Origin of the sequence: Campylobacter sp. CH186 (assembly GCF_004378925.1) — a bacterium.
Lineage (GTDB): Bacteria > Campylobacterota > Campylobacteria > Campylobacterales > Campylobacteraceae > Campylobacter_D > Campylobacter_D jejuni.
In genome coordinates this window covers 57,672-114,868 of sequence record NZ_RYYB01000001.1, presented here as the reverse complement: position 1 = coordinate 114,868, position 57,197 = coordinate 57,672, and the positions used below count along the sequence as shown (strand labels likewise).

Annotated in this window: 63 protein-coding genes and 1 tRNA gene (2 of these 64 cut by a window edge); 19 read left to right on the top strand and 45 right to left on the bottom strand. The window is 29.9% G+C overall.

Annotated features, from left to right (window positions below):
- The 8 genes from ELQ09_RS00585 to ELQ09_RS00550 all read right to left on the bottom strand — a co-directional run.
- A protein-coding gene (locus ELQ09_RS00585; RefSeq protein ID WP_134263689.1) for a glycosyltransferase family 2 protein crosses the window boundary here: on the bottom strand, positions 1 to 394 show its beginning. The gene continues 650 nt to the left of window position 1, outside the view; 394 of the gene's 1,044 nt are visible here — the first part of the coding sequence; the start codon lies at positions 392 to 394; its stop codon lies off the left edge, out of view.
- The gene (locus ELQ09_RS00580; protein ID WP_134263688.1) at positions 387 to 2,018 is read right to left on the bottom strand and encodes a glycosyltransferase; all 1,632 of its coding nucleotides are present in this window, start codon (positions 2,016 to 2,018) and stop codon (positions 387 to 389) included. Before ELQ09_RS00580 ends, ELQ09_RS00585 begins: the two co-directional genes overlap by 8 nt.
- Positions 2,018 to 2,965, bottom strand: a complete 948-nt coding sequence (locus ELQ09_RS00575; RefSeq protein WP_134263687.1) for a KpsF/GutQ family sugar-phosphate isomerase — start codon at positions 2,963 to 2,965, stop codon at positions 2,018 to 2,020. The genes ELQ09_RS00580 and ELQ09_RS00575 overlap by 1 nt, the downstream gene beginning before the upstream one ends.
- A 9-nt stretch (positions 2,966 to 2,974) precedes the next feature.
- Complete coding sequence (locus ELQ09_RS00570) at positions 2,975 to 4,633, bottom strand: polysaccharide biosynthesis/export family protein (protein ID WP_070316818.1); 1,659 nt, start codon at positions 4,631 to 4,633, stop codon at positions 2,975 to 2,977.
- 1 nt (position 4,634) lies between these two features.
- The gene (locus tag ELQ09_RS00565) at positions 4,635 to 5,753 is read right to left on the bottom strand and encodes a capsule biosynthesis protein (RefSeq protein ID WP_052776623.1); all 1,119 of its coding nucleotides are present in this window, start codon (positions 5,751 to 5,753) and stop codon (positions 4,635 to 4,637) included.
- Positions 5,753 to 6,415 carry an ABC transporter ATP-binding protein gene (locus ELQ09_RS00560; protein ID WP_052776624.1) on the bottom strand — a complete coding sequence of 221 codons (663 nt, stop codon included), beginning with the start codon at positions 6,413 to 6,415 and terminating at the stop codon, positions 5,753 to 5,755. The genes ELQ09_RS00565 and ELQ09_RS00560 overlap by 1 nt, the downstream gene beginning before the upstream one ends.
- Positions 6,412 to 7,194 carry an ABC transporter permease gene (locus ELQ09_RS00555; RefSeq protein ID WP_070276002.1) on the bottom strand — a complete coding sequence of 261 codons (783 nt, stop codon included), beginning with the start codon at positions 7,192 to 7,194 and terminating at the stop codon, positions 6,412 to 6,414. Before ELQ09_RS00555 ends, ELQ09_RS00560 begins: the two co-directional genes overlap by 4 nt.
- Positions 7,195 to 7,265: 71 nt before the next feature.
- Positions 7,266 to 7,673 carry a hypothetical protein gene (locus ELQ09_RS00550; RefSeq protein WP_002877416.1) on the bottom strand — a complete coding sequence of 136 codons (408 nt, stop codon included), beginning with the start codon at positions 7,671 to 7,673 and terminating at the stop codon, positions 7,266 to 7,268.
- 76 nt (positions 7,674 to 7,749) lie between these two features.
- Between ELQ09_RS00550 and ciaI the strand changes: the two genes are divergently transcribed.
- Genes ciaI through ELQ09_RS00535 form a run of 3 tightly spaced genes read left to right on the top strand, consistent with a single transcriptional unit; the run spans position 7,750 to position 9,753 of the window.
- Positions 7,750 to 8,313 carry an intracellular survival protein CiaI gene (gene ciaI / locus ELQ09_RS00545; RefSeq protein WP_096702816.1) on the top strand — a complete coding sequence of 188 codons (564 nt, stop codon included), beginning with the start codon at positions 7,750 to 7,752 and terminating at the stop codon, positions 8,311 to 8,313.
- Between the two features lie 35 nt (positions 8,314 to 8,348).
- Positions 8,349 to 9,038 (top strand): dUTPase, encoded by a 690-nt coding sequence (gene dut / locus ELQ09_RS00540; RefSeq protein ID WP_134224839.1) that lies wholly within the window; start codon positions 8,349 to 8,351, stop codon positions 9,036 to 9,038.
- Position 9,039: 1 nt separating this feature from the next.
- Complete coding sequence (locus tag ELQ09_RS00535) at positions 9,040 to 9,753, top strand: EI24 domain-containing protein (RefSeq protein ID WP_063674786.1); 714 nt, start codon at positions 9,040 to 9,042, stop codon at positions 9,751 to 9,753.
- Here the strand turns inward: ELQ09_RS00535 and tilS are convergent.
- Positions 9,736 to 10,701 carry a tRNA lysidine(34) synthetase TilS gene (tilS, locus tag ELQ09_RS00530; RefSeq protein ID WP_070316813.1) on the bottom strand — a complete coding sequence of 322 codons (966 nt, stop codon included), beginning with the start codon at positions 10,699 to 10,701 and terminating at the stop codon, positions 9,736 to 9,738. The genes ELQ09_RS00535 and tilS overlap by 18 nt on opposite strands.
- On the bottom strand, positions 10,691 to 12,010 hold the full coding sequence (gene rimO, locus ELQ09_RS00525; protein WP_070316812.1) for a 30S ribosomal protein S12 methylthiotransferase RimO: 1,320 nt from the start codon (positions 12,008 to 12,010) through the stop codon (positions 10,691 to 10,693). The genes tilS and rimO overlap by 11 nt, the downstream gene beginning before the upstream one ends.
- Positions 12,011 to 12,084: 74 nt before the next feature.
- Here rimO and ELQ09_RS08245 point away from each other — a divergent pair, with 74 nt between their 5' ends.
- From ELQ09_RS08245 to prfB, 3 genes are all read left to right on the top strand, one after another.
- Positions 12,085 to 12,222, top strand: coding sequence for a hypothetical protein (locus ELQ09_RS08245; RefSeq protein ID WP_166739815.1), 138 nt, complete (start codon positions 12,085 to 12,087; stop codon positions 12,220 to 12,222).
- Positions 12,223 to 12,265: 43 nt separating this feature from the next.
- Complete coding sequence (locus tag ELQ09_RS08355) at positions 12,266 to 13,660, top strand: hypothetical protein (protein WP_243834163.1); 1,395 nt, start codon at positions 12,266 to 12,268, stop codon at positions 13,658 to 13,660.
- Between the two features lie 80 nt (positions 13,661 to 13,740).
- Positions 13,741 to 14,838, top strand: a complete 1,098-nt coding sequence (gene prfB / locus ELQ09_RS00515; RefSeq protein ID WP_002867022.1) for a peptide chain release factor 2 — start codon at positions 13,741 to 13,743, stop codon at positions 14,836 to 14,838.
- 130 nt (positions 14,839 to 14,968) lie between these two features.
- On the opposite strand, the gene ELQ09_RS00510 is transcribed toward prfB, so the two are convergent.
- The 3 genes from ELQ09_RS00510 to ELQ09_RS00500 form a co-directional block, all read right to left on the bottom strand.
- Positions 14,969 to 15,250 (bottom strand): hypothetical protein, encoded by a 282-nt coding sequence (locus ELQ09_RS00510; protein ID WP_079862131.1) that lies wholly within the window; start codon positions 15,248 to 15,250, stop codon positions 14,969 to 14,971.
- A 156-nt stretch (positions 15,251 to 15,406) separates the two neighbouring features.
- Positions 15,407 to 16,525, bottom strand: coding sequence for a tRNA pseudouridine(13) synthase TruD (truD, locus tag ELQ09_RS00505; protein WP_134224841.1), 1,119 nt, complete (start codon positions 16,523 to 16,525; stop codon positions 15,407 to 15,409).
- The gene (locus ELQ09_RS00500) at positions 16,494 to 17,315 is read right to left on the bottom strand and encodes a thiamine-phosphate kinase (RefSeq protein ID WP_070316807.1); all 822 of its coding nucleotides are present in this window, start codon (positions 17,313 to 17,315) and stop codon (positions 16,494 to 16,496) included. Before ELQ09_RS00500 ends, truD begins: the two co-directional genes overlap by 32 nt.
- An 86-nt stretch (positions 17,316 to 17,401) precedes the next feature.
- Between ELQ09_RS00500 and ELQ09_RS00495 the strand changes: the two genes are divergently transcribed.
- The 10 genes from ELQ09_RS00495 to ELQ09_RS00450 all read left to right on the top strand — a co-directional run bounded on the left by ELQ09_RS00495 (position 17,402) and on the right by ELQ09_RS00450 (position 25,098).
- Entirely contained in the window at positions 17,402 to 18,475 is a 1,074-nt protein-coding gene (locus ELQ09_RS00495) for a DUF5644 domain-containing protein (protein ID WP_070316806.1), read from the top strand.
- Positions 18,472 to 18,855: a hypothetical protein gene (locus ELQ09_RS00490; RefSeq protein ID WP_002870895.1), complete on the top strand. Its 384-nt coding sequence runs from the start codon at positions 18,472 to 18,474 to the stop codon at positions 18,853 to 18,855. The genes ELQ09_RS00495 and ELQ09_RS00490 overlap by 4 nt, the downstream gene beginning before the upstream one ends.
- Complete coding sequence (rsmD, locus tag ELQ09_RS00485) at positions 18,848 to 19,531, top strand: 16S rRNA (guanine(966)-N(2))-methyltransferase RsmD (protein ID WP_070316805.1); 684 nt, start codon at positions 18,848 to 18,850, stop codon at positions 19,529 to 19,531. The genes ELQ09_RS00490 and rsmD overlap by 8 nt, the downstream gene beginning before the upstream one ends.
- Before the next feature lie 58 nt (positions 19,532 to 19,589).
- The gene (locus ELQ09_RS00480; RefSeq protein ID WP_070316804.1) at positions 19,590 to 20,636 is read left to right on the top strand and encodes a flagellar basal body P-ring protein FlgI; all 1,047 of its coding nucleotides are present in this window, start codon (positions 19,590 to 19,592) and stop codon (positions 20,634 to 20,636) included.
- Positions 20,636 to 20,977: a hypothetical protein gene (locus ELQ09_RS00475; protein WP_002869194.1), complete on the top strand. Its 342-nt coding sequence runs from the start codon at positions 20,636 to 20,638 to the stop codon at positions 20,975 to 20,977. The genes ELQ09_RS00480 and ELQ09_RS00475 overlap by 1 nt, the downstream gene beginning before the upstream one ends.
- A 62-nt stretch (positions 20,978 to 21,039) precedes the next feature.
- Positions 21,040 to 21,237 carry a flagellar biosynthesis anti-sigma factor FlgM gene (gene flgM / locus ELQ09_RS00470; RefSeq protein ID WP_002792053.1) on the top strand — a complete coding sequence of 66 codons (198 nt, stop codon included), beginning with the start codon at positions 21,040 to 21,042 and terminating at the stop codon, positions 21,235 to 21,237.
- A 41-nt stretch (positions 21,238 to 21,278) separates the two neighbouring features.
- Positions 21,279 to 21,713: a flagellar protein FlgN gene (locus ELQ09_RS00465; protein WP_070300822.1), complete on the top strand. Its 435-nt coding sequence runs from the start codon at positions 21,279 to 21,281 to the stop codon at positions 21,711 to 21,713.
- 9 nt (positions 21,714 to 21,722) lie between these two features.
- Complete coding sequence (gene flgK / locus ELQ09_RS00460; protein ID WP_088303592.1) at positions 21,723 to 23,549, top strand: flagellar hook-associated protein FlgK; 1,827 nt, start codon at positions 21,723 to 21,725, stop codon at positions 23,547 to 23,549.
- Between the two features lie 16 nt (positions 23,550 to 23,565).
- Positions 23,566 to 24,330, top strand: coding sequence for a TIGR02757 family protein (locus tag ELQ09_RS00455; protein WP_134224842.1), 765 nt, complete (start codon positions 23,566 to 23,568; stop codon positions 24,328 to 24,330).
- Between the two features lie 3 nt (positions 24,331 to 24,333).
- The gene (locus tag ELQ09_RS00450; RefSeq protein WP_070300830.1) at positions 24,334 to 25,098 is read left to right on the top strand and encodes a TSUP family transporter; all 765 of its coding nucleotides are present in this window, start codon (positions 24,334 to 24,336) and stop codon (positions 25,096 to 25,098) included.
- On the opposite strand, the gene ELQ09_RS00445 is transcribed toward ELQ09_RS00450, so the two are convergent.
- Positions 25,070 to 26,287 carry a hypothetical protein gene (locus ELQ09_RS00445; protein WP_134224843.1) on the bottom strand — a complete coding sequence of 406 codons (1,218 nt, stop codon included), beginning with the start codon at positions 26,285 to 26,287 and terminating at the stop codon, positions 25,070 to 25,072. The genes ELQ09_RS00450 and ELQ09_RS00445 overlap by 29 nt on opposite strands.
- A gap of 95 nt (positions 26,288 to 26,382) precedes the next feature.
- On the opposite strand from ELQ09_RS00445, the gene ELQ09_RS08475 reads away from it, so the two are divergent.
- On the top strand, positions 26,383 to 26,517 hold the full coding sequence (locus ELQ09_RS08475; RefSeq protein ID WP_257841183.1) for a hypothetical protein: 135 nt from the start codon (positions 26,383 to 26,385) through the stop codon (positions 26,515 to 26,517).
- 37 nt (positions 26,518 to 26,554) lie between these two features.
- Here the strand turns inward: ELQ09_RS08475 and ELQ09_RS00440 are convergent, their stop codons facing one another.
- The 30 genes from ELQ09_RS00440 to ELQ09_RS00295 all read right to left on the bottom strand — a co-directional run bounded on the left by ELQ09_RS00440 (position 26,555) and on the right by ELQ09_RS00295 (position 55,048).
- The gene (locus ELQ09_RS00440; protein WP_070316801.1) at positions 26,555 to 27,736 is read right to left on the bottom strand and encodes a type II secretion system F family protein; all 1,182 of its coding nucleotides are present in this window, start codon (positions 27,734 to 27,736) and stop codon (positions 26,555 to 26,557) included.
- Positions 27,733 to 29,292: a GspE/PulE family protein gene (locus tag ELQ09_RS00435; RefSeq protein ID WP_070316800.1), complete on the bottom strand. Its 1,560-nt coding sequence runs from the start codon at positions 29,290 to 29,292 to the stop codon at positions 27,733 to 27,735. The genes ELQ09_RS00440 and ELQ09_RS00435 overlap by 4 nt, the downstream gene beginning before the upstream one ends.
- Positions 29,282 to 29,869, bottom strand: coding sequence for a hypothetical protein (locus tag ELQ09_RS00430; RefSeq protein ID WP_002936491.1), 588 nt, complete (start codon positions 29,867 to 29,869; stop codon positions 29,282 to 29,284). The genes ELQ09_RS00435 and ELQ09_RS00430 overlap by 11 nt, the downstream gene beginning before the upstream one ends.
- Positions 29,870 to 29,872: 3 nt before the next feature.
- On the bottom strand, positions 29,873 to 30,481 hold the full coding sequence (locus tag ELQ09_RS00425) for an ATP-binding protein (protein WP_070316799.1): 609 nt from the start codon (positions 30,479 to 30,481) through the stop codon (positions 29,873 to 29,875).
- The gene (mshL, locus tag ELQ09_RS00420; RefSeq protein WP_002862130.1) at positions 30,474 to 31,886 is read right to left on the bottom strand and encodes a pilus (MSHA type) biogenesis protein MshL; all 1,413 of its coding nucleotides are present in this window, start codon (positions 31,884 to 31,886) and stop codon (positions 30,474 to 30,476) included. Before mshL ends, ELQ09_RS00425 begins: the two co-directional genes overlap by 8 nt.
- Positions 31,864 to 32,175, bottom strand: a complete 312-nt coding sequence (locus ELQ09_RS00415; protein WP_002862131.1) for a hypothetical protein — start codon at positions 32,173 to 32,175, stop codon at positions 31,864 to 31,866. The genes mshL and ELQ09_RS00415 overlap by 23 nt, the downstream gene beginning before the upstream one ends.
- A gap of 23 nt (positions 32,176 to 32,198) precedes the next feature.
- Positions 32,199 to 35,759: a pyruvate:ferredoxin (flavodoxin) oxidoreductase gene (nifJ, locus tag ELQ09_RS00410; protein WP_134224844.1), complete on the bottom strand. Its 3,561-nt coding sequence runs from the start codon at positions 35,757 to 35,759 to the stop codon at positions 32,199 to 32,201.
- A 92-nt stretch (positions 35,760 to 35,851) separates the two neighbouring features.
- Entirely contained in the window at positions 35,852 to 36,493 is a 642-nt protein-coding gene (locus ELQ09_RS00405) for an HAD family hydrolase (RefSeq protein ID WP_002867040.1), read from the bottom strand.
- Positions 36,493 to 37,452, bottom strand: coding sequence for a fibronectin-binding outer membrane protein CadF (gene cadF, locus ELQ09_RS00400; protein WP_088303597.1), 960 nt, complete (start codon positions 37,450 to 37,452; stop codon positions 36,493 to 36,495). Before cadF ends, ELQ09_RS00405 begins: the two co-directional genes overlap by 1 nt.
- 125 nt (positions 37,453 to 37,577) lie before the next feature.
- A complete protein-coding gene (gene rpsI / locus ELQ09_RS00395; RefSeq protein WP_002851459.1) occupies positions 37,578 to 37,967 on the bottom strand; it encodes a 30S ribosomal protein S9 in 390 nt (129 codons plus the stop codon).
- A gap of 2 nt (positions 37,968 to 37,969) precedes the next feature.
- Positions 37,970 to 38,395 (bottom strand): 50S ribosomal protein L13, encoded by a 426-nt coding sequence (gene rplM, locus ELQ09_RS00390; protein ID WP_002779321.1) that lies wholly within the window; start codon positions 38,393 to 38,395, stop codon positions 37,970 to 37,972.
- Between the two features lie 83 nt (positions 38,396 to 38,478).
- The gene (locus tag ELQ09_RS00385; RefSeq protein WP_134263686.1) at positions 38,479 to 41,244 is read right to left on the bottom strand and encodes a RecB-like helicase; all 2,766 of its coding nucleotides are present in this window, start codon (positions 41,242 to 41,244) and stop codon (positions 38,479 to 38,481) included.
- On the bottom strand, positions 41,241 to 43,607 hold the full coding sequence (locus ELQ09_RS00380) for a PD-(D/E)XK nuclease family protein (RefSeq protein WP_134263685.1): 2,367 nt from the start codon (positions 43,605 to 43,607) through the stop codon (positions 41,241 to 41,243). Before ELQ09_RS00380 ends, ELQ09_RS00385 begins: the two co-directional genes overlap by 4 nt.
- Positions 43,604 to 44,125, bottom strand: a complete 522-nt coding sequence (locus ELQ09_RS00375; protein WP_002877447.1) for a FixH family protein — start codon at positions 44,123 to 44,125, stop codon at positions 43,604 to 43,606. Before ELQ09_RS00375 ends, ELQ09_RS00380 begins: the two co-directional genes overlap by 4 nt.
- Positions 44,112 to 44,714 (bottom strand): hypothetical protein, encoded by a 603-nt coding sequence (locus ELQ09_RS00370; protein WP_002851454.1) that lies wholly within the window; start codon positions 44,712 to 44,714, stop codon positions 44,112 to 44,114. Before ELQ09_RS00370 ends, ELQ09_RS00375 begins: the two co-directional genes overlap by 14 nt.
- A complete protein-coding gene (locus tag ELQ09_RS00365; protein WP_002858872.1) occupies positions 44,711 to 44,812 on the bottom strand; it encodes a hypothetical protein in 102 nt (33 codons plus the stop codon). The genes ELQ09_RS00370 and ELQ09_RS00365 overlap by 4 nt, the downstream gene beginning before the upstream one ends.
- The gene (locus tag ELQ09_RS00360; protein WP_072224426.1) at positions 44,809 to 45,030 is read right to left on the bottom strand and encodes a DUF4006 family protein; all 222 of its coding nucleotides are present in this window, start codon (positions 45,028 to 45,030) and stop codon (positions 44,809 to 44,811) included. The genes ELQ09_RS00365 and ELQ09_RS00360 overlap by 4 nt, the downstream gene beginning before the upstream one ends.
- Entirely contained in the window at positions 45,027 to 45,890 is an 864-nt protein-coding gene (locus ELQ09_RS00355) for a cbb3-type cytochrome c oxidase N-terminal domain-containing protein (protein ID WP_002851306.1), read from the bottom strand. The genes ELQ09_RS00360 and ELQ09_RS00355 overlap by 4 nt, the downstream gene beginning before the upstream one ends.
- On the bottom strand, positions 45,890 to 46,153 hold the full coding sequence (locus ELQ09_RS00350; RefSeq protein ID WP_002851307.1) for a cytochrome c oxidase, cbb3-type, CcoQ subunit: 264 nt from the start codon (positions 46,151 to 46,153) through the stop codon (positions 45,890 to 45,892). Before ELQ09_RS00350 ends, ELQ09_RS00355 begins: the two co-directional genes overlap by 1 nt.
- 4 nt (positions 46,154 to 46,157) lie before the next feature.
- Complete coding sequence (gene ccoO, locus ELQ09_RS00345) at positions 46,158 to 46,823, bottom strand: cytochrome-c oxidase, cbb3-type subunit II (protein WP_002855439.1); 666 nt, start codon at positions 46,821 to 46,823, stop codon at positions 46,158 to 46,160.
- Positions 46,824 to 46,835: 12 nt separating this feature from the next.
- The gene (gene ccoN, locus ELQ09_RS00340) at positions 46,836 to 48,302 is read right to left on the bottom strand and encodes a cytochrome-c oxidase, cbb3-type subunit I (protein ID WP_134263684.1); all 1,467 of its coding nucleotides are present in this window, start codon (positions 48,300 to 48,302) and stop codon (positions 46,836 to 46,838) included.
- Positions 48,303 to 48,427: 125 nt separating this feature from the next.
- On the bottom strand, positions 48,428 to 49,108 hold the full coding sequence (gene bumR / locus ELQ09_RS00335) for a butyrate response regulator transcription factor BumR (protein WP_134263683.1): 681 nt from the start codon (positions 49,106 to 49,108) through the stop codon (positions 48,428 to 48,430).
- 2 nt (positions 49,109 to 49,110) lie between these two features.
- Entirely contained in the window at positions 49,111 to 50,322 is a 1,212-nt protein-coding gene (bumS, locus tag ELQ09_RS00330; RefSeq protein WP_134263682.1) for a butyrate sensor histidiine kinase-like phosphatase BumS, read from the bottom strand.
- Positions 50,319 to 50,978, bottom strand: a complete 660-nt coding sequence (locus tag ELQ09_RS00325) for a sulfite exporter TauE/SafE family protein (protein WP_134263681.1) — start codon at positions 50,976 to 50,978, stop codon at positions 50,319 to 50,321. The genes bumS and ELQ09_RS00325 overlap by 4 nt, the downstream gene beginning before the upstream one ends.
- Complete coding sequence (gene carA, locus ELQ09_RS00320) at positions 50,975 to 52,093, bottom strand: glutamine-hydrolyzing carbamoyl-phosphate synthase small subunit (RefSeq protein WP_052785476.1); 1,119 nt, start codon at positions 52,091 to 52,093, stop codon at positions 50,975 to 50,977. The genes ELQ09_RS00325 and carA overlap by 4 nt, the downstream gene beginning before the upstream one ends.
- Complete coding sequence (locus ELQ09_RS00315; protein WP_002851269.1) at positions 52,093 to 52,644, bottom strand: DUF507 family protein; 552 nt, start codon at positions 52,642 to 52,644, stop codon at positions 52,093 to 52,095. The genes carA and ELQ09_RS00315 overlap by 1 nt, the downstream gene beginning before the upstream one ends.
- 92 nt (positions 52,645 to 52,736) lie before the next feature.
- The gene (locus tag ELQ09_RS00310) at positions 52,737 to 53,255 is read right to left on the bottom strand and encodes a MotE family protein (protein ID WP_002851265.1); all 519 of its coding nucleotides are present in this window, start codon (positions 53,253 to 53,255) and stop codon (positions 52,737 to 52,739) included.
- Positions 53,248 to 53,676, bottom strand: a complete 429-nt coding sequence (locus tag ELQ09_RS00305; RefSeq protein WP_002880459.1) for a flagellar export protein FliJ — start codon at positions 53,674 to 53,676, stop codon at positions 53,248 to 53,250. The genes ELQ09_RS00310 and ELQ09_RS00305 overlap by 8 nt, the downstream gene beginning before the upstream one ends.
- Entirely contained in the window at positions 53,673 to 54,923 is a 1,251-nt protein-coding gene (locus ELQ09_RS00300) for an adenylosuccinate synthase (RefSeq protein WP_052785477.1), read from the bottom strand. The genes ELQ09_RS00305 and ELQ09_RS00300 overlap by 4 nt, the downstream gene beginning before the upstream one ends.
- A 27-nt stretch (positions 54,924 to 54,950) precedes the next feature.
- Positions 54,951 to 55,048 (bottom strand) — tRNA-Sec (locus ELQ09_RS00295).
- A gap of 140 nt (positions 55,049 to 55,188) precedes the next feature.
- Between ELQ09_RS00295 and yedE the strand changes: the two genes are divergently transcribed.
- Positions 55,189 to 56,397 (top strand): selenium metabolism membrane protein YedE/FdhT, encoded by a 1,209-nt coding sequence (gene yedE, locus ELQ09_RS00290; protein ID WP_070300849.1) that lies wholly within the window; start codon positions 55,189 to 55,191, stop codon positions 56,395 to 56,397.
- Positions 56,398 to 56,400: 3 nt separating this feature from the next.
- Positions 56,401 to 56,628 (top strand): sulfurtransferase-like selenium metabolism protein YedF, encoded by a 228-nt coding sequence (yedF, locus tag ELQ09_RS00285; protein WP_002862153.1) that lies wholly within the window; start codon positions 56,401 to 56,403, stop codon positions 56,626 to 56,628.
- Positions 56,629 to 56,643: 15 nt separating this feature from the next.
- Here the strand turns inward: yedF and putP are convergent, their stop codons facing one another.
- Positions 56,644 to 57,197 carry the 3' portion of a sodium/proline symporter PutP gene (gene putP, locus ELQ09_RS00280; RefSeq protein ID WP_208357092.1) on the bottom strand. It continues 916 nt past the right edge of the window, so 554 of the gene's 1,470 nt are visible here — the last part of the coding sequence; its start codon lies beyond the right edge, outside the window — the gene reads right to left on this strand; it ends in the stop codon at positions 56,644 to 56,646.

Genomic DNA, 57,197 nt, shown 5'->3' with positions numbered 1-57,197 from the left:
TTCTTTTATCTTTAAAGCCAATAAAATCAGATTTAACTACTTGGCAATCTTGATTGCGGGCTAATCTATAAAGTTTTTCACACATATCTATTTTTATATAATCATCACTTTCAACTATTGTAAAATATTCTCCTTTAGCTTCTTTTAATCCTAGATTAATTTGATAACCCAGACTCTTTTTTTTTGAAAAAATAATTTTAATTCTACTATCTTGCTTTTCATATGATTTTAATATATCTATAGTTCCATCAATTGAATACGCATCTATACATAAAATTTCAATCTCTTTTAAACTTTGAAAAATCACACTGTCTAAACATTCTTTGATATATTTAGCCGAATTATAAGAAGGGATAATAACAGAAATTTTAGGTTTAACTAAACATTTATACATTTGCATTCTTTTTAGCTCTCAAATCCTCAAAAAACCCCTTAGGATTAAAAAACAATTTTCTTGCCAAACGATAAAATTTAGTATGTGAAATCATAGCGCCAAGATACTCTAAACCTAAAATTTTCATCAAAAATGAAAAAGGTCTTATGCTTCTAAGCTCATACAAATAAGGTTTATAAACAAAAGATCTTAAAGGATAAAAGCTTTTATCATGTTTTTGTGCCATCAGCATTTTTTCTTTATCAATAATGATTTGATAAAAAATCCCATCATGCTCAAAACTATAAACTTCGTTAATCAAATAATAAAGCATTTCATACAAATCACACTTATCATCATTATTTTGGCTTAAAAAATCCAAAATAACTTTTTTTTCATCCTTCTTTAAAGTTAAGAAATATTCTTTCATTTGATAAAGTTTTTGCTCGCTTAAATTTAAATCTTGTTTATAATCTAAATCTAAATTTTTTCCAAAAAACCAAGAATGAGGTAAAATTCCTTTTTGAAAATAAAAAATATCACAATAATCTATACCATCAATTTCTTCTTTTATACTTGCATCCAAAAATATTTTAGTGATTTTTTCTTGTTGCAAAAAATCCAACAAAGGTTCATATTTTAACTCTTTAGCTATAAAAAAATCACTTATATTTTTATAAATGATTTCTCCCACATAAACACTAATATCCTTAAAATCATAATTTTGATCTTTAAAAAGCATTAAAACTTTTTCACCTTTAGCTTTAAAAACTTGCAAAGGTTTTAAATCGTGTTTTTTGATATTTTTTAAATGCTTATAAAAAAGCTGATGATTCTTATCTTTATTTTGCATATAAGCATTTTGATTGGGTTCTACATGATAAAAATGATACATATAAATTCCATAAAAACAAGCCTCATAACCAAGTAATGAAAACCAAGATCTAAAACCTTTAAAGTCAAAAAAATTCCAATTTCTAGCATCATAACTTAAATTAGCAGGCATTTTTTCAAAACTCACACAAGTTTTTAAAATTCTAGCAAAAAGATCAAAATCTTCATAACCATGCCCGATAAAATTTTCATCATTTCCGCCCAATCTTAAAAACTGATGTTTATTTATCACGATACTTGAAGTAGAACTTGGGGAAAAAAATTTTACCCAAGTATTTTTTGCCGTAAATAAATCCTCTTGTATTAAAATATCCCAAAATTTATCATCGTATTGTTTTAATTTTTCATTAGCTTCTTTACTAAGATACACTACGGGTAAAACTATCAAAGCATTGATATTTTGAGAAATATTTTTAATTTGAATTAGTTTTAAAATTTTTTCAAAATTATCTAAAGAAATATAACAATCCACATCCAAAAATAAAAGAACATTTGAATGCGCATAACTTGCTCCTAAATTCCTACATCTTCCTTGAGAAAAAGCTTTTTGATCCATATCTTTAAGATAAATATGATGGTTTGTTTGGATAAAATTTTTAAGCTCATGATCTTTAGATGAATATCCTTCAACAAAAATAAATTCTATATTCTCATCACTTTGAAAATATTTCGCCTTTTTAACAACCCTTTCTTCTATATAGGAACGCTCTTTACTTAAACCAAAAGGGATAATAACAGATAAAAGAGCCATTAAACATTTCCTATGGCATAAAGCTGGATAATACCTACAACTTTTTCTTCTTTCCCTACTATAATTTCTTTAATTTTATATTTTAACATGATCTCTTCTGCTTCACTTGCCATAGCATCAGCATCGACTACTTTAGGATTTGTACTCATGATTTCTTTAGCCTTAAAATCAAATCTTGGTTTATTGCTTGTCTTTAAAGCACGACGCAAATCCCCATCAGTGATGATACCAACCAATTTTTCATTTTCAAGCACTACGCAAAGCCCCAGCTTTCCGCTAGTCATCACATCAACAAGATCATTAAATTCAGTATCAGGATGCACTATAGGAAGATTACTTGAAACCATAAGATCTTTTACCTTGGTTAAAAGCTTACGCCCCAAACTTCCCCCTGGATGAAAAAGAGCAAAATCATCAGGCTTGAAATTTCTTATCTTCATCAAAGCAGCCGCTAAAGCATCCCCCATAACCAAAGTTGCCGTTGTCGAAGACATAGGAGCAAGCTGTAAAGGACAAGCTTCCTTTTCCACAGCTATATTTAAAAATATATCACCTTGCTTTACAAGGGTGGAATTTTTTTTACCGCACATTACTATAAGTGGAATTTTACGCTTTTTTATAGCTGGAATGATTTTTAAAATTTCTTCAGTTTCTCCTGAATTTGAAATAGCAATTAAAGCATCTTCAGGGGTTAACATTCCAAGATCTCCATGCAAAGCCTCTCCTGGATGAATGAAAAAGCTTGGCGTTCCTGTACTTGCTAGAGTAGCTGCTATCTTAGCGCCTATATGGCCTGATTTACCCATACCACTGACTATGCAACGCCCTTTGGTATTTAGCATTAAATTTATAGCTTGATTGAAATTTTCATCTAAATTTTTAGCCAAATCCAAAATAGCTTGCGCTTCTTTTTCAAAAACTTCTTTGGCTATTTCAAGAGTATTCATTTTTAAACCTTAAAGATTAAGCACAACATTGGTTGCGATAGCAATTTGATAAAGAATTTGAGTTAACATTGAAAAAATTTGCAAATTCTCACTATCCACTTTTGGCAATACCAACACAGAATCGCCTGGTTTCATATCTATACCACTATGATATTTTTCAGCTTTTCCATTGCTTCGTATCACCAAAACTTTTGAAGTATCAGCTCTTTCTCCATAACCTCCTGCAAGATTGATATAATATCTTAAATCTTTTCCTTTATCATACACAAAAGCCCCAGGTAAAGAAACCTCGCCTTGAACTATAATGAGATTATTCTTACTTGGTACATTAATAGTATCACCATTTTCTAAAATAACTGAATTATAAGACTTTGGATTATCGATGACAATTTGACCCTTAGGCTCTACTTGCTTAGCTCTTTGGATAAATTCTAAAATCGTTTTTGCTTGTTGAGCTCTTATAGCTGCGCCTTGAGCTGTAACAGAACTGCTAGTTAAAGCTAGAGTTTCAAGCTCTTTAAGCTGAGCATTGATAAGTTCTTTTTGAGTTCTAGCTACACTTTTTCTAAATACTTGCAAAGCTTGCATGTTTGATTGTGGATTAGCCTTGATTAGTTTAGAAATATCTTCTAAAGTCGTTCCTTTACCTACAACTAAAGTTTTTAAACCATTATGCTCACCATTTACACTTATAGTTATATTTTCAGAAACATACTCAGGGTGAAATTCTACCTCATCTCCCGTTCTAAGCAAAACTTTTGAAAATTGTATTTTATTATAAGCACTGACATCAAGTTTATGATCTTCACCATAACTTTTTACAATAGCATTAGTCACGATAGGTTTAGCACCTGATACTCTAGCTAAGTCAGCTAAAGTTTTAATATCATTTGAAAGTTCAAAACGAAAAGGTCTTTGCACATCACCATTAACAAAAGCGTAATTTTGAACATTTCCTACTAAAATAACATCTCCGCTTCTAAAAGGAAAAAGATCCATTTGCCCTTTTAGCAAAAAATCATATAAATCGATATTTTTTATCACGCTGTTATTGCGCAAAATTTGAATATCTCTAAAACTTCCATATTCTAAATTTATACCCCCTGCTTTATCAAGATACTGGATCACTGAATCCGAACTAAGTCCTTGATAAAGTCCTGGAGCATTAACACTTCCTGTTACAAAAACACTGACGTTTTGATAAGCATTCATATCTGCATAAACAAAAACATTGCTTTTATAGATTTTATTAACACGCGCTTTTATAACACCTACAAGAGCACTATTTTTCACACCTAATAAATTTACAGCTCCTACTTTAGGGATAAAAATATTTCCTTGAGAATCCACCACTAAAACTTGCGAAAACTCAACAGCTCCCCAAATTTTAAGACTAATTTGATCGCCAACTGCGATCTTATAATCTGGGTTATAAACTCTTTGATTGTAATTTTTAAAATTTCCATTAAAAAGATGAGCACCAAATACTAAAATTTGATGAATTTTTGTAAAATTATTTTCTTTATTTGCTATATCATAATTTGAGTTTAAATTTTGATCTATGCTAGTTGTAGTAGAACCTTGATCCTCTGCTGAAATGATTTGTGAAACATCCACAGCTCCAAAACATAAAATACAACTAAAAAATAAAATTAATATTTTTTTCATTTTAATACTTATGCTCCTCTATTATCATTTTAATAAATTTAACAATCCCAAAAATCAAAGATAATACAATAAATGCTGTTAAAATATCATAAATTCTTTCAGGATATTTTGCGCTTTCTGGAACATCTGGACTTTGAATGATGACAAGTTGTTTTATTTTTCTTAATGCTTCTATTCTAGCACTTTCATAAGCTTTTAAAGCTGCTTCATAAGCTTTTTGCGCAAAAGTAGCTTCTATAGTTAAATCCTGAAATTTAGCAGCCAAATCATTAAGCTTTTGAGAAGAATTGTTAGCTGAAATTTTAGATTTTTCCCTTAAAAGCTGTTTTTTAATCGCTTCAATTTCTGCTTTAAGTGCTACTACTTCAGGTGCTGCATCATTCATATAGCTTTGTAAAGTTAAAAGTTTAGCTTCTTTTTGAGCTAGATTAGCCTCAATTTGCGCAACCAAACTTGCTTTAGTTTCAGCTTGCTTTAAAGGGTCAAAAACTCCATATTTATTTTGAAAAGCAATCAAATCATTTTGTGCTTTTTGATATCGTTCTTTGTATTTTTGTACTTCATTTTCAGCAAAAGCCATTTGCTCTCTAGCTGCTTTATGAGAGATTTCGTTGATAAACTTTTCGCTTTCTTGCATAATAGTTTGAGCAATCAAATGAGCTGATTTAGGTGTAAAACCCTCTACTTCAACTTTTAAAAGTTTAGTGGTTTCATCCGTATGAACCTTAACTCTTGCTTGGTAGTATTTAAGATAAGATTCTATCGAGCTTGAATCCCAAATTTTAAAAGGTAAATCTATATGTTGTTCTTGATAAAGATTTTTAAGTTTGATTTTTTCATCCAAAATCTTTAACATATCACTTGATTCTATATAACCTTTTAGATAATTTAAATCTTCGCTTGCTGTAGAAGTACTACTAAGCAAAGACAAGATTCCACTTGTTTGAACACTTTCTCCACTTGTTGATCTAACATCTAAAATCATCGTGCTTACATATCTTGGTGCTGCAATCAATGTATAATAAATCACAACAAAAATCATTATAAACCAAACAATTTTAAAAGAATCAAATATACTTAAATCTTTGATTTTTTCTAATAAAGTTTTATTTTCTTCCATTAAGCTTTTCCTTGATATACAGCTATTCCTTCGTCTATATCATCATAAACCGTAATTTGTCCATTTTTCATATAAATTATTTTATCACACCATTCTTTAATTTCAGCTACATTATGAGATACTATAATCACTTTTGATTTGCTTAATCTTTCTTTATATAATTTCACACTTTTTTCCCTAAAAGCAGGATCTCCAACAGCTCCAGCTTCATCAATTAAATAATAATCAAAATCAAAGGCCATACTAAGTCCAAAAGCTATCCTAGCACTCATTCCCGAAGAATAAGTCTTCATAGGCTCATCAAAAAATTTCCCAAGTTCTGCAAAATCTTCTACGAATTTTACTTTTTCTTGAAGTTCTTTACCCTTATATCCATACACTCTAGCTACAAATTTAGCATTATCTCTAGCAGTTAAAGAACCTTGAAAAGCTCCGTTTAAACCCAAAGGCCAAGATAATTTTTTATTAGTAATTATTTTACCACTATCAGGAAGCTCTGCCCCGCTTAGAAGTCTCATGAGAGTGGACTTACCTGCACCATTACCCCCCATCAATCCTATACTACAATTTTCAGGAAATTCAAAAGTAAAATTTTTAAAAACATAATGCCTTCCACCACTAAATAGAGGATAAGATTTTGTTAGATTAATTAGTTTTATCATTCTTTTTTTGCCGCCGTTAAAGCTTGTCTATTATAGTAATAGACAAAAAGTCCTATAAATAAAACAAGTAAAATCCAAAATATAGCATAAAAATAACTATATTCATCTTGCAAAGGATAATTCTCAAAGAAATTAAATCTTAAAAGTTCAAAAATATGAAGTAAGGGATTATAATATAGTATATCAAGTAAAGGACGAGGGGTTAACCAAGTAGGAAGTATAATACCTGAAGTCCAATAAACCAATATACTAAAATAAATAAGCAAAGCTCTTAAAGATTCTACAAAATGCCAAATAATAGCAAAACAAATCCCCAAAGCAAAAGCTGAACACATAAGTAAAAAAATGCAAAATAGAACCCCAAGCAAATGAACAGGGAATACATTAAACCTAAAAAACCACCCTGCAAAAAAAAGTACAGTGATAAAAATCACAAAATAAATACAAAATTCAAGCAAAGTTCTAGCAATAAATACATGTATAGGCTTTACAGGTTTATAAGCAAAAAGAGCCAAATTTGCTTGAGTACCATTCATAATTTGGGTTACTATACTTCTAAACATAAAAAAAGGCATAATACCTGAAACTACGAACATAAAAATAGAAATTCCCTCAGGCATAACTTGATGATTATATTCTCTTATGATAGTGACAATTACTGTGATGGCAAGTATTATTGACATTGGTTCTCCAACTACCCAAAGATAACCCAAATGCCTATTAGCACCAAATCTAGTTTTTAATTCTCTAAAAAATAAAGCGTGAATTACATTGAACATTTATTTTCTATACCTAACAATTTACATAAACTATAATCATAACTCATTTTTTTAAACAAAATCATAAAAATTTATTTTTTACAAAATTCAAGCTTTTTACTAAGTCCTAAAGCATTGTTAGTAAATTTAAGCCAAAAAAGCTCTAAGGTATAAATTTTTGCACTTTTATCAAGCTTAGCAAAGGGGAATTTAGAAAAATAAATTTTCATTTGCTCCTTGCTTGCCATTTTAAACTCGGCCTTAGCTTGCACACCTTTTAAAAAGGCTATTTTACTTTCTTTGGCTATATTAAGTGCTATACTTGAATTTTCACTAGCTAATCTTATATGCTTAGTATCTTCATGAGAAGCGATAATAAAAGCTAAATTTTTCTCATCAAAAACATAAAAAGCACTAGCTGTATAAACACCTTTTTCATCAATCATAGCCCAAGATAAAAGCTGCTCATTTTTTATAAATTCTAAAATTCTTTCATCCATATTGTAAAAATTATACTAAAATATTTTTAAAAATAACCGATTATAATTTTATAAACTATAAATATAAGGGGAAGAAATGCAAATTGATGCTAGCAAAAACCAAAGTTTTTCGATGGATTATACAACAACAAGTGGCAAACATTTAGCCTTATCTATGTATGATAATCAAAGCGTAAGTTATGCAAATAATGAAGAAGGTAAAACTCTTAATCTTAAGCGTCAGTATGGCTTTAGCTTTACTTTTGAAGGCTCTAAGCTCACACAAAATGATCTTGATGAGATTAAAAATGCTATGAAAGAAGTTGAACCTATGATCAAAGACTTTTTAGCAAATTCTAAAGTCGGAGAGTTAAAGCCAAAAGAAATTATAGAATCAGCTATGCAAATGGCAAATGTTCTACCAACGCCAAATGATGAAAACCATCAAAATGCTATTATGAATAATTTTACAAATAAACTCAGTGATTTACTAAAACAAAATCAAACAGATAATAAAGATATCAATACTTCTATGCTTGAAGATAGCAAAAAACTTCTTGATGAAGTTTTAGAACAAATGAAAAAACAACTTGAAAAACAACAAGAAAAAGCCAAGGAAAATCAAGATAAGACAGATGATAGTTTAAATCTTTACGCTTAAATCATATAATATTAAAAATTATCAAGGAGTTTTAAATGACAAATATCGAAATTTTAGAAAATATGCTCAAACTCCAACAAAAACTCAATGATGAAACAAACGGTTTAAATTGGGAAAATGGCTACACCAAAGAAGGAAAACTGATCAGTTGGAGACGCTGTATTTATATGGAATGTGCAGAACTTATAGACTCTTTTGCATGGAAACATTGGAAAAACATTTCAAGTCCGACAAATTGGGAAAATGTGCGTATAGAGATTGTTGATATTTGGCATTTTATCTTAAGTCTTTTACTTGAAGAATATCGCGATAAAAACGGTAAAGATTTCAAAGCTATAGCTACAGAAGTTAATACTGTGAGTGTATTTCAAGATTTTTGCAAAGAAGAAGAACATCCTAATGAGAGTGATATTTATGGTATTTTAAATGATATAGAGCTTATTATCCACAAATGCAGTGGCTTTGGATTTAATCTTGGAGAATTGCTTTCAACCTATTTTACTTTAGCTATCAAATGCGGACTTAATCTTGAAATTCTTTATAAAACCTACATAGGTAAAAATGTTTTGAATATCTTTAGACAAAACAATGGTTACAAAGAAGGTAGCTATAAAAAAACTTGGAATGGCAAAGAAGACAATGAAGTTTTAGCTCAAATTTTAGAACAAGAGCTTGATTTTGATACTATTTATAAAAAACTAGAAGAATGCTATAAAAAGGCATAATTTGGATATTTTAAAACTTGCGATCAAAGATTTTTTAAGTCTTAAATTTTTAAAATTTGCCTTAATTCCTTTGATTTTTAGCCTTGTGCTGATGCTTTTTTTAGGAGTACTTGGCTTTTCGGCTTTGCTGGATTATTTTAATTCTTTATTTAGCGTTGGAGAGGATTCGTTTTGGGCGTGGTTTTATGCCCTTCATTTTGTGCAAATTTTAATCACCATCATAAGCTTTTTATTTTCAGGTTTTATTGTTGTTTTTGCTTCGGTTTTTTTAGCCCTTTTTATCACTTCTTTTCTCACTCCTTTTATCGCTAAAGAAATCAACCAAAAATATTACCATTATGATAATACAAACGAAGTTTCAACCCTAAAAACTATCTTTGAAATTTTTAAAATTTTTATAAAATTTATAGGGATTTTTTTACTTTGTACCTTGGCTTTATTTTTACCTTTTATCAATATTTTTGTATATTATCTTGCCTTTTATTATCTCTTTCACAAACTTTTAATGATTGATGTTACAAGCACGATTTTAGACAAAGAAAGTTTTAAAAGCTTTCTTTCTGATTTTTCGCCTTTAGAGTTTAAATTTAGCACTCTTTGTTTTTATCTACTCTCATCAGTGCCACTTTTAGGACTTTTTTTGCAAGTGTTTTTTGTGATTTTTCTCACACATTTAGCCTATCAAAGAATTTTAAAATTAAAAGCTAAGGCTTAAAATATCGATTTTGTGATTATACAAATAAGCTCTTAAAAGTCTTGGAATTTTAGCTATTCTGCACTCTTCTTTGAAATTTTTGGGTAATTTTTGACAAGTTTCATACTCAAAAACAATAGCTTGTTCATTTTTATATACAAGTGCTATTTTACCACCTAAAACACAATCGCCCTTTAAAAACTCCTTTCTTTGTGCCGTACTTAAAAGTAAACCTTTCATTTTCACCGCTCTAGCAATCAAACTTTCATTTTTAGGGCAAATAAGAAGTCCTTGAACTTCTTTGATATTTTCAAAGTCATAAAGTTTTTTCCTATCTTCATCAAGATAAGAAAAGCTTCTTTTTAAACCCTGATGAAATTCGCTCACAAAGGCATTAGAGAAATTTTTTCTTATATAATTTCTAAAATATTTTTCATTTTCATTGCTTTCATCATGGAAATAAAAAATATCTTTTTCTTTTAAAAAAGATGAAATTTCATCTTTACTTATAAAGAGTAAAGGACGTAAAAGTGTATAATTTGATCGTTTTTCACACTCTTGCATACCTAAAATTTCAGCCAAACCTGCGCCACGAGAAAGTTGCATCAAAAACCATTCAAATTGATCATTTAAATGATGAGCTAAAATAAGATGATCATAATCTTGCTCAAGACAAATTTTTTCAAAAAAATCATAGCGAAAATCTCTGGCTTTTTTTTCAAAATTACTTTGAAATTTAGGAGCCTGTTTTATGAAAATTTTTTTATGAAATTTCAAAGCAAGTTCTTTGGCTTTTAACTCTTCTAAATCACTATTTTTTCTAGCTTTATAATTTATCATCACAAGATCAAAGTCGATCTTTTCTTGCATTAAAAGATAAAAAAGCGCACTAGAATCACTTCCATAAGAAAAAGCGAGTAAATTTTTACCCCTTTTTAAAAGGGCTAAAATTTCATCTTTAATTTGCATCTACTTTTCTTAAAGCCTTAGCAAGGAGCTTTTTATCAAGGTTTTGTAAAATTTCACATTCATAAATTTGCCCCATTTCTAAATTTCCACATTCACTTTCATTGATAAGAATTTCCCCATCAATCTCTCTATCCCATCTTAAATCTTTAGCTGCGATAAAAAACTCTCCCTCGCTACTTTCTCCTGTGCAAACTACTAAACGCTTTTGCCCTACTTCTTTTTCAAAACTTTTTTCTATCACTTCATCAACAATTTTTTCTATGATTTTAAGTCTTTTATTGATCACTTTAAAAGGCACTTGCTCCATATCAAAAGCAGCTGTATCTTCTTCCTTAGAATACGCAAAAACACTCACCCTATCAAAACCAAAGTCTTTAACAAACTCACAAAGCTCTTCAAAATCCGCCTCACTTTCACCTGGATGCCCTACGATAAAACCCGTGCGTAAAAAGCTATTTGGCGCACTTTTCATTAAATTTAGCATTTCTTTAAGTCTTGTGCTATTTGCCCCACGCTTCATGATTTTAAGCATATTATCACTTATGTGCTGCAAAGGCATATCAAAATAATTTACAAAAATTTCAGAAGCTATAATGCGTTTGATCAAAGCTTCACTCGCACTCGTAGGATAAAGATATAAAATTCTAGCCGCTCTTATACCTTTGATTTTTTCGACCTCATCGATTAAGCGTATAAGCCCATCTTTTTCACCCTTATCAAACAAATAAGAACTCGTATCTTGTGCAATAAAAGAAAAGTCCTTATAACCTCTAGCTACCAAATCTTTAAGCTCAGCTATAATGCTACTTATTTCGCGAGATTTTAACTTGCCTTTAAAACTTGGGATAGCACAAAAAGAGCATTTTTGATTACAACCTTCGGCGATTTTTATAAAAGCATGGAAATTTGAACCTGTGATAATACGTTTAGAATTTTCACTTTGCAAATAAGTCGAATTTGAAAATAAATTTGTTTTTTTAAGTATCATTTCGTCGATTCTTTCATAATCACCCACACCTGTGAAAAGATCAACCTCAGGAAGTTCTTTCATAAGTTCTTCGCGGTAACGCTGCATCAAACAACCCGTAACCACCAAAAGAGAATCTTTTTTTCTTTGTTCGTGCAAATCCAAAATCGCATTAATGCTTTCTTTTTTTGCACTGTCGATAAAACCACAGGTATTTACGATCAAAACATCGGCTTTACTTGGTTCATCGCAAAGCTCATAAGCACTAAGGCGTCCTAGCATGATCTCACTATCGACTAAATTTTTATTACAACCTAAAGACATAAGATAAAGTTTTGACATTTTTCTCGCTTTTTTAAATTTTTTGATAAAATAATTTCTTAAAATCATATCAAAATAATAATTAGGAAAAATTTATGAATGAAAAAAATGTAGTTTTATTAGGTGGAAGTAATTCTGTAATGGTAAATGGGTTGCAAAAAGGATTAAAAGAAGGTATTGAAAAATTTAATACCACTGTCAACAAGGAGCAGGAGAAATTAAAAATTTTATAATTTAGCCTTGGGAGCATCTTCATCACTACAAAATTTATACGAGTTGAAACGCGATAGAAATAAAACTATACTAAAAAATGCCGAACTTATTATTTCTGAATCAAATGTAAATGATTCTTGGTCTTATAATAATATCGAAATTTATGAAATTGTAAAATCATTTTTTACAGAATTAAGTTGTTTGAATAGTAAAATATTGATTCTGATACTACCTTTTTTTAATTACAATTCTAAAGTCATTAACCAAATTCACAAAAAATTAGCTCTAAAATTTAATTTTAATATCATCGATATAAATAACTATTATGAAAAATTTAATTTAATTGATTTTTCTTTTTTAAGAGAAAAAGATGGCTCTCATCAATTTGATATAATTTACTCACAATTAGGAAATAGTATTATTAATAATATAGAAAATTTTTTAACAAACAATACACATAATACACACAGTTCAACCTTTCATTTTAAAATTTGCGAAGCAGATGCATTGGAAAATTTATCAAAAAAAAATATCATGTATTATCGCTCTAATTCTGCTTTTAATGAAAAATGCATAAGGTTATTTGACTCCAATCTACTAAAATTTCCAAATAAATATAAAGGGTTTAAGCTGATAGGTTATCACTGTTGGACAACAGAAGAAGATGCAAATATTTGTGTTTCACCAAATTGGTTAGAAAGACGAAAAATTACAAGCAATATTCTTATTTATAATAAAAATGGTGAGATTTTATTAAAACCTTGTCTTGATAATATATTTGTTGATATATATTCTTCCATTTGCATTGATGAAGATACATACATTAAAGTTAATAAAGATTCATTATCTTATTGTGATTTCATTGCATTTTTTTTAACCTATCCAAAAAAACATATTAATAATAATTTAAACTTTGAAAAATTACAAAATATTAACATAAAAATTCCAAAAAAATATAATTTTAATCACTTAATTCCCCAAATAGAAATTTATAAAGAAATCATTAATGAATATCATTTTTATAAGGATAAATCTACCTTATCACAAGAAAATCTACTAAATTTCCAAAATAACTACGGAAAAGCCAAAACAAGAATTCAAAACCAACTTTCTTATAAACTAGGACAAGCTTTGATTATAAATTCTAAAAGTGTATTAGGTTTTATATCTTTACCTTTCATAATATTAAGTATTGTTATTTCACATAAACAAGAACAAAAGGCTTATAAATTTAAAGTAAAGAAAAATCCAAATTTAGCTTTACCTCCTTTAGAAACTTATCCTGATTATAATGAAACTTTAAAAGAAAAAGAATGTTTTACTTATAAATTAGGAGAAGAATTTATTAAGGCTAGTAAGAATTGGTATGAGGGGGGGGGGTATATCAAATTTATCTTCAAAGATGTGCCTAGGTTGAAGAGGGAGTTTGGGAAGAGGTCAAATAAGAAATTTTCTTAAACATTCACAAAAGTAGCAATAGATTTTTTAATGTAAAATTTGCTAAAATAATACCTTAAAAATGAAGAAAGAAAATTTTTATGGATAATTACGAATTTAGCGAACTTTTAAAAACTTTAAAAAACAAAGTCGGCAACATAGCTTCCATCATTAAGCCTGAAAATATCCAAACAAGGCTTAAAGAAATTGAAGAGCTTGAAAATTCTCCTTCTTTTTGGAGTGATGTAAAACAAGCAGGGATCATAGGAAAAGAAAAAACCAAAATTACCAATCTACTTAAAAACTATGAAAATGCTTTTAACGCTCTAAATGACGCAAGCGAACTTTTCGATCTAGCCAATAGCGAAAACGATACAGAAACGCTTGAAGCTTTATTTAATGACGCGCCAAAACTTGAAGATACCATCACAAGTCTTGAAATTTCCATGCTTTTAAGCGGGGAAAATGATGGTAAAAATGCCATTGTTTCTATTCACCCAGGTGCGGGCGGAACGGAAAGTAATGACTGGGCAAGCATACTTTATAGAATGTATTTAAGATTTTGCGAAAGAGAAGGTTTTAAAGTCGAAACTCTAGACTTTCAAGAAGGCGAAGAAGCAGGGCTTAAAGATGTGAGCTTTTTAGTTAAAGGCGAAAATGCTTATGGTTATTTAAAGGCTGAAAATGGTATCCATCGTTTGGTAAGAACTTCTCCTTTTGATAGTGCAGGACGCCGCCATACAAGCTTTTCAAGTGTTATGGTAAGCCCTGAACTTGATGATGATATAGAAATTGAAATCGAAGAAAAAGATATAAGAATAGATTATTACAGAGCAAGTGGTGCAGGCGGACAACATGTTAATAAAACAGAATCAGCTGTGAGAATCACGCATTTTCCAACTGGTATAGTTGTACAATGCCAAAATGACAGAAGTCAGCACAAAAACAAAGCTACCGCTTTTAAAATGCTAAAATCTCGCCTTTATGAACTTGAACTCATGAAACAACAAGATAGTGCTAATGCTGGAGAAAAAAGCGAGATAGGCTGGGGGCATCAAATCCGCTCTTATGTGCTTTTCCCTTATCAGCAAGTTAAAGACAATCGCAGTGGAGAAGCTTTTTCTCAAGTGGATAATATCCTTGATGGGGATATCAAAAAAATGATAGAAGGTGTTTTGATTGCTTTGAAAGCGGAATAACAGGCTTAAAATAAGTAATTTTCATATCAGTATAAAAAAGATAGCGGGAATTTCCCGCTTATTTTATTTTAAACTCCACGCCCTATAGCATTTTCTATTTTACAATTTTCTACTTTATTATCTCCACAAATTAAAGCCCAAAATTCTCTTTTATCGTTTTTATCTTTATTGACATTAATATCATATATTGATAGCCTTTAATGGTGCTATAAAGTTGAAAATCTTTTGATTTTAAATATTTATATCTTTTATCATCAAAATTTTTCAAAGTTTCAGAAAAATAAAATTCCATATTAGCATTATTGTTTTTTGTTTTAATTAATTCAAAACCTTTTTCTACAAAAGGATTTAATTCGTTTTTATTAAATTCCACAAAACGATCATCACCGCCACAACCTATAATCAAAGTCATAGCTCCTAAAGCTAAAACACTTGTTAATTTTTTCCATTTTTTACTCCTATTTTAAAAATTAAATTAATATAATTATACCTAAATTTAAAATTTAAATATCATTTTTTGCAATAAATTCTAAAGTAAAAATCACATAAAATTTAACTCATAATCATTTCACTCAAACAAATTTTTATGCAAAATTTCTTCTAAAACTACAGTGGCATAAGAGCCTTTTTGCAAGAAAAACTCTATACAAAAATGAGCTTTTTCTTCATCATAACGCCATTTTAACTCTTCTAAATATCCCCACATAAAGCGTCTTGAACCTTGCATTTTAGCCTTAAACTCCAAAGCATCTTTAAAAATTTCATTTTCTAAATTTAAGGCCAAACCCTCTCCTGTTTCATAAGTCTTAGCACCGATTAAAAGCCCCATGGCACTTATATCTCTTGCTCTAAAACGTTCAAGCTCAGCGCTTAAATCCTCGCATAAAAAACACTTTCCAAAAGGATAATGCCCTAAAACTTCGCCTTTTAAAAGCTTAAAAAATTGTTCTTGTTTTTTAAGTTCCTTAGCTTCTTCTTTAGAAATTTTATAAATTTGAACTAATTCTTTTTCACTAAAATCATTTGCAAAATGTGATAACTCCACTCTTTTACTCAAATAGCGATTAAAAAGCTCACTTTGAAAAGCTGAAATTAAAAACTCTTTCATTTTGACATTTTTCATCTTTCTACCACGCAAAATTTCAAGCCCTTCTTTGTAATTATCCCCAAATTTTCCAAAACGCTGATAGCCAAAATAATTCGCAAAACCTTGTTTATCCAAATTCATCAAAGCTTGTTCTAGTTTTAAAGCATCGCTTGGTAAAACTTTTTTTAAGCGTATGAAAAAAGAATTTCCTTTTAAATGGCCTATTCTTAGCTTGTTTTCATGGGTAAAAATTTCTAAAATTTTAAGTTTAGGATGAGAAAAATTTGACAAAAAACTCTCAAATTTTTTAGGCATAGAAAGGTATTGAAAGGTTGATCCTTGCTTGTCTTTAAGCCCTGCATAACCAAAATCTCTTATTTTAACCCCGCTTACTTCGCTTAAAATTTTTAAAGCTTCATTTGTGGTTAAATCTTTTTTATTGATATGCAAAATAAGATGCTCACCCTTACCGCTAAATTCATACAAAGGTCTTTCACGCACTACAAAATCATCGCTATTTTTACTAAAATACGCATTAATAGGGCTGTGTTTTAAACTATACAAAGGCTTAAAAATGATGTTCTCTTCCGCTAAATTCATATTTTCCTTTCACTGCTTTTCCAAAGATATTTAATTTCACGCCGTGTTTTTTGGCTATTGTTTCTATATTTTGCCGTTCTTTTTCATCAAAAGCAAATAAAATTTCATATTCTTCTCCACTATAAAGCGTATAATCATCAAGTTTTTTAAACCAAGAAATACCGCATTTATTTAAAGCTAAAAGTCTTGATAAATCTTTGCTTAAACCATCTGAAATATCCATAGCACAAGAAATTAAAGGTGCGATTTCATAAAAAAAACTAGCTCTTAATTTTGGCTTTATAAATACATGGTTTGGTTTTAAAGTACCCCCATTTTGCAAAATTTCAAGCCCTTTTAAACTTTGCCCTAATTTTCCTGTATAAGCAAGTAAATGTCCTTTTTTTAAACCTTTTCTAAAAACAGCTTTATTATTGATCTTTGAAATAATAGTAAGACTAATGTCTATTTTATCATTGCTTATAGTATCGCCGCCTATGATTTTTATATTAAATTTCCTAGCTGTTTTTAAAAAACCTTTTTGCAAGGCTTTGATCTCATTTTCACTTAAATTTTTTGGTAGAGCAAGTCCTAAAAGTACGTATTTTGGCACAGCATTCATCGCAATAGCATCTGAGATATTAACAAGCATTGCTTTTGTAGCGATTTGCTCTAAGCTAAACCACTCTCTTTTAAAATGCACATTTTCAAAAAACAAATCCTTGCTAAAACACCAATCATCGATAATAGCTCCATCATCGCCATTTTTTTCATTTAAAAAAGCTTTGATAATAAAATCTTCTTTGTTCATAATGCGTGATTTTATAAAATTTCCTTTTAAATTCTAGTGAATTTTAGAAAAATTTTATATAATATAGAAATATTTAAGGAAAAACCATGAAAAAATTAGAATTAAGAATTTTTAGATTTGATAAAACCAAGGATTATGAGGCTTATTATAAACCCTATGTTTATGATAATTATGAAAATTTTGCAAGTTTTTATGATTTGCTTTTGCAAGTTCAAGATGATGATATTTATTTTGATTTTGATAAAGATGAAGATACTTACATAGTTGTAAATAAGCAAATCATACCACTTTTTACACCTTTAGAAAAAATAGCAAAAGAATTTGATTTTAATCTTTGTATCGAGCCTTTAAGCACAAAAAGAGCCATTAAAGATCTTATCATCGATAAAAATGATTTTTTAGACAAATACAAACATCTTGAAAAATTTGGCGATGAAGAAGATAAAAAGCTTTATGCAAAATATGATTATTTATATTATGCAAGTGAAATTTTAGACTATCTTCCTGAATATATGGGCGATGGAGTGTTTTATTTAGCTTCAAAAATGATAGAAAAATATCCTGAAAAAAAGATAGAAATTTTAAAAACTCTAGCAGATAAAGAAAAAGGGATTTTTTATCATCTTCAAAGCAAAAATGAAATTTTAGAAACAACGATCAAAAACCTACAAAATGAAATTTTAAATTTAGGGCTTTTTGATAACAATATTTTACACTTTGATTTACCTAAAACTAATGCTTTTGATAATGAGATCAAAGAACTTAAAGAAATTAAGCATAATTTTAAAGATTTCAATGTGGCTTTTTATGGTTTTAATGCTTGTAATACTTTAAAATCCAAACTTAAAGCTAAATTTATTTCCTATGAAAATAGCACAAAAAATAATGGCTTTACTTTGCTGAATTTAAATCCCACACTAAGCTATAAAATGGCTGCAGATATTGTTTTAGATGCTTATGATAGCGGGGCTGATTTTATGGTAGTAAAAGAAGAAAAAGATTTTTATCTTTTTGATACTTGTGCTAAAAAACTTATGCAAACAAGCAAAAGAGATTTTGAAGACTTTTATATTTTAAGTCGTTTTGAGTTTTTAGCCCTTATCCAAGGCATACAAGCCCCATCATTAAAAAATCACACTTTAAAGGTTAGTTTGATATGAAAATCTCTTTAGAATGTAAAGATCTCATCATAGAAAAAACTTTAGAACTTTTTTTAAAAGATCATTTAGTGATGAAAAAAGATTGTGATTTTATTATTAGCGATGAAAAAATTCACACCGCAAAACCCTTATTTATCATCTCTAAAAACTCTCCATTTTTAAGCGTACCATTTAGTAAAGAAGCCCTGTTTGAGTCTTTAAATGAATTTGATAATGCCTTAAAAGCAGCAGCTTTGCAACTTGCACTTGAACAAAAAAGACTGCTTGAAGAAAAAATTGACGCTATTGCCTTAGAATTTAAAAAAGATTATGAAAATAAAATCGATCTTGCCATAAAAGATCTTAAAAACAAACTCGTAAAAGCACTTAATGATGAATGATGAATTTATAAGCGTTAAAGACTTTTTTAATCATAATGAAAAAAGAAAAAAATTTCTTCAAAAACAAGAAATTAGCTCCCCTAAAGAAAAAATAAAAAAAGTCAAAGAAATAAAGCTTTATACAAATATAGAAAGTGGTAAATACAAGGGAAAAAAACTACTTTTACCTAGTCTTACAACAACAAGAAGCACTAAAAGCATAGTAAAAAGTTGTGTTTTTAATGTAATAAGAGAAGATTTAAGAGATAAAATTTTCATTGAAGCCTTTGGTGGAAGTGCTTTGATGGCGGCTGAAGCACTAAGTAATCATGCTTTAAAAGCTTATGCTATAGAACTTGATATAAAAGCTTATAAAATTGCTTTAGAAAATGCCAAAAACATAGATCCAAATTTAGAAGCAATCCATGCAAATACTTTTGAAATTTTACCGCGACTCATAGAAAATTCAAAAAATGAAATCATCTTATATCTTGATCCACCTTTTGATATCAGAGAAGGTTTTAGCGATATTTATGAAAAAATTTATCATTTTTTAGAAAATTTAGATTTAAAGACTTTAAATTTAATCATTTTTGAACACCACTCAACCATAAAAACTCCCGAAAAAATCCAAAATTTTCAAAAAATCAAAGAAAAGAAATTTGGATCAACTAGCTTAAGTTTTTACTCTTTTTAACTCACTTGGAACACTTTTTGCTTGATCTATCATCAACAATAGATTAAAGGAAGAATCCATGAGAGTTGTAACGATATTTTTACTCTTTATGACAAGCATTTTTGCAGTGCAAATCAAGGATGTAGCAAACACTGTAGGTGTAAGAGATAACCAACTTATAGGTTATGGACTTGTTGTAGGGCTTAATGGAAGTGGCGATGGAACAAGCTCTAAATTTACACTACAATCCATCTCAAACCTTTTGCAAGGTATGAATATCAAAGTAGATCCTAATGATATCAAATCAAAAAATACCGCAGCTGTTATGGTTACAGCCAAACTTCCAGCCTTTGCAAAAAGCGGAGATAAACTTGATATTACCGTTTCATCTATGGGTGATGCAAAATCTTTACAAGGTGGAACACTTTTACTGACTGCACTTCGTGGGATTGATGGTGAAATTTATGCCATAGCACAAGGCTCTATCTCAACAGGAGGTTTAACACCTAGACCAGGAGGAGCAGGTTCTCACTCAACTACTGCAACTGTAATGGGTGGAGCTAATGTAGAAAGAGAAATTCCACAAAATTTTAGCCAAAACAATGATCTAACCTTAAGTTTAAAAGTAGCGGACTTTAAAACCGCAAACGATATAGAAAGGGTTTTAAATACTGTCTTTGCCGAAGAAGTGGCTAAAGCCATCGACTCTCGCACAGTAAAACTCAAAAAACCTGAAGATCTTTCAAGTGTTGATTTTATGGCAAAAGTTTTAGAACAAGATATAGCTTATAAACCACAAAGCAAAGTTATTATCGATGAAAGAACAGGAACAGTGATTGCTGGAGTTGATGTAGAGGTAGAACCCGTTTTAATCACTCATAAAGATATCACCATAAAAATAGATCCAAACAATAACGCAGTAGCTAATCAAAATGAAATCGATATGAAAGATGGTGGTTTTGTAGATCCAAGTTCAAATACCTTAAGAATCAACAATGCAAAAAGCACAGTTGCAAATATAGCTAGAATGCTTAACAAACTTGGAGCAACCCCAAATGACATTATCGCTATTATGGAAAATTTAAAGCGTGCAGGTGCAATTAACGCGGACTTGGAGATCATCTAATGAAAGTTGATAATTTTTTAAATACTTATAGTATGAATAGTGCTTTACTTGATCGTGCGGCTAAAGCAAGAAGCTTAGAATCAAGCATCAAAATAAATGACAATGATATAGTTACAAAAACCAAAGAAGATGAAGCCTTGAAAGAACAAACAGATGCCTTTGAAGCATTTTTTTTAAAGCAAGTTTTAGATGTATCTTTAAAAAGTCAAAATTCACTCTTTGGAAAAGATGCCAGCGATGAAATATACTCTTCCATGTATAATGATACCATGAGTAAAGCTTTAAGTGGAGGTATGGGTTTTTCAAAATTATTATACGATTTTTTAAAAGAAAGGGGTTAAGTTTTTTAAATTTGGGTCGATATGGTTTGTAGAGGATTATAACTAAGATCAAGGAGGCAGAAATGATCAATCCTATACAACAAAGTTATGTGGCAAATACCACATTAAATACAAATAGAATAGATAAAGAAACTAAAACAAACGATACTCAAAAAACGGAAAATGATAAAGCGAGTAAAATCGCAGAGCAGATTAAAAACGGTACTTATAAAATCGATACAAAAGCTACGGCTGCTGCGATTGCTGACTCTTTAATCTAAAACTTTCATTCTCTTTTTTTTGAGAGAGAAAAGGAGAAAATATGCTTAAACAAAGACTTGATGAAGTAAATGCTATCTTAGCAAAACTTATTGCTTTAACCGAAGAAGATATAGAAAATATCAAAGTGGCTAAACATGAGAGTGTAACGCCAAGTGTAGAAGAAAAAAACAAACTTATCGCCAAATTTATTACAGCTAAAAAACAACTTGATGTTGCCTTGGTTGAGCTAAATAATAGCTCTACAAAAGGGCTTAGCGAACTCTTAGATGATGAAGATAAACAAAAACTAGATCTACTTAAAAAAAATCTTCAAAACCTTCATAGTAAAAACAAAGAGTATGCTAAATTTGTTCTTATTGTCAAAGATTTTCTTGATGGCTTAGTAAATAAAATGTTTGATATCAATGATGGAACAAATAATGCTTATGGAGATAAAAAGACAAATCCAGAGTCAATTTTCAAGATCAATGTATAAGGATTTATAATGGGTATTTTTGGAACATTATACACAGGTGTTACAGGCTTAAAGGCAAGCGAAGTTCAAATCGCAACAACTGGAAATAATATCTCAAATGCTAATGCAACTTTTTATACACGCCAAAGAGTGGTGCAAACTACAAATGGGTATATTACCACAGGTGGAGTTCAAGTAGGCACAGGAACTGCTATAGAAAGTATAGTACGTTTGCATGATGAGTATTCTTATTATAAATTAAAAGGTGCATCAAACCAACTAGAATACACTAAATATATGGCCTCAACCTTACAAGAAATCGCTCAGCGTTTTCCAGACTTACAAAATACTGGAATTTTGAAAGATTTAGAAAATTATAACAAAGCTTGGAATGATTTTGCATCTAACCCCAATGAAAATGCCACAAAAATAGCCCTTGTAAAAGCTTCTCAAACCTTAACAGAAAGCATTAATAACACTTTTGCAACCTTGGATAAAATCCAAAAAAAAGTAAATGATGATATTAAAAATACGGTTGATGAGATTAATAGAATTGGCGAAGAAATTGCCACCATAAATAAACAAATTTATGGACAAGAAGCCTTACCAACAGAACACGCAAATGAGCTTAGGGATAGAAGAGATGAACTTGAACTCACTCTTTCAAAGCTAGTTAGCGCAGTTGCAAGTAAAAATGAAATCAATCAAGATAATCGTCTTGATACAACCATCACTGATCCAGGACATCAATACAATCTAAGTATAGAAGGTTTTAGTATAGTAGATGGAATAAATTTTCATCCTTTAAAGCTTGATTATGATGATAAAAATAAATCTTATAGCATTTATTATGAAACTCCTGATGAAAAAGTTCGCGATCTTACTGCCAAGATTAGCGGTGGACAGCTTGGTGCTCAACTTGACTTACGCGGTAGAAACTATAGCAAAAGCGAAGGAAAATATGAAGATGGAATTATCCAAGGTTATATGGACTCTTTAGATACTTTTGCTAAGACCATGATCAATGAAACTAACAATCTTTATGCGAGTTCTGCGAAAAGTTCTGTCACTTCTGATTATCTATCTGGGCTTAAGGGAGATATTCCTTTAGTTAATTACGATAGAACCATACAACCAGGAAGTTTTGATATAGTCATTTATGATGATAAAGGCGATAAAAAACTCACCAAAACCATCACCATAGATGTAAATACAACCATGAATGATATCATGCGTCAAATCAATGCTAATACAGATGATAATGACAATAAAAATTCAAACGATGATGTTGATGATCATATCAATGCAAGTTTTAGCTACGATGCAAAAACTGGAGATGGTTTATTTCAAATCAATGCAAAACCAGGTTTTAAGGTAGCCATTGAAGATAAGGGTACAAATTTCGCAGGTGCGTTTAGTATAGGTGGTTTTTTCAGCGGAACTGATGCAAGTGACATGAAAGTAAAAGATTCCATCTTAAATGATCCAAGTACAGTAAGAGCAAGCTTAAATGGGGTTGATAGTGGCAATGACATGGCAAATAAAATCATCCAACTTCAATATGAAAAAGTTAATTTTTATAATGAAGATGGCACCATCGATAATCTTACCATGGAAGAATATTACCGCAAACTTACAGGTAAAATAGCCTCAGATGGTGAAAATAACAATGTCGTAAATTCAAGCAATGAAACTCTTTATAATTCTGTTTATAGCGAATACCAATCTAAAAGTGGTGTAAATACAAATGAAGAATTAGCCGCTCTTATACAATACCAATCAAGTTACGGTGCTGCAGCAAAAATCGTCTCAACCGTAGATCAAATGCTTGATACCTTACTAGGGCTTAAATCTTAAGCTCTAGTAATATCAAGTGAAAAATTTTATCCATCTTAAAGCTAAGCTTGATTTTTTAGCCAATCAAAAAAATACCAATCATTCTCTTTTTGAAACTCCAGATCCTTTGCAAATTGCTAAAATTCACAATGATGAATTTATTGCCTTAATTTGTGCTTTATTTGCCTATGGAAATGCTAAAAATATAGTAAATTTTCTAAAAAAACTTGATTTTTCTTTATTAAACCTTCAAGAAAAACAAATAAAAAAAGAACTTAAAAATTTAAAATACCGCTTCCAAAATGAGAAAGATATACAAGAAATTTTTATCACTCTTTCAAGACTGAAAAATGAAATTTCACTCTACGAACTTTTTTATCAAGCCTATCAAAAAAGAGAAAATACCACAGATGCCATCTTAGCTTTTATGCAAAAAATCAAAACCTTAAATTCATATTCAAGTTATGGGTATGATTTTTTCTTTGGAAAAATTTGGCAAAACAGCCCTACTTCACCTCTTAAACGCTACAATATGTATCTAAGATGGATGGTTAGAAAAGATGAACTTGATCTTGGACTTTTTACCAAAATTCACACCAAAGATCTTTTAATTCCACTTGATACACATACACATAAAATTTCCTTGACTTTAGGACTTCTAAAGCGTAAAATATATGATTATAAAAGTGTTTTAGAACTCACGCAAAATTTAAAAAAATTAGATGCAAATGATCCCATAAAATATGACTTTGCACTCTATCGTTTAGGACAAAGTAAGGAAATTGACAAATTTAAGGAGTGAAAAATGGGCTTTGAGCACTTAGATATGATTTATTATTTCATACTTTTTTTTGTAGCCCTTTTTGCTGGTTTTATAGATTCTATTGTAGGCGGAGGAGGACTTATTACTCTACCAGCACTCATAGCCTGTGGAATTCCTGCGCATTTATCCTTAGCAACAAACAAACTCCAAAGCGTCTTTGGTTCTTTTACGGCTACTTTAACTTATTTTAAATCCACTACTCTACCTCATCTTGTTTGGGGTGTTTTTTTTACAGCTTTAGGAGCAGCTATAGGAAGTTATAGCGTTCTTTTTGTAAAAGATGAGCAATTAAAGCTTATTATCTTAATCTTTTTAACTCTTACTTTCTTATATACAGCCTTACGTCCTAACTTAGGCAAACACGAAAGTGAACCTAAAATAAAAAATATCAAAATTTTTCATTTAATTTGTGGCTTAACTTTAGGATTTTATGATGGATTTTTAGGGCCTGGAACGGGTTCATTTTGGATTTTTGCTTGTGTGATGCTACTAGGTTTTAATATGAGAAAAGCAAGCATTAATACTAAAATTTTAAATTTCACTAGTAATATTATTGCCCTTGCTATATTTTTATGGCAATACGAACTTTTATGGGCTGTAGGCTTGCTTATGGGCGTAGGACAAGTTTTAGGAGCTTATTTAGGCTCAAAACTTGTATTAAAAACTAATGGAAAGTTTATTAAAACTTTATTTTTAATTGTTGTAGGAGCTACTATCATTAAAGTAGCTTGGGATTATTTTTCTTAAAATCTTTTTTAATTTTTAACACTTCAAAATAAAAATTAATATATCCGCCTTTATACCAATTTTTATGTGCTTGTATCAAAGCATTTCCTAGTTTATATGAAAAATAATTTTTATATCTTAAGGCCTCTTCATAATCGCTAAAATTTTCTAAATCCACCCTATTTTTGGCTAATTTTTTATGAGCTTTAGAAATTTTTATAAGCACAAAGGGCATTTTTAAATATCCTTTGAAGCTTTTTGAATTTTCTATCATTGCTATACCTAACTTATAAGAAAGATGATTTTTCACTAAGCATACTGCTCCTAAGGGCTTTGATATAAAATTTTCTTGTTTTGTAAGATTTTCAAATTGTAATTTTGAAAAAGGCGTTTTACTTTCATCTTTATAAAGCTTGCACTCACTTGTATCACTATCTTTAAACAAAGCAAAACGATTTTTATGGGTATTATTGTAAATATAATCATATAAAAATTCTAATTTTTGCGCTGCAGTTTCGAACTTTTCAAGCTCTGCTTCAATCAAACTTGGATCTAGAAATTTATCTTTTTCAAAATTAAAAATAAAATCATTTTTTGACATATTTTGATACTCCCCAACTTGTTTTTTTGTTAAATGAGGTGTATGATCTCTAGTCCAAAAATTATCGCTTTTTATAAACTTTGAAGGATTTCCCGCATAAATGGAATTTGAAAATTTCACTCCACTATTTACACTTCTTGCCCCTAAAATGCATCCACTCGCTGCAAAACTTCCTTTTAAGATAGCAAGTTCTCTCGCACACCAAATATGATCGCCCATATAGATACTTTTACCAACATTTATACGTTCATAACTTTCACTAAAAATCATATGATGATCAGTTGTATCTAGCCAAATTCCCCATGAAAACATACAATCGCTGCCTATAATAATATTTTTACTCTCAAAAACACCCATATGTACGCCGTTAAAAGAAGTATTATTTCCAATATAACAAACACTATCATTAGATATTTTAATATTTCCACTTCCTGCCTTGTCGCCTATAAAAACTAAAGAATTATTTTGGCAAAAAATAATATTAATAGAAGAAGAAGCGCCTGCAAAAAAGACTATGTTGTTGTATCCTTTAAATTCTAGCTTTAAATTTTTTTGTAAAGATAAATCTCCATAAATTATATTGCCTTTTTCATCGACAGTTTTTAACATCGATAAGTCCTATTTTTTAAAATTTTAGTCCTAAATTTACCTTGTTGTCTTTTAAAGCATTTAAAGATAAATTTAATAAAAATTTTGGATTTTAAATGACACAAAGAGATATAGCTGGAAAACTTGATATAAATGTCAAAACCTTACGCAAGTGGAAAAAAGATCGCCCCAAGGTTTATAAACTTTTAATGATAGGTTTACCAAGCAGAAACTTTGCTTCAAAAACTTAAAAATGAATGTAAAGAATTAGAAGATCTCCTAAAATAATTAGATAAAATTTATACCCGAACTAAGCTCCCACATAGGTAAAAATATACCTAAAGCCAAAAACAAAACTAAAAGCGCCACAAATAAAGTCATCATAGGCTCTAAAAAAACCAAAAATCTATCCATTAAATTTTCACTTTTTTGTTGATAATATTTGGCAATTTCTTCACTTAACACTTCAAGTCTTCCACTTTTCATCGCAACGCTAAGCATAGAAAACACCAAAGAATCAAAAATATCAATCTTTTTAAAAGCCTGACTTAACTCAAGACCAGAATCTATAAAACTAAAAAGTTTTTTATACTGAAAAATTAAAAATTTATTTTCAAGCCCTATAATAGCTAAATCAAAAGCTTTAGATATTGAAATTCCATTTTTTAAAAGCAAAGAAAAAACCATAAAAAAATAATAATTTTGATTATAAATAATCAAACGAGAAATCAAAGGTATTTTTAAAAATAAAAAATCGCAAGAAAAAGCAAAAGAATGAAAATTTTTATAAGCTAAAATAAGCATAACAATAAAAATAACAAACAAAAATATGCAAAAAATTCCATAGTCATCTAAAAAATTATAAATTTCTAACATTACATGCGTGATAAAAGGCAAACTCGTGCCTAAATTTTCAAATAAATCTTTAAAATTAGGCACTACAAAAAGCATTAAAAACAAAAATGCTCCGATAATACTTAAAAAAACCAAAGTAGGATATCTAAAAGCCTTTTTTAATTGTTTTTGAGTCTCTAAGCTTTTTTCTCGAAGTTTAGAAATTTGACTAAACACTTCGCTGATTTTTCCTGTCTTTTCAGCCGTTTTAATCAAGGCTAACTCCGCACGATTTAATCCAAAATTAGCATTTTCAAAAGCTTGATTTAGATTTTGAGCTAAAATTAAATTGTCTAATATTTTTTTCATAATCTTGCAAGAATGCATAAGATATAATTCTCTAATCGCTTCTTGAACACTTAATCCAACTTCACACAACAAAGCCAGCTCTTTAAAAAAGAGTATAAAATTTTCATCTTTTAATCTCTGAAAATTAGATTTTTGAATTTCTTTTATATTAATGATTTTCCAATTCTTTGATAAGGCTTTTGCTTGTGCTGTATTTAAATTTTCAGCTTTTATAGTTTTTGTATAATTTTGATTGTTTTTAAGAAATTCTACTTCATAAAATTTCATCTTACAACCCTTAAAAGCTCATCTATACTTGTAAGACCTTCTTTGGCTTTTTTTAAACCTTGTTCAAACATAGTTTGAAAACCATATTTTTTTGCAAGCTCCATTAAAATCGTTTTATCTTGATTTTCCCTAATTGCACAAGCTAAATCTTCATTGATCTCTAAGCACTCAGCGATTAATTCTCTGCCAAAAAATCCACTATGATGACAACGCTCACATCCTTTTGGTTCAAAAAATTCACCTTCAAATTCAATATAATATTTTTTGCTTTTTTGCTTACACCAAGGACAAAGTTTTCTAACCAAACGCTGTGCTATAACAAGACTCAAAGCCGATGCTATCAAGTAACTTTTTGCTTGCATATCCAAAAGCCTATCAATGGTACTAAGAGCATCATTAGTATGTAAGGTGCTTAAAAGCAAATGACCTGTTAAAGAAGCTTTAAGTGCAATATCTAAACTTTCTTCATCGCGAATTTCTCCTATCATGATAATATCAGGATCTTGCCTTAAAATTGCTCTTAAAACACTATTAAACTCGACTCCAACTTTTGAATTGAGCAAAATTTGCTGCACTAAAGGAATTTTATACTCTATAGGATCTTCTGCGGAGATAATCTTTTTTTCAATACTTTTCAACTCATTTAAACACGCGTATAAAGTTGTGCTTTTACCACTACCTGTAGGGCCGGTTAATAAAATCATTCCATTGGGACGATGTAAAATCTTTTTTAAAATTTCTAAATTTTTATTTCCAAGATTTAGTTTATACAAATCCAAAATTTCTTTATCATGTTTTAAAATTCTTATAACAACACTTTCGCCATAAATCAAAGGCAAACATGAAACACGAAAATCATATCTTTCATTTTCAAAATCTAATTCAAAACTTCCATCTTGCGTTTTTCTTGATTCAGCTAAATTCAAACAAGCTAAAAATTTGACATGAAAAACCAAAGCTTCATAAATATCCTTCTCAAAAATAGCAAATTCACGCAAAATTCCATCAACCCTAAATCTAATCAAAGCGTCATCATTCCTTGCTTCTATATGAATATCACTCGCATGAAAAGATAAAATTTCATGTAATAAAAAATCAAAAATTTGACTGATGCAACTTTGATCATCTCTTTTTTGATTTTCTTGCCATTCAAGTCTAAGCTTAATGCTTAATCTTTTAATCTCCTCTTGAATGCGAATTTGATTTAAAATTTTAGCTATCTTTAATTCATCGGCAATTGCAGTGTCGATTTTTTCACAAATCATAAAAGTCTTAACTTGCTCTAAAAGCTCTAAAGAACAAGGTTTGGATCTAATAATCATAAAGCCGTCATTGTTTTTAATAAGCAGAAATTTAAATTTTAAAAGTAAAGAAAAAGGTATACCTTCATCAATAAAATCATTATCTTCATCTAAATCAACAAAATGTAAATTACAAAAATTTGCTAATTTTTTAAAAAAATCCCAAGAAGTGATATTAAATTTAGTGCAAATTTCATCAAGACTTATTTCATTATCAATATAAGCTTGAAAAATTTTATCCATTCTACTTTCCATCTAATTCCATTAAACCATAATAATTTATATAAGCATCTAAAGCACTTTGAGCTTCTTTTTCTTCGCCTAAAGCTCTTTTAGCCTGAGCAAAAATCAGCCAAGAATCTTGTTTTTGCTTGTCAAGTTCATTGGCTTTTAAAGCCCAAAATATTGTCTTTTGATAAGCTTTAATATCAAAATACTTCTTAGCTAGATTTAAAGCCTTTTCATAGCTTGGATTTTGATAAAAAGATTTTTTTAAATCAGAAATATTTAAAATTTTAGAATCAATTTCTATCTTACTAATATGTGTATTTTCCTGCACCGCTTTAACTTCTTCTAGTTCTTTATATAACTTTTCCCTAGAAATCTTATTTTTTTCTTGTAAAATTTGCGCTTGAAGAATCTTTTGCTCTAAATGCTTTTTATGTTCAATAGCTTGCAAATAAATATTTTTTTGCTTATTATATTTTTGCATTAGCACAAAAAAACAAAATGCTATAACTGATATTAAAATAACTAACAATAAATATTTTAAATATTTTTTAAGTAAAAAGTATTTATACCTAAGCTCAAGCTCTTTAATTCTTTCTTGCATATCTTACCTTAATAAGCCATTCTCTAAAGCACTAAGCTTTAAAATATACTCTTGACTTTTATTTTTATCAAAAAAACTATTTATCTCATAAAAACTTTTTAAAGTTTTATCAATATATCTTAAATTTCCTTGAGAAATTTTTTGTAAAAACTTAAGACATTTATTTGAAAAATTCATTCCGAATTTCAATTTAATATAATCATCAAGCTCTAAAAGACTAATATTTTTCAATTCAAAACAAGCACTTAAACGACTTTTAAAATGCTCTTTTTTAAGTATATTTAACTTTTTATGAGAACTTAAAACAAAACTTATAGAATCACTATAAATCCTAATGCTTTCTAGCATTGCATAATCATACATTCCTACTTCATCAAGAATGATTAAACTCTGACCTTGTGAAATCAAAAACTCAATTTTTTCTTTTAAGAAACTCTGATCTTTAAAATTTTCATTAATAAAACCAACATTATATTTTTTTGCCAATCTTTGCAACAATACACTTTTACCGCTACCACTTTTTCCCCATAAAAAAATAAAAGCTTTTTGGCTTTCTAAAATTTGATTGATTTGATGAAAAATTTCTTCTCTAAATGGAATAATTTTACTCATAATGCTTAAATCCTAGATCTTTAAGACTTGGAGCGTTTACACTATCTACTATACTTGGAGTGATAATAAAAACAATTTCGGTTGCTTTAGAATTTAAAACTTCTCCTTTAAACAAAGAACCTAGGATTGGAATTTTTGATAGAAAATTGATAGAATTTTTCTCATTAGATTTATCGTGAGAAATCAATCCACCTAAAATTAAAGTTTGATTATTCTCTACTTGCACAACACTAGAAAGCTTTTTTTGTATGGTATCAGGAGCAATAGTTCTTGGTTCTTTTTGTCGTTTATTATCTTCTGGATACTTAAAATCACTTAAGCTTGGATTAATCCTAAGCATTATTTTTCCATCATCAGAAATTTCAGGCAAGATATTGAGTAAAATGCCTACAAAAATAGAATAATTATTATAACTTTCACTAACAGTAGTCCCATTTTCAGTACCTTTAGAACTTTCTTTAACTTGATAATTTATAGTATCGCCTACAGAAATAATGGCTTGTTGGTTATTTAAAGCCATAAGCTTTGGATTAGAAAGCACGCTAGTTTTTCCATTTTGAGAAAGAAAGTTAATAATAGAATCAAAATTTAAATTCGCCCTTAAACCCAAATTCTTAACAAAACCTTGCCCATTTTGAAACTGAATAAAAGAATTTTCATTATTTACTTGTGAATTTAAACCTATATTAAAATTTTGCCAATTAATCCCACTAGAATGGCTTTCATTTAAACTCACAGCAAGTATACTAACATCGATAATAACTTGTTTTTTAAGACGATTTTCTAGTTTTTGCAAATAATTTTTCACACTTTTTAACTGAGAATTTGTTCCAGTTACTATAATAAGACCTGCATTGGGATTTATAATGGGAGTTTTAGCCTCATAATCTTCATGAGAATTTTTTAATAATACAATAATCTCTTTTTCTATATTTTGCCAAAAATCAAATTTTTCCATACTTTTAATCATATTGTCTTCTGCGTCATCAAAACTACCGCTATATTCACTTTGCCTTGGTTTAGCGTCTACAGACGCTTTAGTTATGCTTTGTCCTTCTCTGATAGAAGTGATATAACTTATCTTAAAAATCTTCGTATTAATGCCTGAAATTCTTAAAATTTTACCATCAAAATCATAGCTAAGATCATGCTCTTTGATAAAAAAATTAAAAATTTCGTCTAAACTCATTTGATGAATATTGACAGAGTTTTGCAACGTTTCTAATTTTTCTTTGGCAATTTTATCTTTAACAATAATACTAAAAGAACAATATTTTGCAAGCTCATCAAGACTTTCTTGTATGCTTAATTTTTCATTAATACTGATATCAAAAAGACGCTTTTGACAATCTAAAGCATAAAGATAATGGCAAAAAAGAATGTTAATTAATATTAATCTTATCATTTTTATTTATTTGGATTGCAATTTCTAAATTATCATATTGGAATTTAATCTCTTTAGTATTTATTTCATGTATTATAGCATCATCAATCATATCACCTTTTTTATACCATCGATCATAAATTTTTACTTTATCAAGCATAATTGCAGTAATTTTAATATGTCTTAATTTTTCAAAAGTAGGATTCACAAATGGGTTTTGAAGAGTATTAAAATTTATGCGATTTTCTTTATCTATAAGTTTAAAATACTCTTCAAAATTATCTTGTGCAAACAAAGTGCTAAAACACAATGTAGCACTAAAAATATATTTTATCAGCTTTCAACCTCATTGCTATAATCAGCCATAGCGATACGCTTAAGCTGTCTATAGCGACGTTGAGCGTCTTTTTTATTGCGTTCAAAAAGCTCAGCAGCGTGTTCAGGATTTGCTTTTTTAAGTGAATTATAACGCACTTCATTCATTAAAAATTGCTCATATAAATCCCAATCAGGCTCTTTTCCTGTTAGAGTTAAAGGATTTTTTCCTTGCTCTTCTAAACGAGGATCAAAGGTATAAAGTGGCCAATAACCACATTTTGTAGCAAGCTCACCTTGCTCTCCTGAGTAACCAAGCCCACCTTTAATACCATGAGCTATACAAGGAGAATAACAAATCACCAAAGATGGTCCATCATAGGCCTCAGCTGCAGTGATAGCTTTGATAAGATGAGTATAATTTGCCGTTGAATTTACTTGTGCTACAAAAATATAACCATAAGTCATAGCAATTTGACCTAGATCTTTTTTCTGTATAGGTTTGCCTGCTGCTGCAAACTGTGCTACAGCTCCTGTTCTAGAAGATTTTGAACTTTGACCGCCTGTATTAGAATAAACTTCTGTATCAAGCACTAAAATATTTACATTTTCTCCACTTGCTAAAACATGATCAAGTCCGCCATAGCCTATATCATAAGCCCAACCATCACCACCAAAAATCCAGTGAGATTTTTTACTTAAATACTGTTTAAGCTCTAGTATATCTTGCACCGCTTTAATATTTTTATTTTGCTCTAAAATAGGGATCATTTTATCTTTAATTTCCACAGACATAACACCATTGTCTTTATTTGCAATCCAATCTTTAAAAAGGGCTGATAAAGCATTTGGAACTTCTTGCATACTTTCATTCATGATATGTTCAATGCGGTGTCTTGTGTTTTCAGTTGCAATTTTCATACCCAAACCAAACTCAGCATTGTCTTCAAAAAGTGAATTTCCCCAAGCAGGACCATGTCCATTTTTCACACTTTTTCTATAAGGAGTTGATGGAGCTGAACCCCCATAAATAGAACTACATCCTGTCGCATTAGCCACAATCATTCTTTCACCGAACAATCTTGTAATTAAAGTAATATAAGGAGTTTCCCCACATCCAGGACATGCCCCATGGAATTCAAATAAAGGTTGGGCAAATTGTGCTCCTTTTGTGGTTTCTTTATTTAAAATATCATCTTTATAAGTGATTTCTTTAAATAAATAATCCGCATTCTCTTGCTCACCAAAATCCATCTCTTCTTGAAGTGGTACCATAACCAAAGATTTTTCTTTAGTAGGACACTCATGAACACAAAGCTCACAGCCTGTACAATCAAGTGGAGAAACTTGAATTTTAAAGCTTAATTTTTCTCCTTTAGTTCCTTTAGCTTCTAAAGCATGATCTTTTACACCACGAGGTGCATTTGCCATTTCTTTATCATTGATCAAAAATGGCCTGATAACAGCATGTGGACAAACTGAAGCACATTGATTACATTGGATGCAATTTGCCTCTATCCATCTTGGCACCATAACCCCGACACCACGTTTTTCGTATTCGGTTGTGCCGTGTTCAAAACTTCCATCTTCATAACCTAAAAAGGCTGAAACAGGTAAATCATCGCCCTTAGCTGCGTTCATAGGTTTTACGATTTTTTCAACAAATTCAGTACCTTTATAGGCATTGGTTTGTTCTTTTTCTTTAAGTTCTAAATTTTTCCAATTTGGATCCACTTCAACTTTTACAAGTCCATCAGCACCCACATCAATAGCCTTGTAATTCATTTCTACAATAGCATCGCCTTTTTTACTATAAGATTTATACGCAAGCTCTTTCATGTATTTTTGTGCGTCTTCATAAGGAATGATTTTTGCAAGTTTGAAAAAAGCTGATTGCATAATGGTATTTGTACGATTTCCCAAACCTATATCACGAGCTAGTTTGGTTGCATTGATGATATAAAAATTTACTTCTTTTTCAGCTAAAGTTTTCTTTACTGCATCTGGAAGTTGTCTTATGGTTTCTTCAGCATTCCAAATACTATTTAAAAGGAAAGTTCCGCCTTTACGAATTCCTGCTAAAACATCATAAATTTCCAAATAAGCCGCTACTGAACAAGCGATAAAATGCGGAGTTGAAACAAGATAAGTTGAACGAATAGGTTTTTTAGAAAATCTTAAATGGCTTCTTGTATAACCCCCTGATTTTTTAGAATCATAAGCAAAATAAGCTTGAGCGTAAAAATCCGTTTTATCTCCGATAATTTTAATCGAGTTTTTATTTGCACCCACAGTTCCATCAGCACCAAGTCCGTAAAATAAACATTCGATCGTACTTTCATCTCCAAGTGAAATTTTCTCTCCAGTACTCAGTGAAGTATGAGTTACATCATCAACTATACCTACAGTAAAGCCATCTTTTGGATTATCAAGTTTAAGATTTTCAAATACTGCTATCATTTGAGCAGGATCAACATCCTTTGAAGAAAGTCCGTATCTTCCACCCACTATAACAGGAGCATTTTCTCTTCCATAGAAAGCTGATTTTACATCAAGATAAAGTGGCTCCCCAAGACTTCCTGGTTCTTTGGTTCTATCTAAAACTGCGATTTTTTTCACTGATTTTGGCATAACATCAAAGAAATATTTTAAACTAAATGGGCGATAAAGATAAACTTTTAAAATCCCTACTTTTTCACCCTTAGCATTAAGATAGTCCACTACCTCTTCAAGTGCTTGAGTTACAGAACCCATAGCAACAATCACACGCTCTGGCTCTTTGTGACCATAATAAGTAAATGGTTTGTATTCTCTACCTGTAATTTTTGAAATTTCTTGCATATATTCATTAACAACATCAGGCAAAGCATCATAAAAACGATTGCTTACTTCTCTAGTTTGAAAATAAATATCATCATTTTGTGCCGTTCCGCGTGTTTTTGGATTTTCTGGATTTAAAGCATTATTTCTAAATTCAAGCAAAGCTTCTCTATCTAATAATCTATCAAAATGCGCATAATCCATCACTTCAACTTTTTGAATTTCATGGCTTGTTCTAAAACCATCAAAAAAATGTAAAAATGGCACTCTTCCCTTAATCGCAGCTAAATGTGCTACACCAGCTAAGTCCATGGTTTCTTGCACAGAATGCGAACAAAGCATAGCAAAACCAATTTGTCTTGCCGCATAAATATCTTGATGATCACCAAAGATAGATAAAGCTTGAGCAGCCAAAGAACGCGCTGCTACGTGGATTACACAGGGGAGTAATTGACCTGCTATTTTATACATATTTGGAATTTTAAGGAGTAATCCTTGAGAAGCTGTATAAGTTGTAGTCAAAGCCCCAGCCTGTAAAGATCCATGCACACTACCTGCAGCTCCTGCTTCACTTTGCATTTCTACGATTTTTACAGGAACTCCAAAAAGATTTTTTTTGCCTGCAGCTGCCCACATATCGGTGTAATCAGCCATAGGAGAACTAGGTGTAATAGGATAAATTCCAGCAACTTCAGTAAAAGCATACGCAGCGTATGCAGCAGCCTCATTTCCGTCCATAGTTTTCATAATTTTACCCATTGAGACCTTCCTTTATATTGATAATTTTTATAATTTTTTAGCTATCAATTTACTATAAATTCTCTTAAAAGGCGTTTAACGAAAACTTGAAATTAGTTTAATCTAGCTATATAATTAACAGCCTCATATGCATTTAAAAATACCATAGAATAGGCTTTTAATTCATTTTCATTGCCATAGCCACAAGCTAAGGCCAAAGGAGTGATATTAGCAGAAATTGCAGCTTGAATATCTAGTATTGTATCGCCTATCATATAGGCATTTTCTTGAGTTTTATTGAGTCTTTTTAAGGCTAAAATTATAGGCTCGGAACTTGGCTTTGGATTTGTGACATCTTCAAGAGTAATTAAAGTTTTAAAGAATTTTTTAACTCCCAAATAATCAAGTAAAATCGGAGTAAATTTACCTCCTTTTGTTGTAACTATACCAAGATCTGCAATTTCGCTTCCAAGTTCTAATGCTTCTTTTGCTTTAGGCAAAAGAGTGGTTTGTTCTAAATAAATTTGTGCATAAATTTCACGATAAGCTAATACAAATTCTTTACTTAAATTTACTTTATCTGGATAAAGCATTCTAAACATTTGCTCTAAAGGATAACCTATGAGATTTTTGATTTCTTCATTATTTTTAGAAGTTAATCCAAGGGCTTTAAAAGCTCCTTGGAAAGAATTTAAAATAGCATCAGTAGAATCAATTAAAGTGCCATCTAAATCAAATAAAATAGTTTTATTCATTATCTTAAAATAAATTTAGCATCCACTCTTCTATTATCCGCTCTACCTTCTTTAGTGTCATTGCTTGAGCGAGGATTATCTTGTCCATAACCTACTGTTTTGATGCGACTTTTTTCTACACCATATTTTTCAAGTTCATTAGCAACACTTTTAGCACGTCTTTCTGAAAGCTTTTGATTATAAGCTCTTGAACCTATATTATCTGTATGTCCTTCAAGAATAGTATCATATCTTTCATTTTCATCTAAAACTTTTGCAATTTCTTTGATTTTTTCTTGAAAAGTTGGATTTATAGTAGTTTTATCAAAACCAAAATGACCTTCCAAAGAAATAGTTTTTTCGCAACCATTTTCATCTAACAAAGCACCTTCTCTTGGTTCTACAGGACATTTTGCTTGTGGAGCTGGATGAGTATCAGCAACTTCTTCTACAGCTTTTTCCTTTTTGCCACCAAAACCAAAACTAATACCTAAAGTTGAAACCCAATTATGGTTTGCATGATTAAAATTAATTTGATCTCTAGTTTCAAGTCTTAAAGCCAAAGAATCACTAAGGCGGAATTTTACACCCGCGCCATAATGTCCAAATCCACCGCTTTTATTATCATAAGCAGCATTTGAAAAATCCTCATATCCTCCACCTGCTAAACCATAGAAATAAAATTTCTCACCTACATCAATACCTTTAATAGCACTCAAATAAGTTCTTGTAATATCTGTAGTTTTATTTGTATTTGTATATTTAACATCAGAATAATGCTCTAACCCAAATTCTAATTGATCAAGCCAAAAATCGTCAAAATGATAACCAAGTCTAATCCCTGGTGCATAACGATTATCCATATCTAAATTACCTTCAAAGTAATTATAGTTTAAAGTTGGAGTGATTTCAAATTTTACATTGTTATCAGCACCGAATAAAACACTTGCCAAACCTAAACATAAGAATATTTTTTTCATAGAAAAAACCTTTCATTGTGTTATAAAATAAAAATTTAAATTTTGCAATTATAACATAAATGATAGAAAAAAGGATGAGTTTTATAAAAAATTGTAGAAAGGTGGGAAAATCCCACCAAAAAATATTAACGTTTAGAGAATTGTGGGCTTCTTCTTGCTTTGCGGCGTCCATATTTTTTACGCTCAACAGTTCTACTATCTCTAGTAAGAAGTCCTTTAGGTTTTAATAAGGCTCTAAAATCAGCATCCATAGCTGCTAAAGCTCTTGAAATTCCATGTCTTAAAGCTTCAGCTTGAGCACTATAGCCCCCGCCTAAAGTAGTTGCTTTAATATCCATTGAAGTTTCTTGTTTAGTCACAAGTAAAGGTTGAACCACTTTAAGCTTAATCGCCTCGTGTCCACCAAGCCAAGTGTTTAAATCAACACCATTAACACTAATTTTACCACTACCTGGTTTTACCCATACCTTTGCGATAGCAGTTTTTCTCTTACCTGTTGCGTATGTTGTTGCCATGATTATTTTCCTTCTTTAGCAATTTGCGCAGTGTGTGGGTGCTCACTACCCGCATAGATTTTTAATTTTTTAAGCATAGCTCTGCCCAAATTTGTTTTAGGAAGCATACCTCTAACTGCTAATTTATATAATTTTGCAGGATTTTTTTCAAGTAAATCACCAAATTTTTCGCTTTTTACACTTCCAAAATATCCTGAATGTCTATGATAAAGCTTATCTTCTGCTTTATTAGCACCTGTAAATACAGCTTTTGAAGCATTGATGATAATTACATAATCACCACAATCAACATTTGGAGTAAAGCAAGGCTTGTTTTTACCTCTCAAAATTGTTGCTACTTCAGTTAAAAGACGACCAAAGCGTTTGCCTTCTGCGTCTAAAACAATCCATTCTCGTTTTACTTCGTTTGGCTTTGTTATCTTTGTCATAATTTTTACCTTTGCCAAAAATTTAAAATGTGATTGTATAAAAAATAATATTAATTTTTACTTAATTTAAGTAAAAATAAAGTTTATATTTCCAAAATTTGAATTTCATTTTCCAAACAATAAACTATAAAAGCACGTACTTTATCTTTCTTCAAAATTTCACTAATGGCGATCTTATAAGTTCTTACCTGCTCTTTATGTTTATCTTGCATAGCAAGACCTGTTTTATAATCAATTATAAAAGCTTCTTCATCTTTTAAAGCAAGCAAGTCTAATTGTTTAATTTCTCCATTAAAACTCAAAGCTTGTTCTTTTAAAAGCTTTCCATCACCAATCAAATTTTGAAATTGAATATTTTTAAGCAAAATTTCAATTCTTTTAAAAAGCTTTTCAAAATCACTCTCATCCAAAAAATGTCTAAATTTGCTCTTGCATCTTTGAGTAAGTATTTGAAAATTTTCACCCTTAGGGAGTTTTAAATTTTGCATAAAAAAGTGAAAAGCATTTCCAAAATATAGCTCTTTACTATCAAGCTTTTCTTCACTTTGAACTTCTTGTGGGCTAATTTTTTCAAATTTTTGTAAAGCTTGAATACTTTCTTTTTTAACACTTAAAATTTGCTCTTTGCTTTCTAAAAAACCTCTCTCTTGAGAATGTATATTTAAAAATCCCCCCTTAAAATAACTTGGATAATTTCCATTTACACTTTCTTCGTTTCTTTTCACGATGATCAAACTTTCCTTAGCTCTTGTAAAAGCCACATAAAGTTTATTAATATCATCTTCATAATTTGCTCTTGTAATATTTTCTTTAAAAAGAGTATAAATAGGCTCTTTAGTAAGCTCTCGAATTTTATCTTTAATATGGAGTTGCCAACCTTGATTGATATCATATTCAAGCATAATGTCTTCATTGTTTGAATTGTTTTTAGATAAACTATCAAGCAAAATCACATGATCAAATTCCAAACCCTTAGATTTATGCACACTCATAATACTAATACCCATATTTTGTTCGCTTACTATTTTCAAAGCACAAGGCTCAAATAAAAGTTTTAAAAAATTTTCCTTAGTTTTAGCATATTCGATGAATTGCATTAAAGCGATATCATTTAAATCAAGTTTTAATTCTTTTATTAAAAAAAGTACATTTTCCATAGCATTTTTTGAAAAATCAAGGGCGATTTTTCTGGGCTCAAAACCTAAAAGTTCTTTTAAAAATACCAAGTAAAACTCATCGCCAAAAATACAATATTTAGCATATTCTAAAACAAGTCTTACGCTTGCTTTATTTTCAAGCAAAACATTACTTTGAGTAAATGCGGGAATTTTTTGCTCTCTTAAAAAATCCAAAACCATATCTGCATCGCTATTTTTCCAACACAAAATACAAATATCATCATAAGAAATATTTTTAGATCTTAAAAAATTAATTTGCTCAAATAAAGTTTCTAAAGTCTTTTCCTTGATTTCTTGGGCTTGATTTTTAACCTTTTGTTCTTTAGATTCCACAATACGCACAAAACCGCCTTTTTTACTTTCTAAGGCAAATTGCTCTTTATAATCTTTGATTTTTTCTTTAAAAGTTTCATTAACAAAATCAACCAAAAGCTCTTTAGAACGATAATTAGTATTTAAACTATCACTTTTAATTTGACTAAATTCTTGTTTTAACAAATCAAATAATTCTTTTTTTCCTTTACGAAAGCGATAAATACTTTGTTTTTTATCTCCTACATAAAAAAAAGTGCGATTTTTCTTAGCCCCTTCTCCTGAAACAAGCTCAGCGATCAAAGGGCGTAAAATTTGATATTGGATCACGCTTGTATCTTGAAATTCATCAATAAGTAAATGCGAAATAAAGCCATCTAAACGAAAATAAATCATATCCTTAAATTCACTGGTTATTAACTCATAAACTTTTTTACTCACATCTTGGAAATTTAAGGTATTTTTATCTTTATGAAATATATTTTTAGCTTCACTATAATGATTTAAAAGATTCATTAAATTAGCAATTTTATAATTTTCAAGCTCTATAGCATAAGTATTTAAAGCATTTATAAGCTCCATTCTTTTTGCGCTAAAATACAAGTTAGTGCTTTCTAAATCTTGCAAATATTTTGTACTTTCAAATTTTGTCATAAAGCTTGATTGCATAAACACGGATAAATCTAAAACTTCGCTTTTAAAATTGTCACACAAATTTTTATAATTTTTTACATGAGTAAGACCCAAACAATAACTTCTTAACTCACTATAAGCTTTATTGATATAAGCTTTAGATGGATTTGGAATTTTAGGATGATTTTGAAAATAAGCATTCTCATAAAATTTTTCAAGCTCGTTAAAAAAATTTTCTTTCTCATCAACTAAATTAATATAATAAGCCAAATCTTTTAATTCATCTTTTTTAAGAAGTTTTAAAAAAATCTCTCTTACATCAAGCTTCTTTTCACTCATTGTAAAATCACTACTTAAGCCCAAATTTAAAGCAAAAACACGCAAAATTTTTCCGAAAAAAGCATCAAAAGTACTGATTTTTAACTCTGTTCTTAAAAATTCTTCTTTTTTAGCATCTCTTAAAGAAATAAACTCTTCTTTATCTTTACCTAAAAGCTTGCAAAGTTCATTGCATTCACTGGTTTTATTTTCTTTTTCTAAATTTAAAAAAGTCTCAATAATTCTTTTTTGCATTTCATTAGCAGCTTTTTTGGTAAAAGTTAAAGCTAAAATTTCATTAATCCTAGCCCCTTTTAAAATAAGCGCTACAAAACGCACACTCAAAGCAAAGGTTTTTCCACTTCCCGCGCTCGCTTCTAATGCCAAAAAAGGCTCAAATTGACTCATTTTAATTCCTTTTTATAAATGAGTTTATAAGGACAGTACTCATCTTGTTCATTTTCAAACTCTATTTCTTCCTTGCTCATAAGAACTAAGTCTTTAAGTCTTTCTCTTAGTTCATCTAAACCTTTAGCTTTTTGGTGCAATATTTGCATACTATTTAAATCATAAAAACCCACGTTTGCATTTTCATCATATAAGGCTTGGTAAAAAGCAAGTTGATAAGAATTGCTTGGTACTTTTCCACTTTTATAATCAATGATCAAATTACCTTCTTTTGAACTATCGATACGATCTATAGTGCCCTTAAGTTTTATACTATCTGTTCCGAGCTTTAAAATATTATTTAACTCAAGCTCTGTATGTGCGACATAAAAGCCTTTTGAAAAATGCTCTTTTTCATTTTTAGCAAATTGTATAAATTTTAATTTAAATACTTCAAGATCAAGTTCGCTAATATTGTATTTTTGATATTCTTTATCCAATAAATTTGCAAAAACTTTTATATCAAAATCATTATTTGCATAATTTTTATAATAAATTTCAAGCATTTTATGGATGAAATTTCCTTGATTTTTCGCTTTGCTTTCCTCGCTTAAAACCCTAGGTTCTGCTAAATTTAAAATATAACGATAATAATAAGTTCTTTTTTGATTTTCCAATAAATTAAAACGACTAAAAGAAAGTGCAAACTCGAAAGGATTATGCTTTAAAATAGGAGCTTTTATAGGAGTTAGATTAGGTTTTATGCCCTCATAGTCTAATTTTAAAGCATTAAGATAAGCTTTTTGATGGATATGAGTTTCATAAAAAAAGTCAAAATCAAGTTCATCTAAAAAACGTGATTTACTCTTTTCTTCATTTTCCACAAAGCAAATACTTACTTCTAAAGCATTTTTCATCAAGCTTTCATAATAAAATCTTTGTAAATTTTCTCTTCTATCATAGCTAATCAATCCTGCTTTTTTACGCACTTCATTATTTAAAAAAAGTTCATTAACACTTCTTTTAGGAATAAATTCTTCATTAAAATCAACCAAAATTACCCCATCAAAACAAAGCCCACGACTTTCTAAAAGTCCCATTACCGTAACCTTACCTCCGCCTACATCACTAAGGGAAAGTTGTGAAATTTGCATGAAAAAAAGATGGATCAACTCTTTAAGAGTTAAAGACTGATTTTTCAATAAATCTTTAATAAAATAAAGTTCTTTTCGTATCAAATAAACAAGCTCTTGCTTTTCATTTTCTAAAAACAAAGCAAGTAATTTTTCAAAATATTCAAAATCACATTTCTCATCAAAATACTTTTTAAACTCTATAAAATCAAGCTTTAAAGAATGTAAAAGCGTATTGTGATAATCAAAAATCATCTGCGTGTCTTCAAAATAATCCTCTTGATTTTTATAAACAAAAGAAGCACTACTAGCACTTTCATAAAGTGCTTGAAATTTTTGATAAAACAAACTTTCTTTAATACTAATCCCACTTGCAAAATTAAGCATATTGTCTTTATCAAAAAGTCTTAAAAACTCACAAAAACTTTCATCTGGAGTTATAACTACAATATTTTCAGGCTTTAAACCTTTGCGTACAAAATGTGAAATTTCATCCATAACAAAGGCGCATTGTAAAGCCCTTAATTCAAAAGATTTGAGTTTAATTTTTGAATTTTTTGTTTTAAAAATTTCTTCTTTTAAAATCTCTTGTTTTGAAAGATTGATTTCATAATGAGTGTTTATTTTTAAATCAAATGTTTTTAAAAAATCAAGTTTTAAAAGATATTCAAGATTAAATTTACTTGTTTTAAAACTTAAAACCACTTCTTTAATCTGAGAAATTTCACTTAATAAATTTTCTTCAAATTTACTCAAAAAACCTTGCAAATCATAAACTATAGCTTCATACTCATCTAAAAAATCTTTATTAAGAGTGTAATTTTTAGGCAAAGAAAGATCATCATAAAAAGAATTCTTTTCAAGCAAAGCAAGATAATTCTTATATACCTCATCTAAAATTTCCAAATGTTCATTATAGGTAGCATAATAATCATTGTTTTTAAGATCTTCTATGCTTTTTTTTTCTAAACTAAGTTCTTTAAAAAAAGAAAAAAGATATTCGTTATTTTTCAAAAAAGCAAAAAATTCTACCGAAATTCCTAGTTTTTTTTCTAAATCCTTGCTTTTTAGACAAGCTTCTTGCATTAAAAGCAAGCTTTCATAAGAACTTGCCTTATGAAAATTGCTCAAACAAACTTTATCTAAAAATTCACCTATATGAATAGCACTATCTAATAAGGCATTTTGCTGTTTTTTTTGGTTATAATACTCTCTAATTTGTCTTGAAGAACTAAAAATTCTTAATTTCATTGAGCATTTAATTCGTAGCTAAAAAAACCCACTGTTTCTTGATTTGCATAAAACTTTAGCTTAAGCTCCCATCTACCTTTATCTAGTTTAGGTAAAGCGATACTTAAAATTCCATTTTTAACTTGTCCTTCTAACTTTTGATCAAAATTTTTAGTGAATGGTCTTGTAAGAAGAGCTTGAACTTTTAAATCATCAGAATTTATATTTTGTAATGCAGAAATTTTAAAATTTGCAACATAGGAATTTTGATCCACTTCATAACTAGGAATTTTTCTTTTACCAATAAAAGTGATTTTATCATTTTGAAAATTTACTTTAAAAAATTTATCAAAATTTACTTGTTGTTTTTGTATTTGATTGTAATTATTTTCAACATTTTGATAAGAGTCAAAATAAAAATCATCCTCATACACAGGATGGTGACTTGCTATAAAAATCGTTACAATACAAGCAATAATTATAGCCAAAAGTGAAAGCAAAATACCATAAGGCCAAAAACTTTTTTTAGTTTCTAACATTTTTTTTCCTCTTTATTCTTCTTTGTGCATAGTATAACAATGCAAAGCAAATAAATCCATAGATAAGTATTCTTAAGATATTGATAGTATCACGATTTGCATTACCTATAGAATGTTCTAATTGTAATCCTAAGGATTTTGCCACACGATCTACAATATCTGCATAACCATTAAGTATAGCAGCATTATAAATATCACCTTTATTTGTAGCTAATATCGGCAAAATAGATCCTGTTCCAGGATAAGGACTAAGCACAGCTTCTTTATCAATCAAAGCTAAAGCTCCTTTTGAGCCCACTATATCAACTTTGTGAGAATTTTTCGACAAAAGAAGCAATATATAAGATTGAGGAAGTTCTTTTTGTTTATTTAATAAAGTTTCAATTTCAGTTTTATCACCAACCATAACACCGATAAAAATATTACTTTTTTGGTAAAGCTCTTTTCCTATAAGATTAATCTCATTACTTACTTTTTGACTTAAAATATTTTCATTAAAAAGTACAGCATCAAGAGCAAAAACCCTAGAAGGCAATAAAACAAAGAAGAAGATGGCTAAAAAAAAGCCATCTTGTAATATTTTTTTCATCCTATATGAAGATGATTTACGGTCAAAACCGACCAAGCGGTGATTGCAGCAGCAACAACTAAACCAATAACAATTAAATATTCCAAAGCCTTACTCATTGTGCTTCCTTTATACTTCTATGATCTTGTTCTTTTGAACCAAACATCTTTACACTTTGTACATCTTTAAGACTATATGGCTTTTGCATCACTTCTTGCTGAGCTTTAAGACCCCAAATAGTTAAAACTACTAAGATAGCAAGTAACAAAACCGTAGCAATTAACATACCTGTAACACCTGAAAGAGAAAACACACATCTATTATTATTTTCCATCATTCACCCCTTGAAAGAGAAATTACATACTCGCCAACAGCTTCTTTTTGAATATCATTAAGTGTTGGAAAACTCGGCATTGTTCCTATAAAACCAGCCTTACCACTATGTAAAACATCTACTACAAAAGCTGCAGAACCGTATTTTGTAAGATCTGGGAACATTCCATCTTGACCTTTTCCATCTTCTCCATGGCATGCTGCACAAGTTGCATAAGCTTCTTTACCTTTTGCTACTAAATTTTCATTTGCAGTTTTCTTAATAGCTGAAAGATCTTTTGCTACATAAGCAGCAATAGCAGGGATATCTTCTTCTGCCACACCTAAATCAGCAGCACCAAGCATTTCTCCACCTGGAAAATTCATACCTTTTGAACCATGTTTAATTACATTGATTATACCTTCTTCGCTACCCCAAATATTTAAATTTTGAGCTTTACCATTGATACCATCGCCTGTAATTCCATGACAAGCTGAACACTGAACTAAAAAGATATTTTGACCCATTGCTATTTTATCTTCAGGAGATAAATTTTTAAATTTTTCTTCGAATTTTGTATTATGAGTTGCTACTTCTTCATTGTATTGACCTATACTTGAAAAAGAATTTAAAGGATATCCCCATAGAAAATACCAAATAGCCCAAACAATAGTCAGGAAAAATACCACAGCCCAACCAGTAGGAACAGCATTTTTATACTCTCCTATTCCATCCCAACTATGTTCACTAAGCTCTGACTCGCCTTTTTTTTCTTTCATTTGCTTAAACATTCTACCCACAATAACTAGTGTGATTAAAATGATAAGAATAGCTCCAATTAAAGATAAGAGATTAACATTATCTTCTAAATTTAACCATTGCATTAAGCACTCCTTTTACTTTCTAATACACTATCATCAATATCATCTTTTAAGGCAAGGTTTGCATAATTTTCATAATTTCTCTCACCTTTTTTTTCTGTTCTATATAAATGATACCAATACGCATATAATACTATTGACAAAAACATCACGAGTGCAAAAAAACCATAACCTTGGAAAATCTCCCACTCATGTTTTTGAACTGTTGCTAAATCAAATGTGATTAAATTTTTAATCACATCAAAAACTATTGATAAATGTTCCATCATCTTACTTTAAGCTATTTAAATAAGCGATCAAAGCAACTATTTCTTTGATTTCACCTTTAGCAAAAGCATCTTTTACTTCTTGATTTTTCATTTGATCAACTATAGCCTGAGCTTCAGCTTTTACTTCAGCTTGTGCATCCTCCCAAGAACCAAGTTTTGTTCCATTTTCTGTATCATAAGGAACATTGAAAACTTTTTTCACAGTTAAAGCCTCAGCATAAGCAGTTTCAATATCTGCATTATTTTTAAACATATGCTTATATGAAGGCATAATAGAATCTGGAACAACAGAAGTAGGATCCCACATATGATTTTCATGCCAATCAGCTGTTCTATAATTTCCTACACGAGCAAGATCAGGTCCTGTTCTTTTTGAGCCCCAAAGAAAAGGTCTATCATAAGCAAATTCACCACTTACAGAATACATACCATAACGATCTGTTTCTGATTTAAATGGACGAATAAGCTGTGAATGACAAGCATTACAACTATCTTTAATATATACTGCACGCCCTGCAAGTTGTAAAACCGTATAAGGTTTTTTACCTTCAATTGGTCTTGCATTTTCTGCAAAATTTGGTAAAACTTCAACTATACCTGCATAAGCAATCACTACAAAAACAGCTACAGCAAAAAAGAATGGATTTTTTTCTAACCAACTAAACATATTTTCTCCTTTTTATGCTGCCATAGGCGAAGCGCTTTTTGGTTCTTTATCAAGCACTCTTCCACAAGCAATTGTTTTGTAAATATTATAAGTAAACATAAAGAAACCGATAAGATACAACAATCCACCAATCGCTCTAATCCAATAATAAGGAACAATAGCCACAACAGTATCAATGAAGCTATAAAGCAAGTTACCATACTCATCTGTCGCTCTCCACATCATACCTTGAGTAATACCCGCAATCCACATTGAAGCAAAATAAAGAACTATGCCTGTGGTTTGGATCCAAAATTGAGCTTCCATTAAAGATTTGCTATAAAGCTCTCTTTTGAAAACTCTAGGAGTCATATGATAAAGCGCAGCCATAGTCATAAATCCTACCCAACCTAATGTTCCATCATGAACATGTCCTGGAATCCAATCTGTAAAGTGTGCTAAAGCATTAACAGATTTAATTGAAAGAATTGGCCCTTCAAGTGTTGAGAACATATAGAAAGTTGATGCCAAAATCATAAATTTAATCAATGGACTCTCGCGAAGCTGGCTCCACTCACCTTTCATAGTAAGCAAGATATTAATCGCTGAACCCCAAGAAGGTAAAATCAATACTACAGAGAAAACCGAACCCATAGTTTGCATCCAATCAGGTACAGTTGAATAAATCAAATGGTGACCACCTGCCCAAAGATAAACAAACATTAAGCCCCAAAATGCAAATAAAGAGAGTTTATAGGAGAAAATCGGCTGACCACTTTCTTTTGGCAAGAAGTAATAAATTTGAGCGATAATACCCACAGTAAATACAAATGCCACAGCATTATGTCCATACCACCATTGTACTAAAGCATCATTTGTTCCTGCATACATTGATACACTATGCCACCATTTACCCATTCCAGCAACAAAATAAGTTGGTACTTCCATGTTGTTAAAAAGATAAAGCATAGCTATACCTAAAAATGTAGCTATATAATACCATAAAGAAATATAAAGAGTTTTTTCACGGCGAATTCCAATAAGTCCAAAAATACTTACACCCCATAAAACCCAAACAAGAACAACAAGAATATCTAAAGGCCACTCAAGCTCTGCATATTCTTTAGATGTAGTCACACCCATAAACAAAGATATAACAGCTAAAACCATAGTAAGCATATAAAGCCAAAAATGAAGCTTACCAACAACCATTAAAAATCTTGACTCAGCCATACTTACCTTAAGAACACGCTGACCTATATAATACCAAGTTGCCCAAATCCCTGAAAGCATAAAACCAAAAATCACACCTGAAGTATGAAGTGGTCTAAGTCTTGAAAAAGTGGCATATTCTCCTGCTAAATAATTTAAGTTAGGATATGCCATTTGAAAAGCTATAAGAGTTCCTATAGCCATACCAACAATGCCAAACAATACGGTTGTAAACATAAAATATCTTGCAACCGTATAGTCGTAATTTAATACATTACCTGGATGCATCGACTTTCTCCTTAAAATTTTTGATAACAAGAGAATATTATAGAATATTAATTATACATTTTTTCTTAAAAATGATAATTTTGTTAATCATTTGTTATGCTTTATATTTTAAGGCTAAATCAGTCTTATTTATTGATATTTATCTTATAACCTAAACTTGGTACATTTTTTATAAAATCTTCACCCACTTTATCTCTTACTCTTTTAATAAAAGTTCTAACAGCAGTATCACTCACATGTTCACCTATCCAAACATTTTTCTTAATATCTTCATGCAAAACCAAAGCCCCAGGTTGCTTTAAAAGCAAAGAAATAAAAGCCAATTCTTTTTTAGTTAAAACAATTTCTTCACCATTGTAAATCAAAGTTCGTTTAGTTTTGTTAAATTGATATTCTTCAGAAATTTTTACAAGCATATTTGCTTCAATTTTTTCGCCTATCAGACAATCTAAAACTTTAAACAACTCTTCTATATCAATAGGTTTGATCAAATATTTATCTATACCAATATCAATAGAACGCAAAAGTCTCTCTTTCTCTGAATACGCACTAAGAACAACAATTGGGACATCATCTGAAATTTCTTTAATCTCTCTTGCCATATCCAGTCCATCCATAATAGGCATAGCAATATCTGTGATAACTAAATCCGGTTTAAATTTTTTAAATTTTTTAAGTCCTTCATCTCCATTTTGAGCTCCGATTACTTTACTAAAGCGTTCGCTTAATACATTAATCAATGATTCTCTAGTCTTAATCTCATCTTCAACTACTAATATTATCAATTCTTTACATTCTTGTGACATTTTTACTCTACCCTCTCTTTTAGCTTTAAAAATACTTCAAAACAAGCCCCATCTTTTCCATTCTTAACTTTTATTTTTCCTTGGAAACTTTCGATAATTTGTCTACTTATATAAAGTCCTACTCCTATACCCTGACTAGGATGTTTTGTTGTAAAATAAGGTTGAAAAATTTTATCTAAGTTTTCTTTATCAATCCCACCAGCATTATCTTTTATTGTAATTTTCAGATAATTTTTTCCAAATTTTGAAAAAGTTATTGTTATGATTTTTCTTTTTTTGTTTTTAAATGCTTCTATTGAATTTAAAATCAAGTTAAGAAAAACTCTTATTAAACCATTCTCATATGCCAAAACTTCATAATCACTTTTCGAAACAATATTGATATTTACATGATTTTTTTCTATAGTTTCAAAAGCAATTTCTAAGGCTTTATTTAAAGTCTCTTTTATAAATATATACTGTTCTACCCCCTTATTAAACAAAGTTCTAAACACATCAATTGTTTCTGACATATTTTTAATCATATCTTTTGATTGTGAATAAATCTCAGCAAATCCTTTTTCATCTTTAAGATTTTGTTTCATTTGAAACATAGCAATACCAAGCTCATTTAACGGTTGCCTCCATTGATGAGCTATATCACTAATCATTTGCTCTAATGAAGATTTCAAAATCTCTTCATAGACTATTTTAATATCTTTTTCATTTTTTTCCAAGGCAATTTGCATTTTTTTCTCAAATTTTTTACCTAACTGTATAAATTCCTGTTGGTGATTTTTAACTGTATTTTCAAGATTAATACTTAATTCTCTTAATTTAGCGTGATTTAGAGCAAGCTCTTCATTAAGCTTAAAAGAATTACTAACATCATGAGAGAATGCTACTATTTCTATTAATTCATTATTTTTATCCAATATGGGGATTAATAAAGTTTCAAGATAGAAAGTTTTGCCTAATTTATCAATATTTTTAAAAATAACTTGATAAGGTTTTTTATATGAAAGTTTTTTTAAAAGTTCTTCAATATAACATTCCTCAACATCTGGATGTTTAAATATTGAATGTTTTTTTCCTATAAGCTCTTTTTTACTATATCCACTTATTTGACAAAGCTTATCACTGACAAAAATTAAATTTCCTTGAACATCAGCTCTTGAAAAAATTGTATTTTTTTCAAGAGCTTTAAAAAACTGATCTTTAAAAAAATCTTTCATTGAAAAGCCTTAAAACCTATATAGGCAAGATTTATACCGTAACAAACAATAATGCCATACGATAAATAATTAAACAAATTTTTCAAAAAATCACTAAAAAACTGTGAAATTTTAGAAAAAAATAACATCGCAGGTAAAGTTGATATTCCAAAAATCATCATTACCAAAATATCTTCAAAAATATTTTGCTTACTCATTGCATTGGCTATAAAAAAATACACCAATCCACAAGGAACAAAACCATTTGAAAATCCTAAAAATATGGCTGATTTTATTCCTTTAAAATTTTTAGATTTTTTAATAATTTTCTTTACAAAACTATCAAAAAAAACATTATTTTCAATAAAAGATAATATGTTGCCTCTAAAAATAAGAGCAAAACCCAAAATCATCATAAATATACCAAGAATAAAAAATGACAAACTTTGAACCTTAGTATTGATTGCTAAGATATTCCCAAAAGTCCCAAAAATTATCCCTAAAACAATATAAGCAAAAATTCTAAACAAATGATAAATAAAAGTTAATACAAATAAATTATTGCTTTTTAAATTCAAATTTATAAAAAGTAAATTAAAACCACCGCACATAGAATAGCAGTGTCCAAAACTAGATAAAAAAGCAACGCTGATAATAGCTAAAAAATCTATACTCACATCAAATTCATAAATTCTTTAAAAATGTACTTACTTTCATGAGGACCCGAAGAACTTTCTGGGTGATGTTGGACTGAAATAATAGGATAGTCTTTATATCTTACTCCTTCAACATTGTCGCCAAATAAATTTCTATGAGTGATATGAGCCACTTGAGCTAATTCTTCTGGAACATTATAATTATGATTTTGTGCGGTAATTTCTACCGTTTTTGTATCAAGATTGATCACAGGATGATTTGCTCCATGTTGTCCAAATTTCATTTTATAAGTTGCATATCCAAAAGCATTACTTAAAAGCTGGTGACCTAAGCAAATTCCAAGCATAGGAATTTTAGCTTCTGCAAGTTTTTTAATCTCTGCAATCTCTTGTTTTAAAATCCTTGGCTCACCTGGACCATTAGAAAGAAACACGCCTTGAATTTCACCTTTCTTATACAGAGTAATCAACTCATCTGCTTTAACATTATATGGATAAACTTCTACTTCAAAACCTACTTCTACAAGTTCATTTAGGATATTTGTTTTAACACCATAGTCTATAACAGCAACTTTTTTCTCACTTCTTTTAGCATCATTAAATTTTTGAAAACTAGCGTCCCAAACACCTTGTTTATGAGAATAATTTTTCTTAGTGCTAACTTCTTTTACAAAATTTACTTCATCAATTTTTGCTGATTTTTCTAAGGCGATTTTTAAATCTTCTTTATTTGAAATTTCAGTTGAAATTACAGCTCTTAAATTGCCATTATTTCTTATCATTTTTACTAGATATCTCGTATCAAGTTCATAAATTCCTATTTTTCCATGTTTTTCAAGATAATCTTGCAGACTTTCTTTAGCACGAAAATTTGAAAAACTAGAACTTAATTCACGCATTAAAACGCCACTTGCAAAAATTTCCTTACTTTCATTATCATTTTCATTGGTTCCCACTATACCAATTTCTGGCATGGAAAATACGATAAATTGCCCTGCATAAGAAGGATCTGAAATAATTTCTTGATACCCTGTTAAAGAAGTGTTAAATACAAGCTCTCCAAAAAAAGTACCGCTCTTTCCAAAAGCCTTAGCACTTAAAAAAATATCATTTTCTAAATAAATATAAGCCTTCATTAAAACATACCTTTTTTTCTAAGCTCTTCTTGATAGAGTTTTTCAAAGATAAGATCGTATTCTTCGCTACCTGGAATAGGTTTTGTTTTATAATTGCTAATTTTCTCATAAACCTCATCTTCAAGTTTTTCATAAATTTTAAGATAAGACTCTATGCTTGAAAAGATTAAATTTTTAACTCTATTTTCACTCACTATAAAATTAATATAATCATTCTCTACAAGTTCTTCCAAAATTTGATGCGCTAGATGATTATGTCTATCTTCAGAATCTAAAATCACATTAAATTCAGGAGCTAACTTTTTCTTCACAAGCCAAAACATATTTTTACGATCTACTTGCATAAGCTCCATTTCATCTTCTTGTTGCTCTAAAAGCTCTTTTACTCTTTCATCTAATTTTCTTTCATTTAGAATATCTTTCTCTAAAACTTCTATTATACATACCTTAAGCTTTTCTAATTGATCTTTAATTTCTACAAAAGAAGAATTAGCTATATCTAACATCATTTTATTTGCGATATAAGGAATATGTGGTAATTTTATACGCATCTTGAAAACCTTTTATTTAATAATGTTTGAAATAATAGCTTATTTTTGGTAAAAGAATGTTAAAAATGAAAAATTTTCATTCTTTTAATCACCTAATTACTAGCATTATTATCTAAATTTTTCAAAAGCAAAGTAAGCTCGCTAGCTTTTTTTGGATCCATTTTAGATAAAACACCTGAAATTTTACGCGATTCCAAAGAAAGCATTATTTTACTTGCATCCTCTGCATCCATTTGACTTAAAACATCTGCAATGGCTGCATCTTTCATTTGGGAATAAATTTCTTTAACCCTACCTTGAGTTTTATCATTGATTGAATTTAAAATCTTTTGTTGCTCTTCTACAAGCCTTGCGTTTTCAAGCTTTAATTCTTCAATTTTTGCTAAAGTTGCATTAACCTCAGCCTCTTTTTTTTCTAAATTTTCAAGCCTTTCTTTTTGCAAAGCTTCAAAAGAGGCTTTATAAGCTTCTAAAGATTGTCTTGCTTCATCAAATTCTCTAGTTTGCAATTCAATTTGAGCTTTTCTAGCTTCAAAATACTGCTCACAATCTTGTTCAGCTCCAAAAACTACACTTGAAATAAAAACTAACAATATAAATTTTTTAATCATCTTTTTCCCCTTTGAAAAAACGACTGATTGCAATTTCATCTAAAAATTTTTCTTCAGCCTTCGCAAGTTCTTTTTGTTTTTGTTTAATTTCTTCAGTTTCCAAAGCCTTCATTTTTTCATAATCTAAATGCGCTTTTTGATATAAAAACTGATAATGATTCATTTCTTTTTTAGAAAGTTCTACTTTCTCCTTAGCTCTTGCCAAAGCCTCGCGTCCTACTTGCGCCATACTTAAATTTGATCTTAATTCTGCTATAGATCCTGATTTTGGCAATACGCCTAAACTTTCACACTCTTGGCGTGAAAGTTCATAAGCTTTTTCATGTTCAAGCTGTCTTTGTTTGGCTTGATTAAGATTTGATTCTGCTTTATCAAGTTGTTGTTTTCTTACTTTTACAACAGAATTATATTTACTTTTCATAAGATGATAGTATCATCTCTTTCAGGGCTAGTGGAAATATACTTTACTTTAACCCCTGCAAGCTCTTCAAGTCTTGCTATATATTTTTTAGCATTTTCTGGCAATAAATCATAATCTTTTATACCAAAAACTTTATCCCAACCATCCATTTCTTCATAAATAGGTTGAACATTTTCTAAATCACTTGGTATATAGTCGATTTCCATACCCTTATATTCATAAGCACGACAAATTTTTATCTTTTCAAAACCATCTAAAACATCAAGCTTCATCAAAGATAAAGCATCAAGACCATTAAGCCTTGCTGTATATCTTACAGCAACCGCATCAAACCATCCACAGCGTCTTGTACGTCCAGTGCTTACGCCAATTTCTTTTCCAATTTGCGCAATTTTTTCTCCATCTTCGCCCTTATCCTCAGTAGGAAAAGCTCCATTTCCCACACGCGTTGCATAAGCTTTTACAATACCTATAATATTTCCCGCTTCTTTAGGATTTAACCCAAGTCCTGTTAAAGCGCCTGCTGAAATAGTACTTGAACTTGTAACATAAGGATAAGTTCCATGATCAATATCAAGCATAGAACCCTGAGCTCCTTCTAAAAGCACTCTTTTATCTTCATCTAAAGCCTTCCAAAGCATTCTTGTAGTATCTGTAATATAAGGAGTTAAAATTTCATTAAAGCGTTTTAAATCAGCAAGCAATTCTTCAGCACTTGGAATTTCAATTTCAAGCATTTCAAAAAAAGTTTTATTAGCTTCAAAATCTTTCATCAAAGCCTCACAAAGTCTTTGTGGTTCTAAAAGCTCTCCAACTCTATGTCCCGTACGATTAATCTTATCTGCATAAGAAGGTCCTATACCCTTACCTGTTGTTCCTATGGCATTTTTGCCTTTGAGTTTTTCTTTTGCAATGTCTATTAAAGAATGATGTTTTAAATTTAAATGAGCTCTATCACTGATATATAATCTACCTTTTAAATTTTCAAATTGAGCCATTTCAGCAATCAATACTTCAGGAGAAACCACAACTCCATTTCCGATAATATTAATACATCTTGGATGCAAAACTCCACTTGGCATAAGATGAAGCGCATATCTTACACCATTTACCCAAATCGTATGTCCTGCATTGTGTCCACCTGCACTTCTGCAAACAAAATCATAATTTTCACATAATTTATCAACTACCTTACCTTTTCCTTCATCGCCCCATTGAATGCCGACAATAATATCTGCTTTGCTCATAAAAATTTCCTTGATTTTACTTAATATTGGCGAGAAGATGAGAGAATCGAACTCCCCAAAGAATAGTCAACTATCCTTTCATCTGATTTGAAGTCAGTGGCGATCACCAGATACGCTAATCTTCCAAAGTGATAATTATAGCGATTTTTAATGAAAAACAAAATAAATTTATCAATATTCTTTTTGACTTCATATTAAATTTAAGCTATAATCTCACTCTTTTTTTAGCATCAAGTTTTGATGATTACATTTTTAGGATCTTTCTTTGAATTCTTTTAAACAAAAATATTTAATCAATTTTTGGGACAATTCCCGTTCTATGATTGCACTTGGAATTTTAAGTGCAGTGTATTTTGGGATTTTTGGTGGCGTTTGGGCTGTTACTGGAGAAATGACGCGTTGGGGTGGTGAATTTTTAGAACTTTTAGGTATGAATTTAGATGGGTATTCTTATTACCAAAAGCAAAATTTAAATGGAACCCCTTTAACAAGAACTGATGGTATTATGCTCATAGGTATGTTTATAGGTTGTTTAGTAGCCGCACTTTTAGCTAACAAAGTCAAATTTCGTCTACCTGCTAGCAATATAAGAATTTTTCAAGCAATAGTAGGTGGAATTCTTTCAGGATATGGAGCAAGACTTGCATTTGGATGCAATTTAGCTAATTTTTTTACAGGTTTACCTTATTTTTCTTTACACACTTGGCTTTTTACTGTTTTTATGGTTTTAGGAATTTATCTAGGAGTGAAAATTTGCAACACTTCCTTTTTTAAACCTAAAGCTAAATTAGAACGGGTAAATAAAGAAAACTTGCCGCTAAACAAGCAAAGTTTGCGTACAAAACTATATTTTAACTTAGGCATATTACTTTTCATAGCCTTTTTAGTTTGGGTGTTTTATCTTGTTTTTACAAACGGCAATATCAGCACACAAAACAAACAAAGCCTTCTAGCTTTAGCGCTGATTTTTGGTTTTGTTTTTGGCTTTGTTATTTCTAGAGGGCAAATTTGTTTTACTTCTTGCTTTAGAGATTTGTTTTTATTTGGTAGAGATAATGCTATAAAAGGCGCATTAATCAGTATGATTATCGCCTCTTTAATCGCTTTTGCTTTTATCTTGCAAGGTCATACTAGCAAACTCATAGAACTTTCTCCTGCTGTAGCTGTAGGAGCATTTTTGTTTGGTTTTGGTATAGTTTTTGCCGGAGGTTGTGAGTGTGGTTGGGCTTATCGTGCCTTTGAAGGACAAAGTCATTTTATGATAGTAGGAATTGCAAATATAATAGGAACTATGATTTTAGCTTTAAGTTACGACTTTTTACCAAAAGCTTTTAAAGAAGGTATAAAAATCAATCTTTTAACTGAATTTGGAAATTTAAATGGATTTTTTATCAACCTTATTTTATTCATCTTGATGTTTGTTTTTGTAGTATTTTACAAAAAACACTTCTTTAAAAATCAACTTAAAGGATAAACAGTGAAAATTACTTATAGTTTAAATTTACAAGGTGAAGCTTGTCCTTATCCTGCTATAGCAACACTTGATGTCTTACCTAAGCTTCAAAGCGGAGAAATTTTGGAAGTGCTTTGTGATTGCCCACAAAGTATCAATTCCATACCTCAAGATGCAAAAAACCGTGGTTTTAAAGTGCTTGAAATCGATCAAAGTGGATCCACGCTAAGATTTTTAATACAAAAGCCTTAAAAAAGGCTTTTGTTCTCAAAGCTCTTTTAACATCTTTTCATAAGCTGCTTTAGTTCCAGATCTTACATTTGTAAACAAACTTGCAATAATAATTACCACAGAAGCTGCTAAAAACCCTGGAACTATTTCATAAAGACCTGAATTTGCAAAATTCTTCCAAAGCACCACAGTAGCAGCTCCTGTTATCATACCTAAAATCGCTCCTACTCTTGTCATCCTACTCCAAAATAAAGAAAAAAGCATTACAGAACCAAAAGAAGCTCCAAATCCAGCCCATGCATAAGAAACTATACTCAAAACACTTGAGTTTTTATCAGTAGAAATCAAAAACGCTATTACAGCTACTAGTAAAACACCTAATTTACCTAAATTTAATACAACATGACTTGGTGCATCTTCTCTAAAAATCTTTTTATAAAAATCTTCCGCTATAGTAGAACTTGAAACCAGCAATTGTGAACTTGCTGTACTCATAATAGCTGCTAAAATAGCACTGAGTAAAATACCTGCTATCCAAGGATTAAATAAAAGCTGCGACATCACGATGAAAATCTTTTCAGGATCTTGCA

Bases quoted from the DNA above. Each gene is read 5' to 3' on its own strand.
- ccoN (WP_134263684.1), bottom strand. From the start codon at position 48,302: ATGCATCCAGGTAATGTATTAAATTACGACTATACGGTTGCAAGATAT.
- ELQ09_RS00360 (WP_072224426.1), bottom strand. From the start codon at position 45,030: ATGATGGAAAATAATAATAGATGTGTGTTTTCTCTTTCAGGTGTTACA.
- ELQ09_RS00305 (WP_002880459.1), bottom strand. From the start codon at position 53,676: ATGAAAAGTAAATATAATTCTGTTGTAAAAGTAAGAAAACAACAACTT.
- rplM (WP_002779321.1), bottom strand. From the start codon at position 38,395: ATGACAAAGATAACAAAGCCAAACGAAGTAAAACGAGAATGGATTGTT.
- rpsI (WP_002851459.1), bottom strand. From the start codon at position 37,967: ATGGCAACAACATACGCAACAGGTAAGAGAAAAACTGCTATCGCAAAG.
- ELQ09_RS00510 (WP_079862131.1), bottom strand. From the start codon at position 15,250: ATGACTTTGATTATAGGTTGTGGCGGTGATGATCGTTTTGTGGAATTT.
- truD (WP_134224841.1), bottom strand. From the start codon at position 16,525: ATGAATTTAGCGGAAGAGAACATCATTTTTAAGCCTTTGTATAGTTTA.
- ELQ09_RS00565 (WP_052776623.1), bottom strand. From the start codon at position 5,753: ATGGAAGAAAATAAAACTTTATTAGAAAAAATCAAAGATTTAAGTATA.
- flgK (WP_088303592.1), top strand. From the start codon at position 21,723: ATGGGTATTTTTGGAACATTATACACAGGTGTTACAGGCTTAAAGGCA.
- bumR (WP_134263683.1), bottom strand. From the start codon at position 49,108: ATGTCACAAGAATGTAAAGAATTGATAATATTAGTAGTTGAAGATGAG.
- cadF (WP_088303597.1), bottom strand. From the start codon at position 37,452: ATGAAAAAAATATTCTTATGTTTAGGTTTGGCAAGTGTTTTATTCGGT.
- bumS (WP_134263682.1), bottom strand. From the start codon at position 50,322: ATGAAAGATTTTTTTAAAGATCAGTTTTTTAAAGCTCTTGAAAAAAAT.
- ELQ09_RS00380 (WP_134263685.1), bottom strand. From the start codon at position 43,607: ATGAAATTAAGAATTTTTAGTTCTTCAAGACAAATTAGAGAGTATTAT.
- ELQ09_RS08245 (WP_166739815.1), top strand. From the start codon at position 12,085: ATGAATGAAAAAAATGTAGTTTTATTAGGTGGAAGTAATTCTGTAATG.
- ELQ09_RS00350 (WP_002851307.1), bottom strand. From the start codon at position 46,153: ATGGAACATTTATCAATAGTTTTTGATGTGATTAAAAATTTAATCACA.
- ccoO (WP_002855439.1), bottom strand. From the start codon at position 46,823: ATGTTTAGTTGGTTAGAAAAAAATCCATTCTTTTTTGCTGTAGCTGTT.
- ELQ09_RS00405 (WP_002867040.1), bottom strand. From the start codon at position 36,493: ATGAATAAAACTATTTTATTTGATTTAGATGGCACTTTAATTGATTCT.
- mshL (WP_002862130.1), bottom strand. From the start codon at position 31,886: ATGATAAGATTAATATTAATTAACATTCTTTTTTGCCATTATCTTTAT.
- dut (WP_134224839.1), top strand. From the start codon at position 8,349: ATGACAAATATCGAAATTTTAGAAAATATGCTCAAACTCCAACAAAAA.
- carA (WP_052785476.1), bottom strand. From the start codon at position 52,093: ATGAAGGCTTATATTTATTTAGAAAATGATATTTTTTTAAGTGCTAAG.
- ELQ09_RS00465 (WP_070300822.1), top strand. From the start codon at position 21,279: ATGCTTAAACAAAGACTTGATGAAGTAAATGCTATCTTAGCAAAACTT.
- nifJ (WP_134224844.1), bottom strand. From the start codon at position 35,759: ATGGGTAAAATTATGAAAACTATGGACGGAAATGAGGCTGCTGCATAC.
- ELQ09_RS00355 (WP_002851306.1), bottom strand. From the start codon at position 45,890: ATGCAATGGTTAAATTTAGAAGATAATGTTAATCTCTTATCTTTAATT.
- ELQ09_RS00435 (WP_070316800.1), bottom strand. From the start codon at position 29,292: ATGGAAAGTAGAATGGATAAAATTTTTCAAGCTTATATTGATAATGAA.
- rsmD (WP_070316805.1), top strand. From the start codon at position 18,848: ATGAATGATGAATTTATAAGCGTTAAAGACTTTTTTAATCATAATGAA.
- ELQ09_RS00430 (WP_002936491.1), bottom strand. From the start codon at position 29,869: ATGCAAGAAAGAATTAAAGAGCTTGAGCTTAGGTATAAATACTTTTTA.
- tilS (WP_070316813.1), bottom strand. From the start codon at position 10,701: ATGCAAATTAAAGATGAAATTTTAGCCCTTTTAAAAAGGGGTAAAAAT.
- ELQ09_RS00450 (WP_070300830.1), top strand. From the start codon at position 24,334: ATGGGCTTTGAGCACTTAGATATGATTTATTATTTCATACTTTTTTTT.
- ELQ09_RS00475 (WP_002869194.1), top strand. From the start codon at position 20,636: ATGAAAGTTGATAATTTTTTAAATACTTATAGTATGAATAGTGCTTTA.
- ELQ09_RS00570 (WP_070316818.1), bottom strand. From the start codon at position 4,633: ATGAAAAAAATATTAATTTTATTTTTTAGTTGTATTTTATGTTTTGGA.
- ELQ09_RS00500 (WP_070316807.1), bottom strand. From the start codon at position 17,315: ATGAACAAAGAAGATTTTATTATCAAAGCTTTTTTAAATGAAAAAAAT.
- ELQ09_RS00580 (WP_134263688.1), bottom strand. From the start codon at position 2,018: ATGGCTCTTTTATCTGTTATTATCCCTTTTGGTTTAAGTAAAGAGCGT.
- ELQ09_RS00300 (WP_052785477.1), bottom strand. From the start codon at position 54,923: ATGAGCAAAGCAGATATTATTGTCGGCATTCAATGGGGCGATGAAGGA.
- prfB (WP_002867022.1), top strand. From the start codon at position 13,741: ATGGATAATTACGAATTTAGCGAACTTTTAAAAACTTTAAAAAACAAA.
- ELQ09_RS00495 (WP_070316806.1), top strand. From the start codon at position 17,402: ATGAAAAAATTAGAATTAAGAATTTTTAGATTTGATAAAACCAAGGAT.
- ELQ09_RS00365 (WP_002858872.1), bottom strand. From the start codon at position 44,812: ATGAGTAAGGCTTTGGAATATTTAATTGTTATTGGTTTAGTTGTTGCT.
- ELQ09_RS00575 (WP_134263687.1), bottom strand. From the start codon at position 2,965: ATGAATACTCTTGAAATAGCCAAAGAAGTTTTTGAAAAAGAAGCGCAA.
- flgM (WP_002792053.1), top strand. From the start codon at position 21,040: ATGATCAATCCTATACAACAAAGTTATGTGGCAAATACCACATTAAAT.
- ELQ09_RS00480 (WP_070316804.1), top strand. From the start codon at position 19,590: ATGAGAGTTGTAACGATATTTTTACTCTTTATGACAAGCATTTTTGCA.
- ELQ09_RS00375 (WP_002877447.1), bottom strand. From the start codon at position 44,125: ATGTTAGAAACTAAAAAAAGTTTTTGGCCTTATGGTATTTTGCTTTCA.
- ELQ09_RS08475 (WP_257841183.1), top strand. From the start codon at position 26,383: ATGACACAAAGAGATATAGCTGGAAAACTTGATATAAATGTCAAAACC.
- ciaI (WP_096702816.1), top strand. From the start codon at position 7,750: ATGCAAATTGATGCTAGCAAAAACCAAAGTTTTTCGATGGATTATACA.
- ELQ09_RS00385 (WP_134263686.1), bottom strand. From the start codon at position 41,244: ATGAGTCAATTTGAGCCTTTTTTGGCATTAGAAGCGAGCGCGGGAAGT.
- ELQ09_RS00490 (WP_002870895.1), top strand. From the start codon at position 18,472: ATGAAAATCTCTTTAGAATGTAAAGATCTCATCATAGAAAAAACTTTA.
- ELQ09_RS00555 (WP_070276002.1), bottom strand. From the start codon at position 7,194: ATGTTCAATGTAATTCACGCTTTATTTTTTAGAGAATTAAAAACTAGA.
- ELQ09_RS00370 (WP_002851454.1), bottom strand. From the start codon at position 44,714: ATGAAAAAAATATTACAAGATGGCTTTTTTTTAGCCATCTTCTTCTTT.
- ELQ09_RS00315 (WP_002851269.1), bottom strand. From the start codon at position 52,644: ATGCGTATAAAATTACCACATATTCCTTATATCGCAAATAAAATGATG.
- ELQ09_RS00310 (WP_002851265.1), bottom strand. From the start codon at position 53,255: ATGATTAAAAAATTTATATTGTTAGTTTTTATTTCAAGTGTAGTTTTT.
- ELQ09_RS00440 (WP_070316801.1), bottom strand. From the start codon at position 27,736: ATGAAATTTTATGAAGTAGAATTTCTTAAAAACAATCAAAATTATACA.
- ELQ09_RS00550 (WP_002877416.1), bottom strand. From the start codon at position 7,673: ATGGATGAAAGAATTTTAGAATTTATAAAAAATGAGCAGCTTTTATCT.
- ELQ09_RS00445 (WP_134224843.1), bottom strand. From the start codon at position 26,287: ATGTTAAAAACTGTCGATGAAAAAGGCAATATAATTTATGGAGATTTA.
- ELQ09_RS00425 (WP_070316799.1), bottom strand. From the start codon at position 30,481: ATGAGTAAAATTATTCCATTTAGAGAAGAAATTTTTCATCAAATCAAT.
- ELQ09_RS00560 (WP_052776624.1), bottom strand. From the start codon at position 6,415: ATGATAAAACTAATTAATCTAACAAAATCTTATCCTCTATTTAGTGGT.
- rimO (WP_070316812.1), bottom strand. From the start codon at position 12,010: ATGTCAAAACTTTATCTTATGTCTTTAGGTTGTAATAAAAATTTAGTC.